Source organism: Stenotrophomonas sp. SMYL20, assembly GCF_036320045.1.
GTDB classification, from domain to species: domain Bacteria; phylum Pseudomonadota; class Gammaproteobacteria; order Xanthomonadales; family Xanthomonadaceae; genus Stenotrophomonas; species Stenotrophomonas maltophilia_A.
Genome location: NZ_JAWIRT010000029.1, coordinates 1 through 47,991, shown reverse-complemented (window position 1 = coordinate 47,991; position 47,991 = coordinate 1). Strand labels below are relative to the sequence as shown.

At 66.5% G+C, this 47,991-nt stretch carries 43 protein-coding genes and 1 pseudogene; 26 read left to right on the top strand and 18 right to left on the bottom strand.

Going from position 1 to position 47,991, the window contains the following annotated elements:
- Positions 1 to 42 precede the first annotated feature (42 nt).
- From V3B48_RS18560 to V3B48_RS18530, 7 genes are all read left to right on the top strand, one after another.
- On the top strand, positions 43 to 528 hold the full coding sequence (locus V3B48_RS18560; protein WP_005411329.1) for an Mpo1-like protein: 486 nt from the start codon (positions 43 to 45) through the stop codon (positions 526 to 528).
- Positions 529 to 860: 332 nt separating this feature from the next.
- The gene (locus V3B48_RS18555; protein WP_329894204.1) at positions 861 to 3,692 is read left to right on the top strand and encodes a monovalent cation/H+ antiporter subunit A; all 2,832 of its coding nucleotides are present in this window, start codon (positions 861 to 863) and stop codon (positions 3,690 to 3,692) included.
- Positions 3,692 to 4,084 (top strand): Na+/H+ antiporter subunit C, encoded by a 393-nt coding sequence (locus V3B48_RS18550; protein ID WP_032127156.1) that lies wholly within the window; start codon positions 3,692 to 3,694, stop codon positions 4,082 to 4,084. The genes V3B48_RS18555 and V3B48_RS18550 overlap by 1 nt, the downstream gene beginning before the upstream one ends.
- The gene (locus V3B48_RS18545; RefSeq protein WP_329894203.1) at positions 4,081 to 5,616 is read left to right on the top strand and encodes a monovalent cation/H+ antiporter subunit D; all 1,536 of its coding nucleotides are present in this window, start codon (positions 4,081 to 4,083) and stop codon (positions 5,614 to 5,616) included. Before V3B48_RS18550 ends, V3B48_RS18545 begins: the two co-directional genes overlap by 4 nt.
- A complete protein-coding gene (locus tag V3B48_RS18540) occupies positions 5,613 to 6,119 on the top strand; it encodes a Na+/H+ antiporter subunit E (RefSeq protein WP_164138189.1) in 507 nt (168 codons plus the stop codon). Before V3B48_RS18545 ends, V3B48_RS18540 begins: the two co-directional genes overlap by 4 nt.
- Positions 6,116 to 6,400: a K+/H+ antiporter subunit F gene (locus V3B48_RS18535; protein ID WP_005411334.1), complete on the top strand. Its 285-nt coding sequence runs from the start codon at positions 6,116 to 6,118 to the stop codon at positions 6,398 to 6,400. The genes V3B48_RS18540 and V3B48_RS18535 overlap by 4 nt, the downstream gene beginning before the upstream one ends.
- Positions 6,397 to 6,786: a Na+/H+ antiporter subunit G gene (locus V3B48_RS18530; protein ID WP_049401677.1), complete on the top strand. Its 390-nt coding sequence runs from the start codon at positions 6,397 to 6,399 to the stop codon at positions 6,784 to 6,786. The genes V3B48_RS18535 and V3B48_RS18530 overlap by 4 nt, the downstream gene beginning before the upstream one ends.
- Positions 6,787 to 7,402: 616 nt before the next feature.
- On the opposite strand, the gene V3B48_RS18525 is transcribed toward V3B48_RS18530, so the two are convergent.
- Together V3B48_RS18525 and V3B48_RS18520 are read right to left on the bottom strand one after the other, a co-directional pair.
- Entirely contained in the window at positions 7,403 to 8,368 is a 966-nt protein-coding gene (locus V3B48_RS18525; RefSeq protein WP_329894202.1) for a sodium:calcium antiporter, read from the bottom strand.
- A gap of 73 nt (positions 8,369 to 8,441) precedes the next feature.
- A complete protein-coding gene (locus V3B48_RS18520; protein ID WP_049401679.1) occupies positions 8,442 to 9,095 on the bottom strand; it encodes a hypothetical protein in 654 nt (217 codons plus the stop codon).
- A gap of 125 nt (positions 9,096 to 9,220) precedes the next feature.
- On the opposite strand from V3B48_RS18520, the gene V3B48_RS18515 reads away from it, so the two are divergent.
- A complete protein-coding gene (locus V3B48_RS18515; RefSeq protein ID WP_049422941.1) occupies positions 9,221 to 9,754 on the top strand; it encodes a hypothetical protein in 534 nt (177 codons plus the stop codon).
- A gap of 81 nt (positions 9,755 to 9,835) precedes the next feature.
- Here V3B48_RS18515 and hmgA read toward each other — a convergent pair whose 3' ends face one another.
- Positions 9,836 to 11,143: a homogentisate 1,2-dioxygenase gene (gene hmgA, locus V3B48_RS18510; RefSeq protein WP_329894201.1), complete on the bottom strand. Its 1,308-nt coding sequence runs from the start codon at positions 11,141 to 11,143 to the stop codon at positions 9,836 to 9,838.
- Positions 11,144 to 11,246: 103 nt separating this feature from the next.
- Positions 11,247 to 12,359, bottom strand: a complete 1,113-nt coding sequence (gene hppD / locus V3B48_RS18505; RefSeq protein WP_182266825.1) for a 4-hydroxyphenylpyruvate dioxygenase — start codon at positions 12,357 to 12,359, stop codon at positions 11,247 to 11,249.
- A 129-nt stretch (positions 12,360 to 12,488) separates the two neighbouring features.
- On the opposite strand from hppD, the gene V3B48_RS18500 reads away from it, so the two are divergent.
- Both V3B48_RS18500 and V3B48_RS18495 read left to right on the top strand, forming a co-directional pair.
- Positions 12,489 to 12,983, top strand: a complete 495-nt coding sequence (locus V3B48_RS18500) for a MarR family winged helix-turn-helix transcriptional regulator (protein ID WP_043034279.1) — start codon at positions 12,489 to 12,491, stop codon at positions 12,981 to 12,983.
- Between the two features lie 381 nt (positions 12,984 to 13,364).
- Positions 13,365 to 14,420, top strand: coding sequence for a PDDEXK nuclease domain-containing protein (locus V3B48_RS18495; protein WP_329894200.1), 1,056 nt, complete (start codon positions 13,365 to 13,367; stop codon positions 14,418 to 14,420).
- Between the two features lie 32 nt (positions 14,421 to 14,452).
- Here the strand turns inward: V3B48_RS18495 and V3B48_RS18490 are convergent, their stop codons facing one another.
- The 4 genes from V3B48_RS18490 to V3B48_RS18475 form a co-directional block, all read right to left on the bottom strand.
- Complete coding sequence (locus tag V3B48_RS18490; RefSeq protein ID WP_329894199.1) at positions 14,453 to 15,592, bottom strand: hypothetical protein; 1,140 nt, start codon at positions 15,590 to 15,592, stop codon at positions 14,453 to 14,455.
- Positions 15,593 to 15,758: 166 nt separating this feature from the next.
- Positions 15,759 to 16,364, bottom strand: coding sequence for a thioredoxin family protein (locus V3B48_RS18485; RefSeq protein ID WP_329894198.1), 606 nt, complete (start codon positions 16,362 to 16,364; stop codon positions 15,759 to 15,761).
- 19 nt (positions 16,365 to 16,383) lie between these two features.
- A complete protein-coding gene (locus tag V3B48_RS18480; protein WP_329894197.1) occupies positions 16,384 to 17,883 on the bottom strand; it encodes an oligopeptide:H+ symporter in 1,500 nt (499 codons plus the stop codon).
- A gap of 181 nt (positions 17,884 to 18,064) precedes the next feature.
- Positions 18,065 to 18,940, bottom strand: coding sequence for a tryptophan 2,3-dioxygenase family protein (locus tag V3B48_RS18475; protein WP_121504224.1), 876 nt, complete (start codon positions 18,938 to 18,940; stop codon positions 18,065 to 18,067).
- 335 nt (positions 18,941 to 19,275) lie between these two features.
- On the opposite strand from V3B48_RS18475, the gene pdhA reads away from it, so the two are divergent.
- The 5 genes from pdhA (at position 19,276) to V3B48_RS18450 (ending at position 24,377) form a co-directional block, all read left to right on the top strand.
- Positions 19,276 to 20,358 (top strand): pyruvate dehydrogenase (acetyl-transferring) E1 component subunit alpha, encoded by a 1,083-nt coding sequence (gene pdhA / locus V3B48_RS18470; protein WP_329894196.1) that lies wholly within the window; start codon positions 19,276 to 19,278, stop codon positions 20,356 to 20,358.
- Positions 20,351 to 21,418, top strand: a complete 1,068-nt coding sequence (locus V3B48_RS18465; protein ID WP_019338598.1) for an alpha-ketoacid dehydrogenase subunit beta — start codon at positions 20,351 to 20,353, stop codon at positions 21,416 to 21,418. The genes pdhA and V3B48_RS18465 overlap by 8 nt, the downstream gene beginning before the upstream one ends.
- 1 nt (position 21,419) lies before the next feature.
- Positions 21,420 to 21,773, top strand: coding sequence for an SH3 domain-containing protein (locus tag V3B48_RS18460; protein WP_005411349.1), 354 nt, complete (start codon positions 21,420 to 21,422; stop codon positions 21,771 to 21,773).
- Positions 21,770 to 23,158, top strand: coding sequence for a dihydrolipoamide acetyltransferase family protein (locus V3B48_RS18455; RefSeq protein ID WP_329894195.1), 1,389 nt, complete (start codon positions 21,770 to 21,772; stop codon positions 23,156 to 23,158). The genes V3B48_RS18460 and V3B48_RS18455 overlap by 4 nt, the downstream gene beginning before the upstream one ends.
- Before the next feature lie 235 nt (positions 23,159 to 23,393).
- Positions 23,394 to 24,377, top strand: coding sequence for a hypothetical protein (locus V3B48_RS18450; protein ID WP_285301779.1), 984 nt, complete (start codon positions 23,394 to 23,396; stop codon positions 24,375 to 24,377).
- A 36-nt stretch (positions 24,378 to 24,413) separates the two neighbouring features.
- Here the strand turns inward: V3B48_RS18450 and V3B48_RS18445 are convergent, their stop codons facing one another.
- From V3B48_RS18445 to V3B48_RS18435, 3 genes are all read right to left on the bottom strand, one after another.
- On the bottom strand, positions 24,414 to 24,800 hold the full coding sequence (locus V3B48_RS18445) for a VOC family protein (protein ID WP_285301780.1): 387 nt from the start codon (positions 24,798 to 24,800) through the stop codon (positions 24,414 to 24,416).
- Between the two features lie 283 nt (positions 24,801 to 25,083).
- Positions 25,084 to 25,791, bottom strand: coding sequence for a YafY family protein (locus tag V3B48_RS18440; RefSeq protein ID WP_329894194.1), 708 nt, complete (start codon positions 25,789 to 25,791; stop codon positions 25,084 to 25,086).
- Positions 25,791 to 26,426: an NAD-dependent dehydratase gene (locus V3B48_RS18435; RefSeq protein ID WP_121504487.1), complete on the bottom strand. Its 636-nt coding sequence runs from the start codon at positions 26,424 to 26,426 to the stop codon at positions 25,791 to 25,793. Before V3B48_RS18435 ends, V3B48_RS18440 begins: the two co-directional genes overlap by 1 nt.
- A 105-nt stretch (positions 26,427 to 26,531) precedes the next feature.
- Between V3B48_RS18435 and V3B48_RS18430 the strand changes: the two genes are divergently transcribed.
- A complete protein-coding gene (locus V3B48_RS18430) occupies positions 26,532 to 28,070 on the top strand; it encodes a GGDEF domain-containing protein (protein WP_014648695.1) in 1,539 nt (512 codons plus the stop codon).
- 189 nt (positions 28,071 to 28,259) lie between these two features.
- On the opposite strand, the gene V3B48_RS18425 is transcribed toward V3B48_RS18430, so the two are convergent.
- Positions 28,260 to 29,186: a DUF808 domain-containing protein gene (locus V3B48_RS18425; protein ID WP_253146074.1), complete on the bottom strand. Its 927-nt coding sequence runs from the start codon at positions 29,184 to 29,186 to the stop codon at positions 28,260 to 28,262.
- A 199-nt stretch (positions 29,187 to 29,385) separates the two neighbouring features.
- Between V3B48_RS18425 and V3B48_RS18420 the strand changes: the two are divergent.
- Positions 29,386 to 31,041, top strand: a pseudogene (locus V3B48_RS18420) (AarF/UbiB family protein); the annotation flags it as partial.
- 244 nt (positions 31,042 to 31,285) lie between these two features.
- Positions 31,286 to 33,391 carry a phosphoglycerol transferase I gene (locus tag V3B48_RS18415; RefSeq protein WP_285301783.1) on the top strand — a complete coding sequence of 702 codons (2,106 nt, stop codon included), beginning with the start codon at positions 31,286 to 31,288 and terminating at the stop codon, positions 33,389 to 33,391.
- A gap of 519 nt (positions 33,392 to 33,910) precedes the next feature.
- Here the strand turns inward: V3B48_RS18415 and V3B48_RS18410 are convergent.
- Entirely contained in the window at positions 33,911 to 36,280 is a 2,370-nt protein-coding gene (locus V3B48_RS18410) for a DUF3772 domain-containing protein (RefSeq protein WP_329894193.1), read from the bottom strand.
- Between the two features lie 147 nt (positions 36,281 to 36,427).
- The gene (locus V3B48_RS18405; protein WP_006399378.1) at positions 36,428 to 36,676 is read right to left on the bottom strand and encodes a hypothetical protein; all 249 of its coding nucleotides are present in this window, start codon (positions 36,674 to 36,676) and stop codon (positions 36,428 to 36,430) included.
- A 182-nt stretch (positions 36,677 to 36,858) separates the two neighbouring features.
- On the opposite strand from V3B48_RS18405, the gene V3B48_RS18400 reads away from it, so the two are divergent.
- The 3 genes from V3B48_RS18400 (at position 36,859) to V3B48_RS18390 (ending at position 39,184) form a co-directional block, all read left to right on the top strand.
- Positions 36,859 to 37,353: a lipocalin family protein gene (locus V3B48_RS18400; RefSeq protein ID WP_012512342.1), complete on the top strand. Its 495-nt coding sequence runs from the start codon at positions 36,859 to 36,861 to the stop codon at positions 37,351 to 37,353.
- A 13-nt stretch (positions 37,354 to 37,366) separates the two neighbouring features.
- Complete coding sequence (locus V3B48_RS18395; RefSeq protein WP_329894192.1) at positions 37,367 to 38,575, top strand: FAD-dependent oxidoreductase; 1,209 nt, start codon at positions 37,367 to 37,369, stop codon at positions 38,573 to 38,575.
- Between the two features lie 126 nt (positions 38,576 to 38,701).
- A complete protein-coding gene (locus tag V3B48_RS18390; protein ID WP_049400799.1) occupies positions 38,702 to 39,184 on the top strand; it encodes a hypothetical protein in 483 nt (160 codons plus the stop codon).
- A 128-nt stretch (positions 39,185 to 39,312) separates the two neighbouring features.
- On the opposite strand, the gene V3B48_RS18385 is transcribed toward V3B48_RS18390, so the two are convergent.
- Complete coding sequence (locus V3B48_RS18385; RefSeq protein WP_329894191.1) at positions 39,313 to 39,747, bottom strand: PepSY domain-containing protein; 435 nt, start codon at positions 39,745 to 39,747, stop codon at positions 39,313 to 39,315.
- Between the two features lie 151 nt (positions 39,748 to 39,898).
- Between V3B48_RS18385 and V3B48_RS18380 the strand changes: the two genes are divergently transcribed.
- The 3 genes from V3B48_RS18380 to V3B48_RS18370 are packed head-to-tail and all read left to right on the top strand — an operon-like array spanning position 39,899 to position 42,164.
- The gene (locus V3B48_RS18380) at positions 39,899 to 40,189 is read left to right on the top strand and encodes a PepSY domain-containing protein (protein WP_182266838.1); all 291 of its coding nucleotides are present in this window, start codon (positions 39,899 to 39,901) and stop codon (positions 40,187 to 40,189) included.
- Complete coding sequence (locus V3B48_RS18375) at positions 40,189 to 40,848, top strand: response regulator transcription factor (RefSeq protein ID WP_164080972.1); 660 nt, start codon at positions 40,189 to 40,191, stop codon at positions 40,846 to 40,848. Before V3B48_RS18380 ends, V3B48_RS18375 begins: the two co-directional genes overlap by 1 nt.
- Complete coding sequence (locus tag V3B48_RS18370) at positions 40,845 to 42,164, top strand: HAMP domain-containing sensor histidine kinase (RefSeq protein WP_329894190.1); 1,320 nt, start codon at positions 40,845 to 40,847, stop codon at positions 42,162 to 42,164. Before V3B48_RS18375 ends, V3B48_RS18370 begins: the two co-directional genes overlap by 4 nt.
- Positions 42,165 to 42,376: 212 nt before the next feature.
- On the opposite strand, the gene V3B48_RS18365 is transcribed toward V3B48_RS18370, so the two are convergent.
- Together V3B48_RS18365 and speA are read right to left on the bottom strand one after the other, a co-directional pair.
- A complete protein-coding gene (locus V3B48_RS18365) occupies positions 42,377 to 42,697 on the bottom strand; it encodes a DUF6122 family protein (RefSeq protein WP_005411369.1) in 321 nt (106 codons plus the stop codon).
- A 43-nt stretch (positions 42,698 to 42,740) separates the two neighbouring features.
- Positions 42,741 to 44,630 carry an arginine decarboxylase gene (gene speA / locus V3B48_RS18360; protein WP_012512349.1) on the bottom strand — a complete coding sequence of 630 codons (1,890 nt, stop codon included), beginning with the start codon at positions 44,628 to 44,630 and terminating at the stop codon, positions 42,741 to 42,743.
- 190 nt (positions 44,631 to 44,820) lie between these two features.
- On the opposite strand from speA, the gene speE reads away from it, so the two are divergent.
- Entirely contained in the window at positions 44,821 to 45,672 is an 852-nt protein-coding gene (gene speE, locus V3B48_RS18355; RefSeq protein WP_032127130.1) for a polyamine aminopropyltransferase, read from the top strand.
- Positions 45,673 to 45,785: 113 nt separating this feature from the next.
- Here speE and V3B48_RS18350 read toward each other — a convergent pair whose 3' ends face one another.
- Positions 45,786 to 46,691, bottom strand: a complete 906-nt coding sequence (locus V3B48_RS18350) for an aspartyl/asparaginyl beta-hydroxylase domain-containing protein (RefSeq protein ID WP_024957655.1) — start codon at positions 46,689 to 46,691, stop codon at positions 45,786 to 45,788.
- Positions 46,692 to 47,127: 436 nt separating this feature from the next.
- Here V3B48_RS18350 and V3B48_RS18345 point away from each other — a divergent pair, with 436 nt between their 5' ends.
- Positions 47,128 to 47,787 (top strand): RIO1 family regulatory kinase/ATPase, encoded by a 660-nt coding sequence (locus tag V3B48_RS18345; RefSeq protein WP_032127129.1) that lies wholly within the window; start codon positions 47,128 to 47,130, stop codon positions 47,785 to 47,787.
- Positions 47,788 to 47,991 lie beyond the last annotated feature (204 nt).

The following is a 47,991-nucleotide window of genomic DNA, read 5'->3' as shown; positions in this document are numbered from 1 at the left end:
CCCCCCCCCCCCCACTACCGTTGTCCGAGGAAGCAACGCAGCATGCAGACATCCACCGAGCTTGCGCGGCCGATCGACCGCTATTTCGCCAGCTACTCCGACGACCACCGCAATGTCATCAACCAGCGCATCCACGTGGTGGCGGTGCCGGCAATCCTGTGGTCGGTGGTGGCCCTGCTGTGGTGCCTGCCGCCGCTGATCACCTGGTTCCAGTACGGCATCTGGTCGGCGTTCGCGATGTTCAGCGCCTGGTGCTTCTACAACAAGCTGTCGCGCCCGCTGGGCATCGGCATGCTCATCCAGTTCTTCGTGTTCGGCTGCCTGTGCAGGCTGCTGGAGGCCGAGATCGGCCTGCATAACCTGTTCTGGCTGGCGGTGGGTGTATTCGTTGTGGCCTGGATCGCCCAGTTCATCGGTCACAAGTTCGAGGGCCGCAAGCCCAGCTTCCTGACCGACCTGACCTACCTGCTGATCGGCCCGGCCTGGGTGATGGCCAAGTTCTACCGCAAGCTCGACTGGCGCTACTGACCTGCCCGTGGCCGACGCTGCCCCTCGTTTCCTGAACGGGCAGATTCCGTCACCCGCACTCCACGACGGCCCTGCCAGCCTGCACCGGTGATCCGTTCCCCATCGCCCGCCCGTCGACGGCAGCCCCTGTGCGACAGGGCCTGCGGTCTCCCTGCGTCGGCGTAGGGTGTCCCCGAGGGCAACCGGGGAGGGACCGCAGCAACGTGATGCTGCGCTGCAGAAAAAATGAATCAGCGGACGTTACATGCAATTGATCGCTGTTCGATGGGTTTCGGCGACATTTCGCAGCCTGTTATCCTCCCTGACCTGCTCGTGAATCATGGATTCCCTGCATGCTCCCCAGCCTGCCCCTGCTGCTGGCCCTGCCGTTCCTGATGGCAGCGGCTGTTGCGGCCTTCCCCCGTAGTTCGCGCTCGACTGCTGCCTGGCTGGCGGCGCTGGCGCCGTTGGGCGGGCTGGCCATCCTCGGCTGGCTGACCCCGTCGGTGCTCGACGGCCAGGTGGTGCGGACGATGGTCCCTTGGCTGCCGCAGATCGGCCTGGACTTCACCCTGCGCCTGGACGGGCTGGCCTGGATGTTCGCCGGGCTGGTGCTCGGCATCGGCGCGCTGGTGGTGCTGTATGCGCGCTACTACCTGAGCCAGCAGGACAACGCCCACCGCTTCTACTGCTACCTGCTGCTGTTCATGGGCGCCATGCTGGGCATGGTGCTGTCGGGCAACCTGCTGTTGCTGATGATCTTCTGGGAAATGACCAGCATCAGCTCGTTCCTGCTGATCGGCTTCTGGTCGCACCGCCAGGATGCCCGCGAGGGCGCGCGCATGGCGCTGGTGATCACCGGTGGCGGTGGCCTGGCCCTGCTCGGTGGCGTGCTGCTGATCGGCCGCATCGTCGGCAGCTTCGACCTGGACGTGGTGCTGGCCGCCGGCGAGCAGATCCGCGCCAGCGCGCTGTACCCCTACGCCCTGTTCCTGGTGCTGGCCGGCATCTTCACCAAGAGCGCGCAGTTCCCGTTCCACTTCTGGCTGCCGCACGCGATGGCGGCGCCCACGCCGGTCTCGGCCTACCTGCACTCGGCCACCATGGTGAAGGCCGGTGTGTTCCTGCTGGCGCGGCTGCACCCGGCACTGGCCGGCAGCGACCTGTTCTTCTACACGGTCAGCGGCATCGGCGCGCTGACCCTGCTGATCGGTGCCTGGAATGCGATCTTCCAGCACGACCTGAAAGGCCTGCTGGCGTACTCGACCATTTCCCACCTGGGCCTGATCACCCTGCTGTTCGGCCTGTCCACGCCGATGGCGGTGGTGGCCGGCGTGTTCCACATCCTCAACCACGCCACCTTCAAGGCCTCGCTGTTCATGGCCGCCGGCATCATCGACCACGAAACCGGCACCCGTGACATGCGCAAGCTGGGTGGCCTGCGCAAACTGATGCCATTCACCAGCGCGCTGGCGATCATCGCCTCGCTGGCGATGGCCGGCATCCCGTTGCTCAACGGTTTCCTGTCCAAGGAAATGCTGTTCGCCGAAGCGCTGACCGCCGGTGGCGGCCCGGGCGCGATGCGCACGGCCGTATCGATCGCGGCGCTGCTGGCCGGTGTGTTCGGCGTGGCCTACAGCCTGCGCTTCGTGCACGACACCTTCTTCGGCCCCGGCCCGCACGACCTCGACCGCGTGCCGCATGAGCCGCCGCGCTGGATGAAGGTGCCGGTGGAACTGCTGGTGGTGATCTGCGTGGCGGTGGGCATCGCCCCGGCACTGACCGTGGCGCCAGTGCTGCATGCCGCTGCGGCCTCGATCCTCGGCAACGCCATGCCCGAGTACAGCCTGGCCGTATGGCACGGCTTCAACCTGCCGCTGGCGATGAGCGCGATCGGCGTGGTCGGTGGCGTGGCGCTGTACTTTGGCCTGCGCAAGCTGATCAACCTGCACGGGGTGGAAACCCGCACCACCGGCCGCAACGTGTTCCATGCGCAGCTGGATGCCCTTTCCGCGCTGGCCATGCGCCTGACCAACGGCATCGCCAATGGCAGCCTGCAGCGCATGCTGCTGGGCCTGGTGCTGGTGGCGATCGCGGTCGCCGCCGCGCCGTTCGTGGCCAACCCGGCCTCGCCGAACTGGACCGCGCCGCAGCCGATCCCGCTGCTGGGCTGGGTGCTGTGGCTGGTGATGATGGCCTGCGCCGTTGCCACCCTCCGTGTCTACAAGCAGCGCCTGCTGGCGGTGCTGCTGGTCGGCGGCGTCGGCCTGATGGTGGCGCTGACCTTCGTGTTCCTGTCCGCACCGGACCTGGCGCTGACCCAGCTGCTGGTGGAGATGGTGACCCTGGTGCTGATGCTGCTGGGCATGAACTACCTGCCCGCGCAGTCCGGGCCGGAGCGGCCGCGCTGGCGCAAGCGCCGCGATGCGGTGATCGCGATCATCGCCGGCGCCGGCCTGGGTGCGCTGGCCTATTCGGCGATGACGCTGCCGCCGAACACCATGGCCGGCGAGCTGCTCGCCCGTGCCCTGCCCGAGGCCTACGGCCAGAATGTGGTCAACGTGATCCTGGTCGACTTCCGCGGCTTCGATACCTTCGGCGAGATCACCGTGTTCGGCATCGCCGCACTGGTGGTGCATGCGCTGCTGCGTCGCACGCGGATGGCGCCGGAGCAGATCATGCCCGGCCCGCCGATCAAGCTGCCGGTGCCGGCCGACCTGGCGCAGATCATGTTCCCGCTGACGCTTACCGTATCGATCTTCCTGTTCCTGCGCGGCCACAACGCGCCGGGCGGTGGCTTCATCGCCGGCCTGGTGCTGGCGGTGCCGCTGCTGATCCAGTACGTGATCCAGGGCACCGCGTCGGTGGAGTCGCGCTTCGGCTTCGACTACATCCGCTGCATCGGCATGGGCCTGTTGATCGCCCTGCTCAGCGGCAGCGCGTCGATGCTGTTCGGCGTGCCGTTCCTGACCAGCGGCCACCTCGACCTGCACCTGCCGCTGATCGGCGACGTGCCGCTGGCGAGTGCGATCGGCTTCGACATCGGCGTCTATCTGGTGGTGTTCGGTGGCGCCATGCTGATGCTGTCGATGATGGGCACGATCAAGCCGTCGCGTACCCGCACTGCCCGCAAGGGTGAGATCGACCTGCAACGCCGTTCGGCACGCACCGGGGAGATGCACTGATGGAACTGGCCCTGGCTACCGCGATCGGCGTACTGACCGCCATCGGCATCTACCTGCTGCTGCGTGCGCGCAGCTTCGATGTGATCCTCGGCATGACCTTCCTGTCCTACGCCACCAACCTGCTGATCTTCGCCGGTGGCCGCGTGGTGCTGGGCAAGGCACCGGTGCTGCAGGAAGGCGTGGACAGTCACCTGGGCAACTACACCGATCCGCTGCCACAGGCGCTGGTGCTGACCGCGATCGTGATCGCCTTCGCGATGACCGCGGTCAGCATCGTGCTGGCCATGCGCAGCCGCAGCGACAACCACAGCGATCATGTGGACGCCCACGAGCCGGATGACGACCTGCAGGATGAGCGCATGCTGCCGCGCCAGGGCGAGGACCGCGCATGAACCACCTGGTGATCCTGCCCATCCTGATTCCGCTGCTGGGTGCTGCACTGTCGCTGTTCGTCGAACACCGCCGCTATGGCCCCAAGGTGCAGCGCGCGGTGGCCTGGACTGCGCTGTCGGCGCTGGCGCTGGCGGTGGGCCTGCTGTTTGCCACCACCGCCACTGGTGAGATCAACGTCTACCTGCTCGGCGACTGGCCGTCGCGCCTGGGCATCGCGCTGGTGGCCGACCGGCTGTCGGCGTGGATGCTGCTGACCACCCTGCTGCTGGCCATTCCCTGCTTGCTGCATGCCTGCTCGGGCTGGGACCGCCGCGCGCCGCACTTCCATGCACTGTTCCAGTTCCAGCTGGTCGGCCTGAATGGCGCATTCCTGACCGGCGACATCTTCAACCTGTTCGTGTTCTTCGAGGTGATGCTGATCGCCTCCTACGGCCTGCTGCTCAGCGGTGGCCGTGGCCTGCGCATGCGCATCGGCCTGCACTACGTGGTGTTCAACGTCACCGCCTCGACCCTGTTCCTGATCGCGCTGGGCCTGCTGTACGCCTCGCTGGGTTCATTGAACATGGCCGAACTGTCGCAGCGCATCGCCGAGGTGCCACCGGCGCAACTGACGCTGGTAAAGGCCACGATGGGCCTGTTGCTGCTGGTGTTCTGCGCCAAGGCCGCCTTGATGCCACTGTACCTGTGGCTGCCGGAAGCCTATTCGCGCGCGCCGGCGGCGGTGGCGGCGCTGTTCGCGATCATGACCAAGGTCGGCCTGTACTCGGTGCTGCGCATCCAGATGCTGTGGTTCGGCGATGACGCGGGCGCGATGGCCGGCTATGGCCGCGACTGGCTGCTGTGGGCGGGCGTGGCAACGCTGGTGCTGGGTGGCCTCGGTGCGCTGGCCGCGACGCGCCTGCGCGTGCTGATCTCGTATCTGGTGATCGTCTCGGCAGCCACGCTGTTCATCGCCTTCTCGGTAGGCACGCCGCAGGTGCTGTCCGCCGGCCTGTACTACCTGCCACACAGCAGCTTCGTCGCCGCCGCACTGTTCCTGATTGCCGACCTGATCCGCCGCCGCCGCGGTGGCGCCAGCGACCGCAAGGAAGTGGTCGCGCCGATGCCGGGCAAGGAAACGCCGGCGGTGCTGTTCCTGATCGGCGCGGTATCGGTGGCCGGCCTGCCGCCGCTCTCCGGCTTCCTGGCCAAGGCCGCCCTGCTGGCCGGCATGCCGGCGCAGTACACCGGCCCGGTCTGGACCGCGGTGCTGGTCAGCAGCCTGCTGGTGATCATGGGCCTGACCCGCGGCGGCATCCGCCTGTTCTGGCGCGTGCCGCCAGTCGACCCCGATGCACCGAAGCCGCGCAAGGCACGCCTGCGCCGGGTCGAGCTGTACGCCGCCTGCATCCTGCTGGCCTATGGCATCGGCATGACCCTGGCTGCCGCCCCGTTGATGCGCTACACCGACGCCACCGCTGCACAGCTGCTGCACCCCAGCGAGTACGTGCAGCAGCTGCGCGCGACCACGCCGGAGATCCGCCAGCCATGACCGCCCAGCGCTCCCTGTTCCGCCGCATCATTCCCTCACCGATGCTCAGCATCATGGTGGTGGCGTTCTGGCTGCTGATGTCCGACAGCTTCACCCTCGGCCAGATCGTGCTGGGCCTGCTGCTGGGCGTGGTGGTGCCGCTGTTCGCCGCGCGCCTGGACCGCGAATTCGCCCGCATCGGCACGCTGCGGCCGCTGCCCAAGCTGTTGTGCGTCACCCTGTGGGACATCCTGATGTCCAACATCCGCGTCGCCATCCAGGTGCTGGGCCCGGAAAAGAACATCCACCCGGGTTTCATCTGGCTGCCGCTGGACATTGCCAACATCCATGGCATCGCCGCGCTGACCAGCATGATCACGCTGACCCCGGGCACGGTCTCGGCTGCGCTCAGTGACGACCGCAAGTACCTGCTGGTGCACGTGCTGCACCTGGAGGATCCGCAGGACCTGATCGATACGATCAAGCGCCGTTACGAGGCGCCGTTGATGGAGATCTTCCCATGACCGGTTTTGAAGTCATCCAGACCACGCTGGTGGTGTGCATGCACGTGGTCGGCCTGGCCATGCTGCTGGCCACCTGGCGCCTGCTGCGCGGGCCGACCGTGCCCGACCGCATCCTCGCGCTGGACACCCTGTCGGTGACCGCGATCGCCGAGTTGATGCTGTTCGGCATGTACCTCAATTCGCCGATCTACTTCGAGGCCGCGCTGATCATCGCCATGCTCGGCTTCGGCAGCACCGTGGTGCTGAGCAAGTTCGTGCTGCGCCGGGACATCGTCGAATGATCACCGCGATCCAGATCGGCCTGTCGATCCTGCTGCTGTTCGGCTGCTTCTTCATCCTGGTCGGCGCACTGGGCCTGGTGAAGCTGTCCACCTTCTTCAAGCGCCTGCACGCACCAACCAAGGCCAGCACGCTGGGCGTGGGCTGCGTGCTGGTGTGTTCGGTCTGCTACCACATCTTCCTGGGCCAGGACCCGCAGCCGCGCGAGCTGCTGATCACCGTGTTCCTGTTCATCACCGCACCGATCAGCGCGCACATGATGGCCAAGGCCGCGCTGTCGCTGCTGATGGAAACCCGCCCCAGCCTGCCGGGCAACGAACCGGCCGCCGAAGAGCAGCTGCCGCCGCCGGAACCGGTGCGGGAAGAAGAGACCACGCAGAACCGGTGAATCCGGTAGCGACCGACCTTGGTCGGCGCTTTGTTTCCCTGAGTGCCAACCAAGGTTGGCAGCTACCGCATCATCGGTGGGTGGACCGGTGGGTGCCGACCGTTGGTCAGCACGGAGCCAACCGCATCCACGCATGGCGTGGATCTACCGACCGCAATGCCCGGTGGCGGCCGACCTTGGTCGGCGCTTTGTTTCCCTGAGTGCCAACCAAGGTTGGCAGCTACCGGGTGATCGGTGGGTTGACCGGTGGGTGCCGACCGTTGGTCGGCACGGAGCCAACCGCATCCACGCGTGGCGTGGATCTACCGACCACAATGCCGGGTAGAGGCCGACCTTGGTCGGCGCTTTGCTCCCCGAGTGCCAACCAAGGTTGGCAGCTACCCCATCATCGGCGAGGTGACCGGTAGGTGCCGACCTTGGTCGGCACGGAACCAACCGCATCCACGCATGGCGTGGATCTACCGACTGCAATGCCCGGTAGCGGCCGACCTTGGTCGGCGCTTTGTTTCCCTGAGTGCCAACCGAGGTTGGCAGCTACCGCATCATCGGTGGGTGGACCGGTGGGTGCCGACCGTGGGTCGGCACGGAGCCAACCGCATCCACGCGTGGCGTGGATTTACAACGCCGGGGCACCCACCAGCAGCAGCTCCAGCACGAACCAGCCCGCGAACGCGACCAGCAGGATCGCGCCTTCGCCGCGGCTGATCTTCAGGTCGCCGCGCAGCATGGGGTACAGCACCAGTGCGAAGGCCAGCAGCGCCGGCAGTTCCAGGCGCACGAACGAGGCCGGCAGGGCCAGCGGCTGCAGTACGGCCATCGCACCAATCACCAGCAACAGGTTGACCACGCTGGAACCCAGCACGTGGCCCAGCACCATGTCGCCATGACCACGGCGTGCGGCAGCAATCGCGGTTGCCACCTCCGGCAGCGCGGTACCGATCGCGACCGGCAGCAGACCGACCAGCAGCGGCGTCCAACCCAGTGCAGTACCGAAGTCCGCTGCGGCCCCCACCACCAGGCGTGCGCCCCAGTACAGGGCCAGCGCGGCGATCAGCACCCGCAGTACATTCAACGGCAGGCTGGTGCGGCTGAGTGCGGACTCGGCGATGGCTGCCTGCACCTCCGCACTCTCGCTGCGACCACGGCGCAGCAGCAGCACCTGCACCACGATGAAGCCGGCCAGCAGCACGCCGCCCTCCCAGCGTGCCAGGCCACCATCAAGACCGAACAGGATCAGCAGCACGCCTGCCGCCAGCAGTGACCACCACAGCACCGTCTGCAGGCGCGCGCGCAGCAGCAGTGGCGCAGCCATGGCCGCCACGGCCAGGGTCAGGCCCAGGTTGACGATGCTGCTGCCCACCGCGTTGCCCAGCGCCAGCTCCGGCTGACCGACCGCCAGCGCGCGCGCGTTGACCGCCAGTTCCGGCAGCGAAGTGGTCACGCCGAGCAGCAACAGGCCAGCCGTGAACGGACTGGCCCCGAAGCGTTGCGCCAGGCCGGACACGGCCTTGACGATGGAGTCCCCGCCCAGCGCCAGCAGCAGCAGGCCGAGCAGGAACCAGGAAATGGCAATGGCGATCATCGAGCACTCCCCCAGCGGTCGTGGCGCGATTCTACGCTGGCCCCGCGCGCATGGCTGGGCCGTAGATCAAGGATCAGCCACAGCCTTCCACATAATCGACCTGCGGGGTCTGCCCGACCCGCCACGCGCCGACCCGACCGTCCGCACCGAGCGCGAAGTCGATCACCGCCCCACCCTCCTGCGCCGGACGCACGCGCAGGTGCTGGGCCTTCTCGTCGTACTTGTCGGGGCCGACGTCACCGCGCTCGGGATACAGCACCTGCAACTCGCCCAGGGTCATGCCGACCTTGCCGCCGCCCGGTGCGATGATGGCGGCGCTGCGCACGTCGTAGCGCACCAGCTTGCGGCCTTCGATCATCAGGCGCGGGTCTTCGGCATTCTGCGGTCGCAGGAAATAGCAGCCATCGTTGCTGTCGTCGACCGGCAGCGGTTTGCCACTGGCATCGGTGCCCAGCCCCTGCAACGGCGCGCCGAAGCCACTGCGGACCTCAGCGATGCCGGCGCCCAGCTTCGCGCCGGCGAAGCCCTCCAGGTGCGCGGGACTGTCCTCGCGGCGGTCATTGGCTGGACGGGCTGCCAGATCAGGATCCGTCGACTGCGCGGGCCCGGTAGCCGAGGCGGTTTCGGCCGGGGTATCGCTGCCGCTGCCGGCCGCCCCCTGTTTGTCCTGGCCGCCGCAGGCGGTGAGCGAAAGGAGCAACAGACCAGCAAGCGGAAGGTGCTTCATCGGTGCGGTTCCCTGGCACGAAGGTGGCTGCACGCTAGCCCATCCTGTGTGCAGGCGCTGCATTGTCATCGCGGTTTCATCGCCTTCGTTCAGGCTCGGCGAGCACCGATCTGGCCGTCCCTTCCATGCAACCGCGCAAGACCGATCTCGCCCGAACCGCGCTGCAGGCCCACCGCGCGCCGCTGGACATGCGCCAGCGACGGCTGCTGATCCTGTGCGACGGCCAGCGCACCATTGCCGACCTGACCGGCCTGCTCGGCCAGGACGCACCTGCGATGGTCATCCAGCTTGTGCAGGCGGGGTACCTGAGCACTGGCGTCCCAGCACCGTCGCCCGCAACCGCGGTAGCGCCGGTGCCCACACCGCCGGCAGCCGCACCTGCAGCACTTGCTGCACCCGCGGTCGAACGCCGCCGCTCGCTGGTGGCCGCGCGCATCTATGTGCTGGGCATCCTGGAGATGCAGCGCCACCCGCAGGCGGCTGCACTGTTCCGCGACCTGCAGCAGGCGCGTGCGGAAGACGAGGTGCTGCAGCGGCTGCAGTCGGCGATGCAGATGCTGCCCGGGCTGACCTCGGACGGCTATTGCCAGCGCGTACGCCAGCGCCTGCTGGAAGCGCTGCCGCTGGAGCATTGCGACGCGTTCGCGGAGGTGGCGTAAGCGCAGGTTCCGGCGGAGAACATCCACGCATGGCGTGGATGCGATCAGGATCCGTGCCGACCAAGGTCGGCACCCACCAAGCTAGCGGGACGACCGGAAGTTGTTGCGCAGGCCGTTCCAGCACTGCTGGTAATCGCCCTGGCGATGGCCGGCGGCCAGCGCCTGTGCGGTCGGGCGGATCACTGCGCGGGTCTCGAACATGAAAGCCATCGTGTCCTTGATCACATCGGCCTTGGACAGGTCCGCATTGGAGGCCTTGTCGAAGGTCGGCGCGTCCGGGCCGTGGCCGCTCATGCAGTTGTGCAGCGATGCGCCACCCGGCAGGAAGCCTTCGGCCTTGGCATCGTAGGCGCCATGCACCAGGCCCATGAACTCGCTGGCGATGTTGCGATGGAACCACGGCGGACGGAACGTGTTCTGCGCCACCAGCCAGCGTGGCGGGAAGATCGCGAAGTCCATGTTGCTGGTGCCGGGCGTGTCGCTGGGCGAATGCAGCACCAGGAAGATCGACGGATCCGGGTGGTCGTAGCTGATCGAACCGATGGTGTTGAAGCGGCGCAGGTCGTAGCGGTACGGCGCGTAATTGCCATGCCAGGCCACCACGTCCAGCGGCGAATGGTCGATCGGCGCACGCCACAGGCGGCCCTCGAACTTGGCGATCAGTTCGAAATCACCATCGACATCCTCGAACGCCGCGTGCGGGGTTTCGAAGTCGCGCGGGTTGGCCAGGCCGTTGGACCCGATCGGACCGAGGTCCGGCAGTTTCAGCAGCGCGCCGTAGTTCTCGCAGATGTAGCCACGGCTCGGGCCATCGGGCAGTTCGACGCGGAAGCGCACGCCACGCGGAATCACCGCGATCTGCTGCGGCTCGATCTCGATCACGCCCAGCTCGGTCAGCAGGCGCAGCGCGCCCAGCTGCGGCACGATCAGCAGTTCACCATCGGCATCGTAGAAGTAGCGGCCGACCATGTCGCGGTTGGCGGCATAGAGGTGGATGCCCACGCCGGCATGCGCGTCGGGCGAGCCGTTGCCACCCATCGTGTACAGGCCTTCGACAAAGTCGGTCGGCAATTCCGGCAGCGGCAGCGGGCTCCAGCGCAGCTGGTTCGGCGAGGCCGGCTGTGCGCCGAAATCACACTGCAACCGCGACTGCGCGAACGGGGTGAACTCGCCATGGGTCACCGCCGGGCGGATCCGGTACAGCCAGCTGCGGCGGTTGCTGCCGCGCGGCGCGGTGAAGGCGGTGCCGGTCAGCTGTTCGGCGTACAGGCCGTGGGCCACCTTCTGTGGCGAGTTCTGCCCGACCGGCAGCGCGCCGGCGACGGCCTCGGTGGCGAATTCGTTGCCGAAGCCGGACTGGTAGCCGCGGGCGGTGATGGCGGTGGACATGGGGGCTCCTGGGTACGGCGAGACCGGAACGGAAAGCAGCCGAGCATGGCTCGGCTCTACAGATGAGCAGGCGCCGGGCATGACCCGGCGCTACCGTTGAACGTTACAGCACGCCGCGGCGGATCTGGTCGCGCTCGATGCTTTCGAACAGCGCGGTGAAGTTGCCTTCGCCGAAGCCTTCGTTGCCCTTGCGCTGGATGATCTCGAAGAAGATCGGGCCGATGCAGTTCTGGGTGAAGATCTGCAGCAGCTTGCGCTGGTGGGTTTCCGGATCGGCATCGATCAGGATCTTGTTCTTGGCCAGGCGCGCCACGTCTTCACCGTGGTTCGGCACGCGCTGGTCGATCACGTCGAAGTAGGTCTCCGGCGTGTCGAGGAAGTCCACGCCCTGCGCGCGCATCGCTTCGACGGTCTCGTAGATGTTCTCGGTGAAGCAGGCGATGTGCTGGATGCCCTCGCCCTTGTACGCGTCCAGGTACTCGTTGATCTGGCTCTTCGGGTCGGACGATTCATTCAGCGGAATGCGCACGATGCCGTCCGGCGCGGTCATCGCCTTGGACACCAGGCCGGTCTTCAGGCCCTTGATGTCGAAGTAGCGGATCTCGCGGAAGTTGAACAGGCGTTCGTAGTAGTCCGACCACTGCTGCATGTTGCCGAAGTACAGGTTGTGGGTCAGGTGGTCGATGAAGGTCAGGCCGAAGCCCACCGGGTGCAGGTCGGCACCGGCGATCGGCTCGTAGTCGCCGTCGAAGATGCTGCCAGCGCTGCCGTAGCGGTCGACCAGGTACAGCATGCAGTCGCCGATGCCCTTGATGACCGGCGCGTTGACCGCCTTGCTGTCCGGCTTGAAGGCGATGGCTTCGGCGCCGTTGCCCAGCGCGGTCTGGTAGACCTCCTGGCCAGGCTTCTTGAAGCGGATGGCGAAGCCGCAGGCGCACGGGCCGTGCTTTTCGGCGAAGTCCGAGGCGAACGAATCGGGGTCTTCGTTGACCAGGAAGTTGACGTCGCCCTGGCGATAGACGGTAATCGGACGCTGCTTGTGCTTGAGCACCGCGCTGAAGCCCATCTTCCGGAAGTACTCGTGCAGCTCCTGGCCACGGCCGGCCGGGGCGGCGAATTCGACGAACTCGAAGCCGTCGATGCCCATCGGGTTCTCGAAGGTGGTGACCTGCATGCCGGGGTTGGGGTGCGAGGCGGTCGGGACTGCGGTATTCATGGCGTGGCTCCGAATCGGTACCGCATCGGTACAAACCAGGTGCGGGCAGGTAGGGACCCGGCGAGAATGCAGGGTCTGGACCTACCCCTTATAGTTACACTTGAAACCACCAGCAAGGTGCACCGCAACATGAGCCCCGCCGATCCCGTTTCGACCCGCCTGCGTTCCTCGCACGTCCTGCTCGACCTGGAACAGTTCCTGCCGTACCGGCTGAGCGTGCTGTCCAACCGGGTCAGCGGCAACATCGCCAAGCTATACGGCGATCGTTACGGTCTGGCGATTCCCGAGTGGCGGGTGATAACCATCCTGGCGCTGTACCCGGGCTCCTCGGCCAGCGAGGTCTCCGACCGCACGGCAATGGACAAGGTGGCGGTCAGCCGCGCCGTGGCCCGCCTGCTGGAGCGTGGCTTCATCAAGCGCGAGACCCACGGCGACGACCGCCGCCGCTCGGTGCTGGCGCTGTCGGCAGCCGGCTTCGAGGTCTACGAGACCATCGCGCCAATGGTGATCGAGATCACCCGCAAACTGATGTCGGTGCTGAGCGAAGAGGAAGAGCAGGTGCTGGAAAAACTGATCCTCCGCCTGGCCGGCGAAGGCCTGGAGCGGATGGGCGAAGGGGTCTGAAAGAAAAAAGGGGACGGAGGGGATTAAGTCGTTTTGGCCCCCCAGATCGCGGGTTCCGACCCCGACCGGCAGCGGAACAGTGGCTGGGCGATTGTCGTCCGCCCCCTTTGATCTGACGGGACCCGCTCTTTGGCGGACTGCGGACCGACCGCAGACGATGCCATCGGACGCATTACCCCCCCGCAGGTCCCGTCCTGAAGTGTCGCCCTCGCCCGGCGACATTTCCGCATTGGCCCGATACGGCCCGTTTCCGCCAGGCTGGTGTATCGAAACGGGCTGATCCAGTGAATTCTCCTATTGGACTGCTCACGTGTGCGGCCTAACGGTAAACGTTCAACGGGTATCAGCCCGGCCATGGATCCACATCGGACGGGCCCCCTCATGGATGACTCGCATTCAACGCTGCCGCATGGCCAGGAATTGCTGGCCGATCTCAGAGAGCTGATCTGCGCGGCGCGCAACAGGATGCACAGAACCATCAACAGCGAGCTCACGCTGTTGTACTGGCGGATCGGGCGGCGCATCCACGCTGATCAGTTGAGGGGCCGACGGGCCCGCTACGGAGAGCTTGTCTTCACCCGGATAGCCAAGGCGCTGACGACCGAATTCGGTACCTCCTTCGGTGAAAAGAGCCTGCGCCGGATGGTGCAGTTCTCCACCGCATTTGCGGACGAGCAGATTGTCGTATCGCTGATACGACAATTGAGCTGGACCCACTTCATCGCACTGATCCCCCTGGCGGATCCGCTCAAGCGTGACTTCTATGCGCAGATGGCCGCCACCGAGGGCTGGAGTGTGCGCATGCTGCGCCAGCGCATCGATTCGATGTTGTACGAGCGCACGGCGCTTTCCAGTCAACCCGAGCAGACCATCGCCGATGAGTTGGCGGCACTGCGTGGCAACCAGCAGCTGTCTCCAGGGCTGGTACTGCGTGATCCCTACGTCCTGGATTTTCTTGGCCTGAAGGACAGCTGGGACGAGCAGGACCTTGAAAGCGCGATCCTTCGCGAGATGCAGGGCTTCCTGCTCGAACTTGGCACGGGCTTCAGTTTCGTCGCCCGCCAGAAGCGCATCCAGATCGACGGCGATGACTTCCACCTGGACCTGCTGTTCTACAACCGGCGTCTGCGCAGGCTGATCGCCATCGAGCTGAAGATCGGCGAGTTCAAGCCCGCCTATAAAGGGCAGATGGAACTCTACCTGCGCTGGCTGGACCGCTACGAACGTGAGGACGGCGAGCAGGCGCCGTTGGGCATCATCCTCTGCACGGGGAAGAAGGCGGGTCAGATCGAATTGCTGGAGCTGGATCGCTCAGGCATCCACGTCGCGGAGTACCTGACCAGCCTGCCCTCTCGTGAGGTCCTCAAGCAGAGATTGCAGACCGCCATGGAGCGGGCCCGGCAACAGCAGCAGACCGCGGCACCCAGCCCCCTGTAGATCCACGCCGTGCATGGATGGCACCCCACGCCTCAGCTCAGATGCTTGCGCCGTGCATGGATCCACGGCACTGCCAGCGCCGCGATGGCGCCACCGGCAAAGCCCAGCGAAGCCGCAACCGTGGCCGCTTCAACCGCGCCCGGCAGCGCCAGCGCGGCAGCCACCAGCAGCAGCGACGGCAGGCCGACGAAGGTGCCCAGGAAGAAGTGCCAACGCGGTGACCAGGTGTTGAGCTGCAGCAGGCTGACCGGCTGCCAGGCGTCAGACGCGGTGTCTTCGGCGATTTTCGCCACGACCTTGCCCAGGTTCACTTCCGGCAGCGCGCGCCCATGCCGTGCGGTCGCCAGCAGTTCGGCCACCGCCTCCACCGGCGGGAAACTGGACGGCCACGCGACCGGTGCCGGCACGCCGTAGGCGGTCAGCAGCGGCACGCTCAGCCACGGCGCCACCAGCGGGCGCATGCGGCGGCGGCCATGCACGCACCAGATCTGCGGCTGGCCGTGCGCGGTGACGCTGTACAGCGCCAGTTCGTTGGCCGGCGGGTAGCCGAGCATGGTCACCCGCGCGGCCAGGCTCTCCTGGCCCATCGCGCGCAGGAAGCCGGGGCGGCTGCGCCCTTCCTGCATCCACGCCAGCCCCAATGCACCCACCAGATAGGCCTCCGCCACGTCCTTGCTGCCGGCGGTGGCGCGCTCGTCGCTGGCCAGGTACCAGGCTAGCGACTTTGGTTCAGAGACGTCCTCCAAGCCCCAGCGGCTGTCGTCACCCAGCACGTGGCGCACCGGCAGGCGCGCCGACGCGGTTTCGCCGCGTTCGCCCGGCTGCAGGAACGGCAGCACGCCCTGGATGAACGTGGACAGTTCGATCGCACGCACGCCATGGCCCTGCCATTCCGGCGGCAGCAGCCCGGCCAGCTGGCCGTCGGCGGCCAATGCATCGAGCCGTGATTTCTGCTCGACCAGTTTCTGCACCGCCCCCTTCAGCACCACGTTGTCGGGCAGCGCGATCTGCGGCAGGCGGTGACGCGGCGGTGCCAGTTCAACGGTGTCCTCGCCGGTACCGGCGTCATCCAGCAACGCCTCCTGCGGCGGTAGGGTCACGCCCTCGCCTGCCCCAGCCTCGGCCAGGTCGCTGGCAGGTTCGGGCAGTCGTTCGGCGTGGTCGCTGTGCATGGGCGTTCCGGAAGGTTGCATCGACGGGATGTCGACTGAGGTCCTTGCCGGTAACGGCGTACGTGCGGTGAAGTTGAGACGCCGTTTCAGAGAGTGTGACCGCACCCACAGTAGAGCCGCGCCAGGCGTGGATGCACCTCTGTGCCGGCCAGCGGCCGGCACTACCCTATTCCGGTTTGTCAGGTGCCCACTGCTTGAGGAACGCGGTCACGCGCGCGGGCTGGAAGGCTTCGCCCTTGCGCAGCTCGCCGGTCGCCTGCGACACCAGCAGTCCGCCATCGGCATCGAGTACCAGCAGGTACGGGTAGTCGCGTTCCATCATCGGGAACTGGGCGAAGAAAGCGGTATTGGGTTGTTCGTCGCTGGCGTTGACCTTTACCCACACGTAGTGGGCATCGCGGAAGCGGCGCAGATCACCGTTACCTTCCACCAGCTCGTCCAGCGCCCGGCAGCGATCGCAGGCAGCATTGCCGACCTCGAGCAGGATGCGCTTCTTGCCGCGCTGGGCTTCCACCTTGGCGGTGGCCAGATCGTCGGCGGGGTTGCGGGCCGGGTCGAACTGCGCGCCGAGCCCGGCGATGGCGGCAATATCCGCCGCCACCGGGGTGTTGCCCGAGGCCACCGGTTCGCTGGGGTCAGCGACCGGTGGCTCGGTGGGTCGGGTATCCAGCGGCTGCGTAGGCTCGGCGGCGGCAGGCGGTTGCGGTTGGGAACAGGCGCCAATCAGCGCCACACAGACCACCACCACTGCACCACCGAGCTTGCTGCGCATGCCTACTACCCTCTCATCATCATTTGACGCCGTGCATCAGCTTGTTGATCAGCGGGGCGACCAGGAACAGCACCACGCCGGAGCCGATCAGGGCCCAGAACCCGAAGGTATACCCCTTCAGGGCCGACTCGACCGTCATGCCGCCTTCACCACTGACCACGCCAGCGAAGATGCCCGACAGGTTGTTGCCGATGCCGGTGGACAGGAACCAGCCACCCATGCCGAAGCCGACCAGGCGCACCGGGGCCAGCTTGGTCACCATCGACAGGCCGATCGGCGACAGGCACAGCTCACCCACCGACTGGATGACGTAGACCATGAACAGGGTCCAGAACGGGATCTTGCCGTCCACGACCATCTGCGACAGCGCGTACATCAGCAGGGCGAAGGCGGCGCCGTTGAACAGCAGGCCCAGGCCGAACTTGCGCGGAATGGACGGGTTGGCGCGGCCCATGGCCACCCAGATCCAGGCGATGATCGGCGCCAGGGTGATGATGGCCACCGAGTTGACCGACTGGAACCACGCGGTCGGGAACGTCCAGTCACCGAACTGGCGGTTGACGATGTTCTCGGCCAGGAAGGTGAACGAGCTGCCGGCCTGTTCGAAGAACATCCAGAACATCACATTGAAGGCGAAGATGATCAGCATCGCGATCACGCGGTCGCGCTGCACCTTGCCTTCGCGGATGCCCTCGACCAGCAGCAGGATGGCCAGCGCGGTGAACATCGCGCCCAGGATCCAGGCCAGTGCGGTGGCGCCGGTGGCCAGCAGGAAGTAGGCGACCGGGATGGCGACCACGGCACCGGCCAGCACCATGATGATGCGGCCGAAGCCTTCAGCGCCGGCCGGCGGTGCACCGATGCCCTTCAGGCCGGCGCGACCGATGTAGAACCACACCAGCGAGATCAGCATGCCCACGCCCGAGGCGATGAACACGACCTTGTAGGACGGCATCGCGTCGGTACCGAAGACCTTGCGGGCCAGGTACTCGGTCAGCACCGGAGCGATCATCGCGCCGATGTTGATGCCCATGTAGAAGATGGTGAAGCCCGAATCGCGGCGCTCGTCCTTCAGGCCGTACAGCTTGCCGACCATGGTCGAGATGTTGGGCTTGAACAGGCCGTTGCCGACGATGATCGTGGCCAGGCCGAGCTTGAAGATGTGCTCCTGCGGCAGCGAGATCATGAACAGGCCGGCGGCCATGATGATCGCGCCGGTCAGGATCGATCGCTGGTAACCCAGTACCCGGTCGGCCACGTAGCCACCGAAGATCGCTGCGGCATACACCAGGGCCAGGTAGGCGCCGTAGATGCGGCTGGCGTCGCCTTCACCAGCAGCGCTGCCGTTGTAGAACTGGGCGACGATGTACAGCACCAAGGCCCAGCGGATGCCGTAGAACGCAAAGCGCTCCCAGAACTCGGTCATGAACAGCATCCACAACGGGCGCGGGTGGCCCAGCGTGGTCTTGAAGTCCGGCAGCGCCGGCTCTGGGGTGTTCGCAGTGGCGTTTACGCTCATGCGGATTTCCTGGTTCGGTGGATGACGAGCACGTCCGATGTGCAGTTGGAGCAACGCGCGAGGATCACCGACTTCTGGCGTTCACGTCAAATACACGCCGTTTGAGGCAGGTGCCAGCCTGCTCCCTGAACTTGCATCTGAAACGATCCAGCCGCCGGCCGGGATCCAAGCTGAATACGGATCAGCCCTGTTCTGCCGGGGGCCCGGCCTGCAGGCTGGTCCGCACCTGGAACAGTTCGGGGAAGAAGGTCAGTTCCAGCGCCTTGGCCAGGAAGCCCACGCCGGACGAGCCGCCCGTGCCGCGCTTGAAGCCGATCACCCGCATCACGGTGCGCATGTGTCGGAATCGCCACAGCTGGAACGCGGTCTCCAGGTCCACCAGGTCCTCGCACAGCGAATACTCGCGCCAGTAGCGATCGGTGTCCTGGTAGATGCGTTCGAAGACCGGCTGCAGTGCGTCATCGGCCACATGCGGCTGGGTCCAGTCGTGGGCCTCGTACACCGCCGGGACGGCGTGGCCGAAGCGGGCCAGGTATTTCAGGAATTCCTCGTACAGGCTGGGCGCCTCCAGCACGGTGCGCAGCTGCGCCTGCCCGGCCGCATCGTGCTCGAACACCTGCAGCATCTGTGCGTTCTTGTTGCCCAGCAGGAACTCGATGTAGCGGTACTGCAGCGACTGGAAGCCCGACGACGGGCCCAGCACGTCGCGGAAGCCCATGTACTCGGACGGGGTCAGCGTTTCCAGCACCGACCACTGCTCGGTCAGCTGGCGCAGCACCTGCTTGCTGCGCGCCAGCACCTTGCGGCACTGCCAGACTTCATCACGCTGCAGGAAGCCGATTGCGGCACGCAGTTCGTGGCCAAGCAGCTTCAGCCACAGCTCCGAGGTCTGGTGCTGGATGATGAAGAGCATCTCGTCATGGTGCGGCGGGTTGGACAACGGCTGCTGCGCGCTGAGCAGCTGGTCCAGCCGCAGGTAGCCGCCATAGGTCAGCCGCCCCTGCAGGTCGGTGTGGATGCCGGCTTCGAGATCGCGTTGGTTGTTGTCGACGGACATGGGCGGGACCAGATCGGGGGCGGCAAGGGTAGCGCGTTGCCGCCGCGCTGGCAGCCGCCGGGTCCATACCCGGGCGTGCGGTTGGCCGTGGAGCATCGGCCGATACCAGGCCTGCGCGTGGAACCGCCCAGGCCGTTGTACTGGCGGTCAGCCAGAGGCGTATTCTGATGCTTTGCAGCAACGACTGAATACGTTGTTGTTATTGGCCCCCCACCCGCCGGCAGGGGTAAAACGGGGAATCGCCGTGTTGCGGCGCAGGAAGGCTATTCCGTACGCGTTCCTTAACATGGCGATTCATATCATTTGTAACTTCTCTGTCGAAGGTGCAGTACGCAATGACGGTTGCCGCTGAATTCAAGATCGAATACCTGCAGTACCTGGATACGGACGGCACGCTCGTCCGCGATGACCTGCCCGCGTCGCTGCGCGACCCCAAGGTCCTGGTGCCGCTGTTCAAGCAGATGCTGTTCGTACGTACGTTCGACAGCAAATCCATCGCGCTGCAGCGCACCGGCAAGCTCGGCACCTATGCTGCCTGCCTGGGCCATGAAGCCGCGCACGTGGGTATCGGCGCTGCGATGCAGAAGGACGACGTGTTCGCACCGTCCTACCGCGAGTATGGCGCGATGTTCATGCGCGGCGTGCGCCCGCACGACGTGCTGATGTACTGGGGCGGCGACGAGCGCGGCAACGACTACGGCGGCAACGCGGCCAAGGACTTCCCGTTCTGCGTGCCGATTTCCACCCAGTGCCTGCATGCCGCAGGCGCGGCGCTGAAGTTCAAGCTCAAAAAGGAACCGCAGATCGCGGTGGCCGTATGTGGCGACGGCGGCAGCTCCAAGACCGACTTCTACGCGGCCCTGAATTCGGCCGGCGCCTACAAGCTGCCGCTGATCCTGTGCATCGTCAACAACGGCTGGGCCATCTCGGTTCCGCGTTCGGCCCAGACCGGTGCCGAAACGCTGGCGCAGAAGGGCCTGGCCGGCGGCCTGCACTGCCTGCAGGTGGACGGCAACGACCTGATCGCAGTGCTGGCGGCAATGGAGCAGGCACGCGAACGTGCGCTGGCCGGCAACGGTGGCACCGTGCTGGAACTGATGACCTACCGCCTGTCCGACCACACCACCGCCGATGACGCGCGCCGCTACCGCGACGACGCCGAAGTGAAGGATGCCTGGCAGCGCGAGCCGATGCTGCGCCTGCGCAAGTACCTGATCAACGCCGGTGTGTGGAGCGAAGAAGAGGAAACTGCTTGGGTCGCCGAATGCGGCACGCGCGTGGACGAGGAAGTGAACCTGTACCTCAACACGCCGGTGCAGCCGGTCGAGGCGATGTTCGATTTCCTCTACGCCGATCCGCCGCAGGACCTGCTGGCCCAGCGTGCCCAGGCGATCGCCTTGGAGCAGCGCCATGGATGAGATCAAGAACGGCGCGCCCGGCGCGCACACCAACGCCGCCGACAGCGCCGCCGTCGCGCGCGGAGAAGAGAGCATGACCACCACCCCCATCACCCTGATCGAAGCCATCACCCAGGCACTGGCCTGGGAGCTGGAGCACGACCCGTCGGTGCTGGTGCTGGGCGAGGACGTGGGCGTCAACGGCGGTGTGTTCCGCGCCACCGCCGGCCTGCAGCAGCGCTTCGGCTCCGAACGCATCCTCGACACCCCGCTGGATGAAACCACCATCGCCGGCCTGACCATCGGCTTGGCCGCGCAGGGCATGAAGCCGGTGGCCGAGGCCCAGTTCGACGGCTTCATGTACCCGATGGTCGACCATATCGTCTGCCACGCCGCACGCCTGCGTTACCGCACGCGTGGCCGCCTGCACTGCCCGATGGTGCTGCGCGTGCCGTGGGGCGGTGGCATCCGCGCGCCGGAACATCACAGCGAAGCCAACGAGGCGATCTTCACCAACGTGCCGGGCCTGCGCGTGGTGCTGCCGTCGTCGCCGCAGCGTGCCTATGGCCTGCTGCTGGCCGCGATCCGCGAACCGGATCCGGTGATCTACATGGAGCCCAAGCGCATCTACCGCCAGTACAAGGAAGTGGTCGTCAACGACGGCGAAGCCTTGCCGCTGGACGTCTGCTTCGTGCTGCGCGACGGCACCGACGTGACCCTGGTGACCTGGGGCGCGCAGGTGAAGGAAGCGCTGGAAGCGGCCGACAAGCTGGCCGGTGAAGGCATCAGTGCCGAAGTCATCGACGTGGCCACGCTGCGTCCGCTGGACTTCGCCACCATCGCCGAATCGGTGGCCAAGACCGGCCGCTGCGTGATCGTGCAGGAGGCCCCGAAGACCGCGGGCTTCGGCGCCGAGATCGCTGCGCGCCTGGCCGAGGAATCGATCTACGACCTGCTGGCCCCGGTCGAGCGCGTTACTGGCTACGACACCCACATTCCGCTGTTCCGCCTGGAAATGAAGTACCTGCCGAGCGTTGAGCGGATCGTGGCTGCGGCCAAGCGCGCGGTGGCGGCCGGCTGACATGCGGGCCCGCCTTCTGGGGGCTTACCGCAGCCAGTATCCCAACCCGCTCCGGTTCCACACCGGCCAGATCGTCGAAGTAGGTGTCCGTGACGAGGAATGGCCGGCGTTTGCCTGGGTACGCACCAACGATGGGCGCGCTGGATGGGCGCCCATCGCCTGGTTGCAGCTGCTGGACGAGGGTCGCGCCGAAGCGCTGTGCGACTACGACGCCCGCGAGCTGGATGTGGAAAGCGGCGAGATGGTGAAGCTTCATCACGAACACGGCGGGTGGTGGTGGTCCGAGCGCGCCAATGGCGCGACGGGTTGGCTGCCGGCCCGCGAACTGGAACTGCTGGAAGAGAACTGCAAATGAGCCAGACCAAGAACTTCAACCTGCCCGACCTGGGCGAAGGCCTGCCGGACGCGACCATCGTCGAGTGGTTCGTCAAGGAAGGCGATGTGATCAAGCTGGACGAGCCGCTGGTCTCGATGGAGACCGCCAAGGCCGTCGTCGAGGTGCCGTCGCCGTTCTCCGGCAAGGTGCTGAAGCTGTCCGGCGCCGCCGGCGATATCATCCCGACCGGTTCGGTGCTGGCCAGCTTCGAGCTGGACCCGAACCTGCCGCAGCGCGCCGATGGCCAGGACACCGGCCACAGCCACGGCCATGCCGCACCTGCCGCAGCACCGACCCCGCCGCCGCTGCCGGCCGCTGCCGCACCGGTGGCCGCCGAAGCCGCCAAGCCCGCCGCCGCCGAACGTGATGACGCCGGTACCGTGGTCGGCGCGATGCAGAGCTCCAATGCCGTGCACGCCGAGCAGGCGCTCGCCGTCGGTGGCGTCAAGGCCGTGCCGGCCGTGCGTGCCACCGCGCGCAAGCTGGGCGTGGACCTGTCCCGCGTACGCGCCACCGGCGCCGATGGCGCGGTGACCATGGCCGACGTCAAGCAGGCCGCCGCCAACGGCACCGCCAAGATCGGCGCCGCTCCGGCCCCGGCCGCTGCCGCCGCCTATGCCGCGCCGGCCCCGGCGCAGGTGTCTGCCCCGGTGCAGAGCGAAGCCCGCACCCCGCTGTCCGCCGCCGGCAAGCCGATGCGCACCCAGCCGCCGGGCGTGGTCGCCAAGGGCCAGCCGGAACCGCTGAAGGGCGTTCGCCGCAACATGGCGCGCGTGATGGCCGATGCGCACAGCAAGGTCGTGCCGACCACGCTGAACGACGATGCCGACATCCACGCCTGGCTGCCGGGCAACGACGTCACCGCGCGCCTGGTGCGTTCGATCGTGGTCGCCGCGCAGAAGGTGCCGGCGATGAACGCCTGGTTCGACGGTGAAGCGCTGACCCGCACCCTGCACGCGCAGGTGGACATCGGCATCGCCGTGGACACCGACGACGGCCTGTTCGTGCCAGCACTGCGCAACGCCGACATGCTCGACGCACGCGGCATCCGTGAAGGCGTCAACCGCCTGCGCGAGCAGGTCGAATCGCGTTCGATCGCCGCCTCGGAACTGAGCGGCTACACCATCTCGTTGTCCAATTTCGGCATGTTCGCCGGCCGCTACGCGACCCCGGTCGTGGTGCCGCCGTGCGTGGCCATCGTCGGTGCCGGCCGTGCCCGCCACCAGATGACCCCGGTGATGGGCGGCGTGGAAGCGCACAAGGTGATCCCGCTGTCGGTCACCTTCGACCACCGCGCGGCTACCGGTGGTGAAGCGGCCCGCTTCCTGCGCGCGATGATGGACGACCTGGCCCTGGCCAGCTGATCGGCCACCTTATCGGTGGGTGCCAACCTTGGTTGGCACATGAATTGGAGAAACGCCGGGCAATGCCCGGCGTTTTTTTGTGCCTGCTCCGTCGCACCCCATCTACGCATGGACGTGGATCTACTGGGCTCTCCGACGGTCGGGCGAGAGCGCAAGGGGGCATTTTGAGAATAGTTGCATGGATTCCCAAGAGTAGCTCGATAGCATTGAGCCTCTCTGCAGACGTCGAATTTCCATGTTCGAGACACCACCCACACTCGAAGAAATCCGGAACAAGGTTGATGATTTTTTCCGCGCCTCCCCGTTCAGCACACTGCTGCCGAGAGATGAGGATCCATCGAGCACGAGTTGGGTTCTGGACATCATCTTCCTGCGTTGGCTCTCCCGAAATAGCGCGTTCCTTGACGCATCTGTCGGATCTGCGGTGGCGGCCGCTCTTTCGCCGGAAGATGCCTTGGCATGCATCGAAGCTGCTTTTCAGGACGAAATCCCCGGCGCGGCGTTCGACCCGGAACTGCTGGAGTTTACCGTTCGCTACTTCTGCAAACGCGCACCCTATTCCTCGGATTTCTTCTCCCTTTTTCTGCAAAGCGAAATGCCTTCACCGGACGCCATGTGGGACAAGCAGGAGCAGGTTTACGCGATTATCGATTCTCGTCTGCAGTCATGGCGCAATGGCGAGCCCATCGTCCGGGCACTCATCGCCAAAACCGATCAACAAGGAGACGCCGAACCGGCTACGCCGCTGGACGCTGACGTCTGGATCTCAACGCTGGCAACGCTATCGGATGCTGCAGTCACCCACGAAGGCTGCTGTGCATACGCCGACCACTTCTACAGGCCACTGACGAAACCACCGTCAGTAGAAGTCGTCCTGGCAGTCATGAGGGAATTTCTTCGCGACCCACCACATGATGCGTCGATCATGACTGCAACGGACAACTTCCTTTCGGATATTCCGTTCTCCCGCTACATCAAAGCCTATTCCATCCTCGCACCTGAACTGCTGGGCCGTTCTTCAGATGCCGCGCTCAATCTGTTTGATTATCCAGGTTGTGAACTGACGCCCCGTCAGATACGGCAGTTCATCAAGGAACTCAGGCGGTGCAATCCCGGCCGCGATGTGGTCGGAGAGCTGGCCCAGCTGGCCATTGAGCGGGATTCGGAAGACGACGAGACATTCTCAATCGTCATCGAAGCAGCGCAGAAGCAAGGGTAGGTCCAGGAGCCAGCAAGTGCCGGCCCCCTCCCTTGATCAGTTCCGCGCGACCATGCCCTCGGCGCGGCTATAGACACGCAGGCGATGGCCATCCGGATCGGCACCGACGAAGGTGTGGCCGAATTCCAGGGTCACCGGTGCCTGCAGAATCCACACGCCGAGCCCGCGCCACGCATCGTGCATCTGCTGCACGGCCTCCGGGTTGGCGACCACCATCGCCAGTTCGGCGGCACCGGCCTGCGCAGACACAGGTGGCTGCACGTCGTCGCGTTGCCACAGGCCCAGTGCGGCGCCATCGCCGAGCAGGAACAGGGCGAAACCGGGCGACTGCTCGACCGGTGGCTTGCCGAGAATCCCACTGTAGAAGGTGGCGCTGGTGGCGACGTCGCGCACGTACTGCAGCAGGGTGCTGGGCGTGAACATGGGGAAGCTCCGTTGTTGGGAGCAATCATGGTGGTACGGCCCTGCTGACAGATTCTGTCAGTAGCGTCGAGCGTGATCGACTGCTGTTGCCCCGGCCCTGATAGATGTCGAGCTTGCTCGACTGCTGTTGCCGTTGCTCTGGTAGATGTCGAGCTTGCTCGACTGCTGTTCGCGAAGATCAAAGGCGGTCGAGCAAGCTCGACCTCTACCAGGAGCGAAGAGCGAAGGCCGCCGTCCCCAGGAGCCGGAAGCGATGCACGGAAGCAGTCGAGCACGCTCGACCCTACGAACGGTCCAGCCAGTCCGGTGCGATGCCCTGTGCCTTCTGCCAGCGCCGCAGCAGGGTGGCGCGCGGCACGAGGTAGCGATCCTCCAGCACGCGCACCTGGCGGATGCGGTCCAGCCGGAAATGGCGGAAGTCCTCGCGGCCTTCGCACCACGCCGCCAGCATCGGCACTTCATCGAAGTAGCCCAGTGCGAACGGCCAGACAATGCGCTCGCTGCGCTGGCCCTGTGCATCCTGGTAGCCGAACTTCAGGCGCTGCTGCGACCCCACAGCCTCACGCACGGCCTGCAGGCGTGCCGCCGGCACCTTGGCTGCCGCACGCGAGGGACCCACGCGCAGGCCGCTGTCACGCAGCGCTTCGCGCCGTGCTGCAGGCAATACATGCGCAATGCGGGCCAAGGCATCGCGTGCGGCCTCGGCCAACGCGGGTTCGGTGCGGGCCGCAACCCAGCGCAGGCCCAGCACCAGTGCATCGATCTCTGCGGGTGGCAGGGTCATCGGCGGCAGGGTATCGCTAGGTGCCAGCTGGTAGCCGACGCCAGCCTCACCACGCAGGTCGGCGCCTTGCTCGCGCAGGGTCTCGATATCGCGGTACAGCCTTCGCAAGCTGATGCCCAGCGCTTCGGCCAGCACCTGCCCGGCCACCGGCCGTCGATGGCGGCGCAGCAGCTGTTGAAGCTGGGTCAGGCGCAGCGCACGCGACATCAGCCGACCAGCGCGCTCGATGCCACCACATGCTCACCCGGTTGCGGGGCCAGCGCGGCCTCGACCAGTGCCTTCGCGATTTCGCTGGCCGGGTTGATCCGCCACGCCCGTGGCAGCAGCGGCCCCAATGCCCCCAACACCGTCAGCGCCAGGCGCTCGCCACGTCGCACCTCGGTGCGCTCGCCGCCGATCAGCCCGGGGCGGACCAGGGTCAACGAGTTGAAGCCCAGCGCGCGCAGGTCATGCTCCAGCTCGCCCTTCACCCGGCTGTAGAAGATCGACGACTGCGGGTTGGCGCCGGCTGCGGAATTCAGCACATAGGTCTGCGCATCCTGCGCCTGCGCCAGGCGGGCGAACGCCAGCGGGTAGTCATGGTCGATACGGTGGAAGGCCTCGCGGCTGCCGGCTTGGGCAATGGTGCTGCCGAGCGCGCAGATGACCGCGTCCACGCGCGTCCACTCGGGCGAGGCAGGCAGCGCATCGAAGGCCAGCACCGGGTTCTCCTGCTTGGCGTGGGCCACAGCCAACGGGCGGCGGGTCGGCGCGATCACGGCGCTGCAGCGCGGGTCGTCCAGCAGCCTGGACAGGGTCAGCCCACCGACCAGCCCGGTCGCCCCCAGCAACATCACGCGCATCACCACCTCCACTGCGGCATCCTGTCGCCCATCCTAGCCGTTCAAGCCGTCGGCGGCCGCGCCGATATGCTGGAACCAGTCCCTGCCAGCCCCAGGATTTGCTCCATGACGGACCAGCCCGACCACCGCCCTGCCCCCGGTACCGCCCTTGGGCCGCCGGCACGCGTGCGCGCGGTGGTGGACGATGGGCTGGGCGACCGCGTGGTGCTGCAGGGTGGCGGTGGCGTGGCCCTGCAGCAGCTGTTCGCCGGGGCCGACGCACCGGAGCCGCTGCTGGCCGCATTCGCCAATGGCATGGCCACCCTGCCCGGCGAACTGGGCGACATGGGCGACCGCCTGCAGTCGGCGCAGGCCAGCGCCGATTGGCCGCGCTATGGGCGCGCGATGCGGCAGCTGATCGACAAGTACATCCGCACCATCGAACAGCATTCGCCGGATGGGCAGCCGGAAAGCCTGCGCTTGTCCGAGCAGCTGCGGCTGCTGCTGGGCGGCGCGGTGGTGGCCCTGCTGCAACACGACCCCGATCTGCGCGAACAGGCACAGGCATTGGCCATGCACCTGCGCCAGTGGCAACCGGGTACGGCGCTGGAACCGATCGAACAGGGCGTGCGCGAGCTCGGCCACCAGGTCGGCGTGCGTGCCGAGAGCTGGCAGGAGCAGCAGGCGTTGCTGCTGGAACTGTTTGCGTTGCTGCTGGAGAACGTGAGCGAGCTGCTGGATGACCGCAGCTGGCTGCAGGGCCAGATCGCCGCGGTACGCCAGCTGCTGGACGGGCCGTTGGAAGCTGAGGCGGTCGAGCGCACCCGCGCCGAGCTGCGCGAAGTGATCTACAAGCAGGGGCTGCTGCGCCAGGGCATCGACGATTCGAAGGCTGCGATGCGCGGGCTGATGGGCGAGTTCATCGAGCGCATGGACGGCATGGCCACCAGCACCGGCGAATACCACGACCGCATCGGCAGCTACGCGCTGCAGCTGCGCGAGGCACGCAGCATCGCCGACCTCAACCAACTGCTGCAGGACGTGATGCGCGACACCGGCAAGGTGCAGCAGCAGGCCGCGCAGGCGCGCGATCACCTGGCCAACGCGCGCCAGGAAGTGGAACGTGCAGAGCAACGCATTGCCGAGCTGGAGCAGGAACTGCGGGCCGCTGGTGACCTGGCGCGCATCGATCCACTGACTCAGGCGCTGAACCGACGCGGCCTGGACGAACTGCTGCAACGCGAGCTGGCCCGCGCCGCACGCAACAACTCGCCGCTGGGCGTGGCGGTGATCGATCTGGATGATTTCCACCAGACCAACGATGCACATGGCCATGCCGGTGGCGATGCACTGCTGCAGCACCTGGTGGCCGTCTGCAAGCTGCTGCTGCGCGCCACCGATGGCATCGCGCGACTGGGTGGCGACGAGTTCGTGCTGGTGCTGCCGGAGACCCAGGGTGCCGACAGCATGGCCACCGTGCAACGCCTGCAGCGTTCACTGGCGCACCGCGTGTTGACCGTGCAGGACCGGCGCGTGCCGGTGCATTTCAGTGCCGGGCTGGCGCAATGGCAGCCCGGCGACGATACCGAGACCCTGCTGCGGCGCGCCGATGACGCGCTGTATGCGGCCAAGCGGCAGGGCAAGAACCGGGTGCAGGCGGGTTGATCGTCCGGCCCACCGCAAACCGCTTCGGTAGGTGGCAACCTTGGTTGGCACACGCCGGAACAAAGCGCCGACCAAGGTCGGCCTCTACCAACGCAAGGGACAGCGCTTTGGTAGGTGCCAACCTTGGTTGGCACACGCGGAAACAAAGCGCCGACCAAGGTCGGCCTCTACCGGGCAATGGGCCGCCGCTTACTTACCGCGCAGCTTCTGGAACCCGGTCACCGCCGCCAGCACGATGGCGCCGGCGATGATGCCCACCACCATGTTGGCCGCAGCGCTGATCAGCCAGCCCCACTGCCCTTCGCCACCCAGTGCCTGCACCGCGTGGTGCAGTGCCGGCACGTTGTGCACCAGGATGCCGCCGCCGACCAGGAACATGGCGATGGTGCCGGCCACCGACAGGAACTTCATCAGCCACGGCGCCGAGGCCACCAGGCCGCGACCGAAGGCGGCCACAGCCCCACCCTTGCGCGACAGGTACAGGCCGACGTCATCAAGCTTCACGATGCCCGCGACCAGCCCATAGACGAAGACCGTCATCGCCAGTGCAACCACGGCCAGGGTGACCACCTGGTTGGTGAACGGTGCGGTGGCGACCACGCCCAGGGTCAACACGATGATCTCGGCCGAGAGGATGAAGTCGGTGCGGATCGCGCCTTTTACCTTGTCCTTCTCCCACGCAACCATGTCCACCTGGGTATCGGCCAGCGCCTTGCGCCGCTCGGCCTGATGCTCGGCATCGTCGTCAGCCGAATGCAGGAAGCGATGCGCCAGCTTCTCCACGCCCTCGAAGCAGAGGAAGGCACCGCCGATCATCATCAATGGCACGATCAGCGGCACGTTCCAGCCACGGCTGTGCAGCCACGCCTCCAGTGCACTGATCGCCAGCGCCGCCGGTACCAGGATCACCTTGTTGACCAGCGAGCCCTTGGCCACCGCCCACACCACCGGCAGTTCACGGTTGGCGTTGACCCCGGTCACCTGCTGCGCGTTCAGCGCCAGGTCGTCGCCCAGCACGCCGGCGGTCTTCTTTGCCGCGACCTTGGTCAGGACCGAGACGTCGTCCAGCAGGGTGGCGATATCGTCGAGCAGGGCGAACAGGCTGGCACCGGCCATGGGGCGTCCAAGTGAGGGAATGAGCGGATTCTGACCGATACCGGGGCAGCTGCGGAAGCGGTCGGATTCACCGCGTGCCTACCGCCCCCCGGCGACACTGCGTAATCCGGACATTGCCGGCCAGCGGCCGGCACTACCTGTATCCGTCGCATGGGAGTGTCGCTTGAGCAATCCGCCCACCGCCAATGGCAATCCCCCGCTGGTCAAAGGCATGAACCGGCGCAGCCAGATCCTGCGCCTGCTGATGCGCTACCGCCATTCGGGCGTGTTCTCGGGCATGAACCTGGACGCCGCCAGCAACCAGGCCGACGTGCCCGCCGATGGCAACCCGGAACAGTTCGTCAGCGACCTGGAAGCGCTGGGACCGACCTTCGTCAAACTAGGCCAGATGCTGTCCACCCGCCCGGACATGGTGCCGGTGGAGTTCGCCACGGCGCTGGAGCGCATGCAGGAAAAGGTGGCCGAGATTCCGGTCGAGCGCATCCATGCCATCGTCGAACAGGAGCTGGGCGCGCCGGTGAACAAGCTGTTCGCCGCGTTCGATCCCGAGCCATTGGGCTGTGCCTCGATCGCGCAGGTGCATCGCGCGGTGCTGCACGATGGCCGCCAGGTGGCGGTGAAGGTGCAGAAACCCGAGGTCGCCGCGCAGCTGCGCTCGGACCTGGAGGCACTGCGCAGCTTCGCGCTGGCCGCCGACCACCTGACCCAGGTGGGCCGTCGGGTGCGCCTGCGCGACTGGCTCAACGAGTTCGCCAAGACCCTGATGCAGGAGCTGGACTACCACGCCGAGGCCGAGAACCTGGCCCGTTTCGGCCGGCACCTGAAGCCGTTCCGCCGCCTGTGGATTCCGCAGCCGCTGTGGGACTACAGCAGCCAGCGCGTGCTGACCATGGAACTGGCCACCGGCGTGCGCGTGGATGCGATTCCCGATGTGCGCCGCACCGAGCAATCGATGGATCCTCTGGCGGCGGCGCTGATCCGCGGCTACCTGGACCAGATCTTCGTGCATGGCGAGATCCATGCCGACCCGCACCCCGGCAACCTGCGGGTGATGCCCGATGGACGGCTGGCGATCTTCGACCTGGGCATGGTCGCGCACATGCCACCGCGCCTGCGCGAGCGCCTGCTGAAGATCCTGTTCGCCGCGGTCGATGGCCGTGGCGAAGAAGTAGCCGACGACCTGATCAGCATCAGCACGCGGCTGGAGGCGTTCGACGAGGAGCGCTACCTGCGCGAGACCGGCCAGCTGATCGCGCGCTACGCCGCCAGTGGCAGCTTCTCGGAAGGCCGCGTGGTGCTGGACCTGGTGCGCATCGCCACCGCCTGCGGCCTGCGCACGCCGCCGGAACTGAGCCTGCTGGGCAAGGCCCTGCTCAATCTGGAAACCGTGTGCCGGCTGCTGGCACCCGAGCTGGAAACCCGCCGCATCGTTGAGCGCCAGCTGCAGCACGTGATGCGTGCGCGCCTGAAGAAATCGCTGTCTGCCGCCAACCTCGCCAGCGAGGCGATGGAACTGCAGCAGCTGCTGCGCGATGGGCCGCGCAAGCTGTCGGACATCATGGCGCTGCTGGCCGAGAACCGCCTGCAGATGAAGGTGACCGGCCTGGAAGAATCGCGGTTGATGGAGAACCTGCAGAAGATCGCCAACCGCGTGGCTGCCGGCATCATCAGTGCCGCATTGATCATGGCTGCGGCGATGATGATGAAGATCGACACCGGCTGGCACCTGTTCGGCTACCCGCTCATTGCGCTGATTCTGCTGTTCATCGGCGTGGTTCTCGGCCTTGGCATCGTGACCAGTGCATTGCTGTTCGACCGTCGTGCGCGGGCACGCGAAGAACGCGGGCATCGCTAGCGCATCAGCGAAAACCGCCGTATTCATGCGGTTTTTAATGCAATCCAACGAAGCCCTTCACGCTCGTTTTACCTTCTGAGCGCGATTGCGCGCGTGTTATTTCAACAAACATTTCAGTCAGGTTCGTGCATGCACTATCGGGTCATCGGCCTGTCATGTGCATGTGCTTGTGGCAGCGTCGGTCGGATGGACACGCGTCGGTACGACGTCCATCACCACCACCCCGTCACTGCCGAAGCTGCCTATGCTCTGGATACTGCTGCTGTCGTTGTTGCTGCTGTGCTGGTTGTTCCTCGCGTCCGACAAGTGGGTGTGGTGGAAGGCTGGTGCGTTCTCGCTGCTGCTGCTCATGCTCAGCGCGTGGTGGCTGATCGACAAGCTGTCCGGTGATGGGCTCAATGCCGCCACCCTGTACCACCTGGGCGCCGACATGGAAGGCGCCGGTGTCTCCGACTTCAAGGGCTATATCGCCGGCTTCATCGTGCTGGCGCTGGTCTCGCTGCTGCCGCTGTTCGCCACGCGGGTGAAGCGCTGGCGCCGGCCCGGCCATGGTGGCGCATTGTTCGCCGGTTTCGCGGCCGTATGGGTGGCCACGATCATGATCAGCCCGCTGGCCCGCGACGGCCAGCGCCTGTACCAGCAGCTGCGCCCGGTCGACTTCGCCCGCATCGCCCCCGAGTACCAGGTGCCGACGCAGCCGCTGCAGCGCCCGCGCAACATCGTCTGGATCTACGGCGAGAGCCTGGAACGTACCTACCTGGACGAGGCCGTGTTTCCCGGCCTGATGCCCAACCTCAACCGCCTGGCGTCCGAGTCACTGGACGTGCGCAACCTGGCCTCGGCCGAGGGCAGCGGCTGGACCATCGCCGGCCTGGTCTCGTCGATGTGCGGCGTGCCGCTGACCACTTCGCAGGGCGATGAGAACAGCATGGACCGCATGGGCAGCTTCCTGCCCAAGGCCGTGTGCCTGGGCGATTACCTGAAGCAGCAGGGCTATACCAACCACTATCTGGGCGGTGCCAACGGCCAGTTCGCCGGCAAGGGCCAGTTCCTGGCCAGCCACGGTTTCGATGAAGTGCATGACCTGGCGTGGTTCAAGCAGCAGAAGAAGATCGGCCGCATCCACTACTCGGCCTGGGGCGTGCACGATGACGTGCTGCTGGATACCGCCTACCAGCGCTTCGAGCAGCTCTCGCGCGCCGGTTCGCCGTTCATGCTGACCACGCTGACCATGGACACCCACCACCCGGCGGGTCACCTGCCGGTGTCGTGCAAGGGCGAGCGCTACCAGAGCCAGTACGGCAACATCAACATGCTCAACGCGCTCAAGTGCAGCGACCGGCTGATCTCGCAGCTGGTGCAGCGCATCCAGGCCAGCCCGTACGGCAAGGACACGCTGATCGTGATCGCCTCCGACCACCTGGCGATGCCCAACGATCTGACCCACATCCTGACCCGGCAGAAGCGCGAGAACCTGCTGCTGTTCCTGGGGGATGGCATTGCCCCGCAGCAGCTCAGCGCCGACGCCGGCACCACCCTGGATTCGGGTGCGACCCTGCTCAGCCTGCTGGACCCGAACCTGAAGACGATGGGCTTCGGCCGTTCGCTGATCGACGGCCAGCGCGCGCCCAGCGCCAGCGTGGCCACCCAGCGCGATGGTGGCCGTGACTATCCACAGTATCTGGCCTTCGCGCGTTCACTGTGGCTGGGCGAACCAACCCGCGAGCTGAAGATCGATGGCGATGACCAGGTGGTGGTCGGCCTGCAGCACGTGCAGCCACCGGTGTTGCTGGAGTACGACAAGGACTGGAGTCTGAAGTCCGTGTACCTGGAAAACACCTCACGCCAGTTCGACGATGCCAACCCGGACAACACCCTGGCCTACGTCGACCGCTGCACCGCGTTCGAGGACGGCTCGGCCGACGGTGACTGGTGCGCCCTGCTGGTCAACCGCGACAACGGCATCAAGCTGTACCGCGACAACGACCTGCGTGGCGGCATCGCGGTGGATGCACCGCTGGACGCGTTCCAAGGCCCGCGCCCGAGCGTGCGCCAGGCGCACATGATCACCCAGAAGGGTCGTCGTACCCGTGCCGGCCAGTACATGCTGCAGCTGGTGGCGAGCACGCGCCCGGATCGCGGCTTCTGGATCGAGGCGGTGTCCTCGCAGCGCAAGGTGGTACTGGCGCAGCAGTGGGTGCAGCCCGATGCCAACGGCAAGATCAACGTGTCGTTCGGGCTGGACCACGAAGTGGATGATCTGGAGATCCGCGCGTGGTTGAACCACGCCGAGAAGCTGGCGGTGGATACGTTCGCACTGGTGCCCTCGCGCAGCCGACCACGGGGGTAAGGGGTTTCTTTGCAGGGCTGCGCCCTGCACCTGCCGAAGCAACAGCAACAGCAACGGCAACAGCGTGCATTCCGTGGTTTGGCGGGGTGGGTCCGGTTGCGGGGGACGCTGCAAGTACATCCATGTAAGCTCGGTCGCCGCATCCATGCGGCTCACGCCCCCGCAACCGGACCCACCCCGCCTTCGACAGTTTGCTGCGGTCTGTTGGACATGCCGATGGGGTCAGATCCGTTTTCCGGAGGAAAACGGATCTGACCCCAGATTGATTTCGATATCTGACAGAAGTGTCGACCAAGGTCGACACCCACTGACAGCCGCAGGAATCTGTCAGAGGTGGGGCGGTGTCGGAGTGCGGGGTGTCAGCCGCATGGATGCGGCTGCCAAGCCTCCATGGACGGATTTACGGCGTCCCCGCACTCCGACACCGCCCCGCCAAACCACGGAATGCATGCTGTTGCTGTTGCTCTTGCGGTTGACGTTGATTCAGCGGGTGCAGGGCGCAGCCCTGCAGAACACCCCCTACTCCTGCGGATCGCGGGTGATGTGGATGTCGGTCGGGGTCGACAGCGGAATGTTCCGCTCCGCCAGGATCTGCAGCAGGCTGAAGTACAGATCGCTGCGGGTCGCATACACCTGCCGCGGGCTGGCCACGTACGCGAAGCTGTTGATGGTGATCTGACCACCGGCAATGCTGTCGATGTAGACCGTCGGGGCCGGCTGCTTCAGCACGTTGGTGTGCGCGGTGTACGCATCCAGCAGCGCCTGACGCAGGCTGCCGACATCGGTACTTGGCGGCACCGCGAACTGGATCTGGATGCGGCCCTGGTTGTTGCCCATCGTCATGTTGCGCACGGTCTTGGTGACCAGCTCGGAGTTGGGCACGATCAGGGTGGACTTGTCGCCCACCTGGATCTCGGTCGAGCGCAGGCTGATGCGGCGGATGTCGCCCTCTTGGTCGCCCAGCTTCACCCAGTCGCCGATCTTCACCGGACGCTCGGCCAGCAGGATCAGGCCGGAGACGAAGTTCTGTGTGATCACCTGCAGGCCGAAACCAATACCCACTGACAACGCACTGACGAGCAGCGCCAGCTTGGTCAGCTCCAGCCCCATCGCCGTCAACGCCCAGATCACGGCGAGGATGATGCCGACGTAGCGGGCGACGGTACTGACCGAGTTGCGCGCCCCCAGGTCCAGTTCGGTCTTGGGCAGGTAGGTATCGGTCAGCCAGCGCTGCACCAGCTGGGTGATCGCCAGGCCGGCCAGGAGCACCACAACCGCCAGCACGATCTGCATCGGCTTCAGGGTGGTTCCGCCCAACGGAATGCCCGTGGTGAGCAGCGAAGTGAATCGCTCCACCACCGCACCGATGTTGCCGAACGGCGCCACCAGGGCAAGCAGCGTGAGCAGCACGACCACGGTACGCAGCGCCGCCGACAGCAGCACGCCGGCCTGCTCCAGCCGCGACACGCTCAGGCCGGTACTGAGCAGGATGGTCTGACCCACCTTGCTGTCGGCGTTGAGCATCCACGTGCTCAGGTCATCGACGAATTTGAACAGCAGGGTCGCCGCCAGCACCACGATGCTGCCGCCGATCAGCTGCTGGTTCACAAACTTGGCGAAGTTCAGATACCCCAGCAGGGTGGCGATGATGGCCGCTACTACCGCGACGTTGCCCGCCACGCGTGCCAATACCAGCCAGCTGCTGCGGCGCACCGGTGTGGCCGCGCCCACGCCATCGGCCTGCGCCTCCAGCTTGGCTTCGGCCTCGGCGGTCTGCCGCCGATGCAGGCGCGCCAGGGTCACCAGCATGGCCATGATCAGGCCCAGGTAAGTCAGCGCAATCAGGCCATCCAGCGCCACCGTGGTGACGTCGCTGGTACGCGTGGCCTGATCGAGGGCCACCAGCACCGTGCTCAGCCAGGCCAGCGCCGCCGCGCCCCACGCGTACTTGCGCAGCTTGAGCGCGGCGGTGTCATCCAGATTCAGCAACCGCCACGACGGCCGCTTGGGAACCAGCATGCAGGCGCTGAGTGCAGCGATGAAGGCGGCGCGGAAGGTCGCGGTTTCCAACCCATCGGCCACCACCTGCAGGCGCGGCGCGATGGCATCGATCGCATCAAGCGCTGCCATCAGTACAACCACGGCATAGCCGGGCAGCAGTGTCCCCACCAGCAGCAGCCACATGGCCAGGCCGGAACGGCGCAGGCGACCGTCCGGCGCGCGCTCGGACTCCGCAAAGCGCCGCCCCAGCCTGCGCAGCCACAGCCGCAGCGGGAACATCATCACCAGCGCGGCCACCAGGCCCAGCAACGGCGTGCCCCAGCCATTGGCCCGGACGCCAGCGACAAACGTATCGCGCCCCTGCTCGGCCAACGGCGCGACGCGTGCGATATCGATCGGCAGGCGTTCGGCCACCTTGCTCCACAGTGCTGGAGACAACGGCGAGGCGACCTTCTTCCCCATGTCTTCGGCGCGTTGCGCAGTGCGCTGCTGGTCGATGTCGGCTGCCAGCTGCTGGGCACGCACGGCACTGGTCTTGGCCTGCGCTAAGGACGCGGCCAGGCCGTCGCGCTGCTTGTTGATGGTGCGCCGTTGTGCCGCCAGTTCAGGCGGCTCGGTGGTGCCTTCGGCAGGTGTGCCCAGCTGCGCCAGTTGTTCGTCGAGGCGAACCAGCTGTGGCTGCAGCTCCTTTTCCAGTGCCTCAGCATCCCGCCGCGCCTGCGAGGCATTCTCGGACAGCATCGCCAGCGTCTCGATGGCGGCCGCATCACCACGCTTGCGGTCGACTTCCTTCAGCTTCGCATCGATATCTGCCAGCTGCTGCTTCGGCGTGGGCTCATCATCCTGTGCCAGCACCGGCGCGGACAGCAGGAGGGCAGTGCACAGCATCAGGACCCACCAGGGCCCCCGTGCACGGATCGATCGCAGGAAAGAAGACAAGCCAGCCACACCGGTTCGCGCGGACCACCGCGCCTGCGCGCGACTATACGGCAGAGCCGGTCAAGGGCGGATGGACGGCCCTGGCAGCGTCGAGCATCAGTACTTCAGGCGCAGCTCTTCCACCGTCGGCTGCTGCAGCGCGTACCAGTCCTGGAACTCTTCCTCGGTAATCTCATCGGGCGCATACACCGCCACCGGGTGCCAGTCGTGGTCGGTCGGCAGCGGCTGGCGCGGGCCGGCACGCAGGCTGTAGGCCACGCCTTCGTAGTCGACCAGGTCATCGACCTGCGGCCACTGTTCGCGTGCGAACGCGGATTCACTCTTCAACAGGATCACCTGGTACATCGGCACCTCCACCTCGGTTGGATCAGGAAAACACGGCGCTGGCAGCAGGATACCGCCACGCCGGTGACAACGGGCGCTCCGCCGGGGCGACGGAACGTTCTGGACACGGCCATCGCCCCGGCTTCACCCGCCCATGGCAAGGCCATCGGCATCGTGGAGGCCCACCCCTGCCACGACTGCTGATGACCGAGCACCCGCCGCTGAAAACCGTCGCCGACCTCAAGCTGCCCCGCTACCTGGGCACCTGGTACGAGATCGCACGCCTGCCGATGCGCCATGAACCGGAAGGCTGCACCGACGTGTCGGCGCACTACACCCTGCTCGACAACGGCAACGTCGGCGTCACCAACCGCTGCCGTATGGACGGCGAGGTCGAGGAAGCCACCGGCGAGGCCTGCGCCGTCGACAACGACAGCGCGCGCCTGGAGGTGAGCTTCCTGCCCAAGGGCCTGCGCTGGCTGCCGTTCGCCAAGGGCGACTACTGGGTGATCCAGGTCGCGCCGGACTACAGCGTGGCACTGGTCGGCAGCCCCGATCGCAAGTACCTGTGGCTGCTGGCCCGCGAGCCGCGCCTGGACGCGACCGTGCAGGACCATTATCTGGCGGCCGCCCGCCTGCAGGGCTTCGATCTGTCCGAACTGATCCAGACCCCGCATACCGGCCGTCCCACCGCCTGAGCAGCACACGGCCATGGACCTGAAGAGCGGTTACCCCTGGTGGGCGGTACGCAATGGATTGATCCAGGCGTTTCCGCCATTGGAAAAGGATCTGCGCTGCGACGTGCTGGTGGTCGGCGGCGGCATCACCGGTGCGCTGATTGCCGACGAACTGTCCCGTCATGGCCACGACGTGGCGGTGATCGAGCAGCGCGACATCGGCTGGGGCAGCACCGCCGCCAGCACCGCGCTGCTGCAGTACGAGATCGATACCCACCTGCTGGAGCTGACCGAGCGCTACGGGCAGGACGCCGCCGCGCTTGCCTATCGGGCGTGTGCCGAGGCGATTCCGGCCCTGGGCGACGTGGCTCGCGGCCTGAAAGACGTTGATTTCCAGCGCATGGACAGCCTGTACCTGGCCAGCCGCCATCGCGACGTGCCGCGCCTGATGGCCGAAGGTGAGGCGCGGCGCGGCATCGGTCTGGATGCCCGCTGGCTCGGCCCGGAGGCACTGCAGGAACGCTTCGGCGTGGACGCCGGCGGTGCCCTGCTCACGCGCCAGGCGGCGCGGGTCGATCCCTATCGCCTGACCTATGCGCTGCTGCAACGCGTGCGCCGGCGCGGCGGCAATGTGCATGACCGTACGGTACTGCACACGCTCACGCCCAGCGCGCGCGGGGTAACCGCCCTCACCGAGGACGGCGCCACGATCCACGCCCGCCACGTGGTGCTGGCAATAGGCTATGCCAACCAACGCTGGCTGCATCAGCGCGTCGCACGCAACCGCAGCAGCTATGCCTTCATCACCGACCCGATCGATGCGGACGTGCTGGGCCGGCTGCGCAACACGATGGTGTGGGAGAGCGCACGCCCGTACCTCTACCTGCGCGCCACCGGCGACCGCCGCCTGCTGGTGGGCGGGCTGGACGACGCCATCGACATCCCCGCCCGCCGCGATCGGCGCGTAGAGCGCAAGGCCGACAAGCTGATGAAACAGCTCCAGCACTGGTTCCCGCGGCTGGATCCGGTGCCCGCCTTCTCCTGGGCCGGCACCTTCGCCGAAACCGCCGACGGCCTGCCTTTCTTCGGCCCGCACGATCAGTGGGGGCCACGGGTGCATTTCGCCATGGCCTACGGCGGCAACGGCATCACTTATTCGATGATCGGCGCCCAGCTGCTGCGGGCCCGGATCGAGCGGCGCAGGCATGCGCTGGAAGGGCTGTTCGGGTTCGGGCGGCTGTGACCTGCAGCCAGGCATGGCCTGGCTCTACCCCAATCCGGCGCCGACAGGCATCATTCAAGCAACCCCTGCTAGCGTCGGCCTGTACCGCCGCGTGTTGCGCGGCCACCTGTCCGCTGGAGCGCCGTCATGATCCGCCCCCTGACCCTGCTGCTGTGCCTGGCCCTGCCGGGAACCGTGCTGGCCCAGTCCGCCGCTGGCGCCACCGCGCCGCAGGCCGCCGGCCTGGACCTGACGCTGCCGCAGGCGCCGATGCGCTACCTCAACGACCCGGCCCTGCAGCAGGACCCGCCGGGCACGTACTACGGTGACAAGAGCGGCCCGCGCGTGCACGACGACGCGAAGATCGCCGACGTCACCGACGACAAGGTCAAAGTGTCCGGCAGCTTCACCACCGGCATCGGCTATTCCAAGAACGGTGGCAACAGCCACTACAACGCCGCCACACTGAACCTGAGCAAGAACTACACCACCGATGAAGGCAAGACCCACGGGGTCAACGTCAACATCCACGTGAGCGAAGGCAAGGGCCCGGGCTTCTACGGCCCGTACGGCGGCTACTACGGCCGCGGCCCGGGCTACTGGGATTACCCGCCGCCGTTTGGCTGGTAAGCGCCGCGTCGGGCCTGGGCCGACCAAGGTCGGCCGCTAACGCTGCACGTGTCCGGTAGGTGTCGACCTTGGTCGACACGCTTTCTCCCGGTGTGCCGGCCAGCGGCCGGCACCTACCGGCACGCGAATCAATCCAGCCAGCCATCGCGCTCGCTGTGCAGGATGCGGCCGTCATAGCCGCTCAGGCGCACGTCCACCTTCTGGTTGCGGGCATTGCGGGCTTCCAGCGACCAGGTCGCACCATCGCGTTCCAGCGAATGGATCTCGCGCAGGCCATGCGCCTGTGCCCGTGCCAGCACCTGCTCGGTGGTCAACAGCGCGCGGCCGCTGTGCTCGTCGAAGATCTCGCCGGTCTTGGGGTCAACGTAGACCTCGCTGAAGCGGCCATCGGCGCGGCTCACGTCAGCCTCCCACAGGCCATCATCGCGTTCGATCTCGTGGATCTGGGTGTAGCCGGCCTTGCGCAGGGTCTGTTCGACCTGGGCCATGCCCAGCGGTGCAGCCTGTGCGGCCGGTGCGATGGCCAGCAGAGCAACAGTGGCGACGGTGAGCGACTTCAACATGGGGGTTCTCCTGTTCGTGTTCGTGGCCGGACCATCCCGGCAACGCCACAATGCACCCCGTGGTTAACAGCTCCTTAGCCGGCACTGTTAGCCAGCTGTTAGTCAGCCCCGGCACACTCACGCCTGTTCCTACAGCCCGCCCTGCGCCCCGATGCTCTCCACCCTGCCCCTGCTGCTGGCCCTGGCCAGCGCCCCCACCGCCGCCGCACCGGCACAGGACCCGGCGCAGCAGGTCGCGCGCCGCGCCGTGCAGCAGGGCCGCTACGTGCCATTGGAAAGCGTGGTGCGCGATGCGCTCAAGCGCTTTCCGGGCCAGCTGCTGGAAGTGGAGCTGGACGACGGCGTCTACGAAGTGGAGATCCTGCGCGCAGATGGCGTGGTGGTGGAGCTGGACTATGATGCGCGCAGCGGAAAGCTGCTGAAGACGGAACTGGACGACTGATGCGCATCCTGTTGGCCGAAGACGATGCTGCGCTGGCACAGCGCCTGCTGCCCCTGCTGGAACAGGCCGGCTACGTGGTGCACGCGGTTACCGACGGTCGCGAGGCCGAGGAAATCGGTCAGATCGAGGATCTGCAGGCCGCCATCGTCGACCTGGGCCTGCCCGGGCTGGACGGACTGAGCGTGATCGAGCGCTGGCGCGGCAACGGCCGGAGTTTTCCGGTGCTGGTGCTGACCGCGCGCGGGCGCTGGCACGACAAGCTGGCCGGCTTCGACGCCGGCGCCGACGATTACCTCACCAAACCCTTCCAGGCCGACGAACTGGTGCTGCGCCTGCGCGCCCTGATCCGCCGTAGCCACGGCCACGCCAGCCCGCGCCTGCACTGCGGCCCGCTGCAACTGGACGTCAATGCAGGCCGCTTCGAGCTGGATGGGCAGGCGCTGGCGCTGAGCCCGCAGGAGTTCCGCCTGCTCAGCTACTTCATCCACCACAGCGGCCAGGTGATCGGCCGCGACCGGCTGGGTGAACAGGTGTTCGACTGCGGCCATGACCCGGACTCCAACGCACTGGACGTGCTGCTCGGGCGGGTGCGCCGCAAGCTCGGCATCGACCTGATCCAGACCGTGCGCGGCCAGGGCTGGCGGCTGGCCGCGCCATGAACCGGCAACCCTCGCTGCGACGGCGCCTGCTGCTGGCTGGCGGTGTCGGCCTGCTGCTGGTCTCGCTGCTGGCCAGTGCACTGCTGGGCGAGCTGTTCAAGCGCAGCGCGCGCGATCGCTTCGACCATGAACTGCAGCAGGACATGCTGACCCTGCTGGCGCAGGCCGAAGTGGATGCGGACGGACAGCTGCGCCTGCGCCAGGAACCCAATGACGCGCGCTTCCAGCGTGTGTTCTCCGGTGCCTATTGGCAGATCGCCGGCGCCGATGGCCGCGTACTGCTGCAGTCGCGCTCGCTGTGGGATGAAACCCTGCCCGTCACAGCCAGCGGGCCGGCCACGCGCAATCTGAGTGGGCCGCTGCAGCAATCCCTGCGCGCACGCGTGCAGCAGGTGCGCCTGCCACGCGCCAACGAACCGTTCGTGGCCGTGGTCGCCACCGATCGCAGCGCGCTGGATGCAGACGTTGCCGCGTTCCGCCAGCGTACTGCCATCGCGCTGGGTGTGTTGGTCGCGGCGTGGCTGGCGGTGCTGGCCAGCCAGGTGCACTTCGGATTGCGTCCATTGCATCGCCTCGGTGCACAGCTGGAACGGGTGCGGCGCGGCGACGCGCAGCGCATCGATACACAGGGGCTGGGTGCGGAGGTCGCACCGCTGGGCGAGGAGCTCAACGCGCTGCTGGAGCATCAGCAACGCATGGTCGCGCGCGCGCGCACCAGTGCACAGGATCTGGCGCATGCGCTGAAAACCCCGCTGAGCGTGCTGGCCACTGAGGCCGACGGCGACGGCGCGGACTGGCGCGCCACCGTACGCGAGCAGAGTGCGCGTATGCAGGCCAGCGTCGACCGTTACCTGGCCGCAGGGTTGGCCGCCGACCATCGCCAGCGCACCGACGTGGCGGCAGTCGCACAGGCGATGTGCCGGCTGATGGCACGCGTGCATGGCGAACGTGGCATCACGTTCACGGCGGCTGGTATCGATCCGGCGCTGCAGTTCGCCGGTGCCAGTGCGGACCTGGAGGAGATGCTGGGCAATCTGCTGGACAACGCCGGCAAGTGGGCGAAGCAGCGGGTGGACGTCACTGCAGACACCAGCGAAGGGCAGTTGCGCATTGAGGTACGCGACGACGGCCCCGGGCTGGCTGCAGACGCGCTGGAACAGGTCACCCAGCGTGGCGTGCGCCTGGATGAGCGCGAGGGCAGCAGTGGGCTGGGGTTGGCGATTGTGGGTGATATCGCTGCCAGTTATGGCGGACGCGTTGCGCTGGAAAATGCGCAGCCGGGCCTGCGTGCGACGTTGTGGTTGCCGGTGGCGTGAAGCGGCCAACCTGACGGTGGGTAGTGCCGGCCGCTGGCCGGCAACCACGTGGTCACCGGGAACGCCGGTCGCCGTGCACCCGGTAGGTGTCGACCTTGGTCGACACGCATCAAAAGCGCCGACCAAGGTCGGCATCTACCAAAGCAGTACATCAGTTCCGTCGGCCATCGCCCCCCCGGTAGGTGTCGACCTTGGTCGACACGCACCCAGCATCAACGGTGATGCATCCACCAGCAATCAATCGCGTCCAGCACGATGTGGATGATCAAACCGATGCCGAACAACCGCGTTTTCTTCGGCACGCACAGCCCGGCATAGACCGCAATCGCCGGTGCGGTGTGCAGCGGGTGGAACCCGATGCTGCAGCGGTTCGGTGCATAGATCGGATCGGCCAGCAGGTGGTCCAGATCGATGATCCAGCCCAGCAGCATCAGCAGCCACGCCGAGGCGAAGCGCTTGCGCCAGAACAGCCATGCCAGCAGGGCTGGCACGGCGGCATGCAGGAACAGGTGGAAGATCGCGCGCGCGCTCATCGGGGCCGGTAGCGCCGGGCCAGGCCCGGCGTTCCCGTTGACCTCAGACCAGCGGTTCGTCGGACAGGTAGGTATAACCGGTCAGGCCCGCTTCCAGCGCCTCCGACAGCTCCTGCGCACGTTCCGGCGACAGCTGCGCCTCGGCCACGCGCTGCGCGTAGGTCGCGCGCAGTTCGTCCAGGCGGTAACCCACGTAATCCAGCATCACGTCGGTGGTGTCGCCGCGACGCTGCTGGGTGATGGCATAGCCATCGGCATCGGCCAGCACTTCCACCGCGTCGGTATCGCCGAACAGGTTGTGGATGTCGCCCAGGATTTCCTGGTAGGCGCCGACCATGAAGAAGCCGATGCGGTAGCTCTCGCCCGGCTTCATCTTGTGCAGCGGCAGCGAGCTGTCCAGGCTCTCGTTCTCGACATAGGTTTCCACCATGCCGTCCGAGTCGCAGGTCATGTCGGCGATGATGCCGCGACGGTCCGGGGTTTCGTCCAGGCGCTCGATCGGCACGATCGGGAACACCTGGTCGATCGCCCACACGTCCGGGATCGATTCGAACACGCTGAAGTTGACGAAGTACTTGTCGACCAGGCGCTCGTTCAGTTCGTCCAGCACCGGGCGATGGCTCTTCTCGTCGTAGCTCAGGCGCGCACGCACGCCATGGGCGATGGCGTAGAACAGATCGTCGATGCGCGCACGCTGCGGCAGATCGATCTGGCCCAGCGCGTAGCTGGCCAGGCCTTCGGCGTGGAAGTGCTGTGCTTCCTGGAACAGCTCCACCGCCGGGCGCACGTCCAGCTCGTCGTGGATCTCGCGCAGGTGGCGGATCGCCGCCGGCTCGTCGTCGTGCTGGTCCGGCACGCGGCCTTCCTGCGCTTCTTCCACTTCCGACACATTGGCGATCAGCACCGCGTGGTGCGCGGTCATCGCGCGGCCGCACTCGGTAACGATGCGCGGCGGGGTCAGGCCGAACTCTTCGCAGGCATTGGCCAGCGGCTGCACGATGTTGCTGGCGTATGAATGCAGGCCGTAGTTGATCGAGCAGAAGCTGCGCGAACGGGTGCCTTCATAGTCCACGCCCAAGCCACCGCCCACATCGACGTGAGTGATCTTCGCGCCCAGGCGCGACAGCTCCACGAAGTAGCGGGTGGCTTCGCGCATGCCGTTGGCGATGTCGCGCACGTTGGAGATCTGCGAACCCATGTGGAAGTGCAGCAGGTTCAGGCAGTCGGCGTACTCGGTGTCACGCAGCGACTTCCACAGGTCCAGCAACTGGCGCGGCGACAGGCCGAACTTGGCCTTGTCGCCACCGCTGTTCTGCCACTTGCCGGCGCCCAGCGAGGCCAGGCGCATGCGCACGCCCAGGCCCGGCTTCACGTCCAGCGCCTTGGACTCTTCCAGCACCAGTTTCAGCTCGGACGGCTTCTCGATGACGATGAAGGTCTGCAGGCCCAGCTTGCGGCCGATCAGGGCCAGGCGGATGTACTCGCGGTCCTTGTAGCCGTTGCAGACGATCAGGCCACCCGGGCGCGACAGTGCCAGCACGGCCATCAGCTCGGGCTTGCTGCCCGCTTCCAGGCCGAAGCCCTCGCCGTGGTGGCTGGCCAGGGTGCCGGCCACGCCGCGGGTCTGGTTGACCTTGATCGGGTACACGGCGGTGTAGCCGCCGCTGTATTCCCAGTCCTGCTGGGCCTGGCCGAAGGCCGCCTGCAGCTTGCCCAGGCGCTGGCCGAGGATGTCCGGGAAGCGCACCAGCAACGGCAGCTTGGCGCCGGCCGCACGCGCCGCGTCGACCACCTTGGGCAGCGACACCACCGGGCCGTCCGCCCCGGTCGGTCTCACCACCATGTGCCCGGCCTGATCCACGTCGAAGTAACCGTCCGCCCAATGCGGGATCGAGTAGGTCTTGCGGGCTTGGTCGAGGGACCAATCGGTCATTTCAGTCGGCCTTGTTGGCAATAAAAGGGGGGGCATGATAACGCCTATATGCCCACAGGTTCGTTATCATGCGCGCCCGCGCCCGTGACAGGTTCCAACCTGAACGGGCCGATCCGTCCGGATGTGGCATCTGTGCCACGCGGCCCCGCCCGCCAGCCCGGCTTCACCCCTCCGAACAGGACTGTTTTCAATGACTGACAGCAACAACTGGTACATCGAACACTTCGAGCGCACCGGCTCGGCCATCGGCTACCGCATCACCGGCAAGCTGGACGAGGTGCAGTCGCCGTTCCAGAAGATCGAGATCTTCCAGACCACCGACTGGGGCAACCTGATGACCATCGACGGGGCCATCATGCTGACCAGCAAGGACAACTTCTTCTATCACGAGATGATCAGCCACCCGGTGCTGTTCACCCACGCCGCGCCCAAGCGCGTGGTGATCATCGGTGGCGGCGACTGCGGCACCCTGCGCGAAGTGCTCAAGCACACCGGCGTGGAGAGCGTGACCCAGTGCGATATCGACGAGCAGGTCACGGTGATGGCGCGCAAGCACTTCCCGGAACTGTGCGATTCCAACGACGACGCCCGCGCCGAGCTGCTGTTCGACGACGGCGTGGCCTACATGGCCAACTGCCCGGCCGGCAGCGTGGACGTGGTGATCGTCGATTCGACCGACCCGGTCGGCCCCGGCGAAGGCCTGTTCAACAAGGCCTTCTACGAGAGCTGCTTCAAGGCCCTGAAGGACGACGGCATCCTGGTGCAGCAGTCCGAGTCGCCGCTGATGCAGCTGGACCTGATCAACGAAATGCGCACCGAGATGGGCAAGGCCGGCTTCGGTTCGTTCAAGACCCTGCCGTTCCCGCAGCCGTGCTACCCCACCGGCTGGTGGAGCGTGACCATGGCGCGCAAGGGCGACAGCAGCTTCGACTTCCGCCAGGCCGACTCAGCCGCCAAGACCTTCAACACCCTGTACTACACCGCCGCGCTGCACACCGGCGTGCTGGTGACCCCGCCGTTCGTGCAGGCGGCGCTGAAGTAAGGCGTGCCGACCAACGGTCGGCACCCACCCAAAAGAAAACCCGCGCTGGCAACAGCGCGGGTTTTTTCATGGTCCGGTAGTGCCGGCCGCTGGCCGGCAACCGCATGTAACGATCAGAGCGCCCAGATACCGGCAATCACCGCCACCACCAGGCCCCACTTGATCAGCTGGTAGGCCACCACGCTGCGCTCGCGCAGTGCCTTGGCCTTCAACCGCACCTTGTAGACGCTGCCGAAGGCCTTGTTGACGCCACCGGTCGGGTCACCCGGCAGGTTCGGCGAGGCACCACCGGCCAGCAGCGTGGCCGCCACCGCGCGGTTGAACAGGCCCGGCAGGCCGAAGCGCAGCGGGCGGGCGATGTCGCAGAACAGGATCACGCGATCATCCGGCGTCTCGTTGTGCGCGTGGTGGATGTAGGTCTCGTCGAACATCATCCACTCGCCGTCGCGCCAGCTCTTCTTGATGCCGTCCACTTCGATGTAGCAGCCGTCGTTGTTGGGCGTGGCCAAGCCCAGGTGCAGGCGCAGCGAACCGGCGAACGGGTCGCGGTGCGGGCGCAGTTCGCTGCCCGACGGCAGCTGCGCGAACATCGCCGCGCGCACATCCGGCAGCGACTCCAGCAGCGCGGTGGTCTTGGGACACATCGCCTTCGCCGACGGGTGCGACGGGCCGTACCACTTCAGGTAGAAGCGCTTCCAGCCACGGCGGAAGAACGAGTTGAAGCCGGCATCGTTGAACGTGCTGGAGGCGGCGATCTTCTGTGCATCGCGCAGCGCCAGCGCCTCGTCGCGGATCATCTGCCAGTTCTGGCGCAGCGGCTCCAGCTGCGGGAATTCCTTGGCCGGGTCCAGGAACGGCGTGGTCGGCACCTTCGAGAACATGTACATGACCACGTTGATCGGGGCCATGAAACTGGAGTGGTCCAGCAGCTGGCGCGACCAGCGCGCGCGGACCTTGCCACGGAAGTGGATGTACAGCACGCAGGCGACGAACAGCGCTGCAATGACGATTTTGATGATCAAAACACTTTCCTCCAGCCGCAGCCGGAACGGGAATCAGGGCGATGCACGGCCTGGCGGCCAGCACCGGTGGGGACCGCGGCAGGGGACGGGGACGTGCCAGGAAGGGGCGGCCGCCGATGTCGCGAATTAACAGCTTATGGTCGGCAGGCCGTGCGTCGGGGTCAAGCTGGACGTGCGTGACGTTCAGCGGGCCGCGGATGAACGAGGCAGAGCGAAATGCAACCTATTGATTCTGAAAGAACCACCGGCCAAGTGAGACAGAATTGTCCGATTGGGCGCGACGAACTGTTCCAGCCACGACCCCGACATTTCTCCGACAAATCGTGGAATAGCGAACTGGCGAGTACTAAAATTAACGAAAACTTAGTAACTCCCTGTAACACCGGTTCGCTTGACGCTTTGCGCCACCCACCGGGTCGTCCGAGACCCCGACATGTATCTTCCTGCTCTCCCCCCCTCCTCCTGCGGCGATGACGCCGCCACCCCGCTGCTGCTCAAGCGCGGCGAACGCTTCCTGGCCCCCGACGTCTACCGTACCTGCCTGGACGGGCGCGAGGCGGTCATCAAGGACTATTCCCGCTACCGCGGCACTCCCGTTTCGCTGATCGCCCGGCTGATGGTGCGCCGTGAAGCCCGCATGCTGCAGCGCCTCGGCGGCTGGAAGCATGCCCCTGCACTGCTCGGCACCCTCGGTGGCCTGGCGCTGGGCATGGAGTTCATTCCCGGCCAGACCCTGAGCACCGCGCAGGCCGTGGGCAATGAAGTGTTCGAGCAGCTGCAGCACGCGCTCAGCCGCCTGCACGCCGCCGGCATCACCCACAACGACCTGCATGGCACCAACGTGGTGGTCAGCAGCGGCGTACCGGTGCTGCTGGACTTCACCTCGGCCTGGCGGGCCCCGCGTTGGCTCCGCCGCAACCCGCTGAGCCGCCAGATGCGCCGCAGCGACATGAAGAACCTGCTGAAGATCCGCCAGCGCGTGACCGGCCAGGCGCCGAGTGCCGCGCAGGCCGCGCTGGTGGCCGACCCGGGTTGGGTAGCGGCTGTGCGGCAGGGCTGGAAGCGGTTCTATAAGTGGGCGAAGCGCCGGTAGGGGTCGAGCTTGCTCGACCGCTTTACCGCTCCTTGTAGAGTCGAGCCATGCTTGTATGTTCCTCCCGGCTCCTACGCGGTATGTAGGAGCCAGGGTGGAGGGACCGTCAAGCATGCATCTGCGGATACTAGCCGACAGACGAGTCGAGCGATCCCCATCCCGCACACGAACGTCGATAAAGGATCGTACGGCCCCCAAAGGGGA

Excerpts from the sequence above, each read along its gene's own strand:
- V3B48_RS18485 (WP_329894198.1), bottom strand. The coding sequence starts at position 16,364 with ATGCGCAGCAAGCTCGGTGGTGCAGTGGTGGTGGTCTGTGTGGCGCTG.
- hppD (WP_182266825.1), bottom strand. The coding sequence starts at position 12,359 with ATGAATACCGCAGTCCCGACCGCCTCGCACCCCAACCCCGGCATGCAG.
- V3B48_RS18550 (WP_032127156.1), top strand. The coding sequence starts at position 3,692 with ATGGAACTGGCCCTGGCTACCGCGATCGGCGTACTGACCGCCATCGGC.
- V3B48_RS18530 (WP_049401677.1), top strand. The coding sequence starts at position 6,397 with ATGATCACCGCGATCCAGATCGGCCTGTCGATCCTGCTGCTGTTCGGC.
- V3B48_RS18345 (WP_032127129.1), top strand. The coding sequence starts at position 47,128 with ATGTATCTTCCTGCTCTCCCCCCCTCCTCCTGCGGCGATGACGCCGCC.
- V3B48_RS18375 (WP_164080972.1), top strand. The coding sequence starts at position 40,189 with ATGCGCATCCTGTTGGCCGAAGACGATGCTGCGCTGGCACAGCGCCTG.
- V3B48_RS18440 (WP_329894194.1), bottom strand. The coding sequence starts at position 25,791 with ATGTCGCGTGCGCTGCGCCTGACCCAGCTTCAACAGCTGCTGCGCCGC.
- V3B48_RS18465 (WP_019338598.1), top strand. The coding sequence starts at position 20,351 with ATGGATGAGATCAAGAACGGCGCGCCCGGCGCGCACACCAACGCCGCC.
- speE (WP_032127130.1), top strand. The coding sequence starts at position 44,821 with ATGACTGACAGCAACAACTGGTACATCGAACACTTCGAGCGCACCGGC.
- V3B48_RS18395 (WP_329894192.1), top strand. The coding sequence starts at position 37,367 with ATGGACCTGAAGAGCGGTTACCCCTGGTGGGCGGTACGCAATGGATTG.
- V3B48_RS18520 (WP_049401679.1), bottom strand. The coding sequence starts at position 9,095 with ATGAAGCACCTTCCGCTTGCTGGTCTGTTGCTCCTTTCGCTCACCGCC.
- V3B48_RS18555 (WP_329894204.1), top strand. The coding sequence starts at position 861 with ATGCTCCCCAGCCTGCCCCTGCTGCTGGCCCTGCCGTTCCTGATGGCA.
- V3B48_RS18385 (WP_329894191.1), bottom strand. The coding sequence starts at position 39,747 with ATGTTGAAGTCGCTCACCGTCGCCACTGTTGCTCTGCTGGCCATCGCA.
- V3B48_RS18415 (WP_285301783.1), top strand. The coding sequence starts at position 31,286 with ATGCTCTGGATACTGCTGCTGTCGTTGTTGCTGCTGTGCTGGTTGTTC.
- V3B48_RS18380 (WP_182266838.1), top strand. The coding sequence starts at position 39,899 with ATGCTCTCCACCCTGCCCCTGCTGCTGGCCCTGGCCAGCGCCCCCACC.
- V3B48_RS18445 (WP_285301780.1), bottom strand. The coding sequence starts at position 24,800 with ATGTTCACGCCCAGCACCCTGCTGCAGTACGTGCGCGACGTCGCCACC.
- speA (WP_012512349.1), bottom strand. The coding sequence starts at position 44,630 with ATGACCGATTGGTCCCTCGACCAAGCCCGCAAGACCTACTCGATCCCG.
- hmgA (WP_329894201.1), bottom strand. The coding sequence starts at position 11,143 with ATGTCCACCGCCATCACCGCCCGCGGCTACCAGTCCGGCTTCGGCAAC.
- V3B48_RS18390 (WP_049400799.1), top strand. The coding sequence starts at position 38,702 with ATGATCCGCCCCCTGACCCTGCTGCTGTGCCTGGCCCTGCCGGGAACC.
- V3B48_RS18515 (WP_049422941.1), top strand. The coding sequence starts at position 9,221 with ATGCAACCGCGCAAGACCGATCTCGCCCGAACCGCGCTGCAGGCCCAC.
- V3B48_RS18545 (WP_329894203.1), top strand. The coding sequence starts at position 4,081 with ATGAACCACCTGGTGATCCTGCCCATCCTGATTCCGCTGCTGGGTGCT.
- V3B48_RS18400 (WP_012512342.1), top strand. The coding sequence starts at position 36,859 with ATGACCGAGCACCCGCCGCTGAAAACCGTCGCCGACCTCAAGCTGCCC.
- V3B48_RS18500 (WP_043034279.1), top strand. The coding sequence starts at position 12,489 with ATGAGCCCCGCCGATCCCGTTTCGACCCGCCTGCGTTCCTCGCACGTC.
- V3B48_RS18475 (WP_121504224.1), bottom strand. The coding sequence starts at position 18,940 with ATGTCCGTCGACAACAACCAACGCGATCTCGAAGCCGGCATCCACACC.
- V3B48_RS18560 (WP_005411329.1), top strand. The coding sequence starts at position 43 with ATGCAGACATCCACCGAGCTTGCGCGGCCGATCGACCGCTATTTCGCC.
- V3B48_RS18450 (WP_285301779.1), top strand. The coding sequence starts at position 23,394 with ATGTTCGAGACACCACCCACACTCGAAGAAATCCGGAACAAGGTTGAT.
- V3B48_RS18455 (WP_329894195.1), top strand. The coding sequence starts at position 21,770 with ATGAGCCAGACCAAGAACTTCAACCTGCCCGACCTGGGCGAAGGCCTG.
- V3B48_RS18425 (WP_253146074.1), bottom strand. The coding sequence starts at position 29,186 with ATGGCCGGTGCCAGCCTGTTCGCCCTGCTCGACGATATCGCCACCCTG.
- V3B48_RS18495 (WP_329894200.1), top strand. The coding sequence starts at position 13,365 with ATGGATGACTCGCATTCAACGCTGCCGCATGGCCAGGAATTGCTGGCC.
- V3B48_RS18480 (WP_329894197.1), bottom strand. The coding sequence starts at position 17,883 with ATGAGCGTAAACGCCACTGCGAACACCCCAGAGCCGGCGCTGCCGGAC.
- V3B48_RS18435 (WP_121504487.1), bottom strand. The coding sequence starts at position 26,426 with ATGCGCGTGATGTTGCTGGGGGCGACCGGGCTGGTCGGTGGGCTGACC.
- V3B48_RS18535 (WP_005411334.1), top strand. The coding sequence starts at position 6,116 with ATGACCGGTTTTGAAGTCATCCAGACCACGCTGGTGGTGTGCATGCAC.
- V3B48_RS18490 (WP_329894199.1), bottom strand. The coding sequence starts at position 15,592 with ATGCACAGCGACCACGCCGAACGACTGCCCGAACCTGCCAGCGACCTG.
- V3B48_RS18540 (WP_164138189.1), top strand. The coding sequence starts at position 5,613 with ATGACCGCCCAGCGCTCCCTGTTCCGCCGCATCATTCCCTCACCGATG.
- V3B48_RS18460 (WP_005411349.1), top strand. The coding sequence starts at position 21,420 with ATGCGGGCCCGCCTTCTGGGGGCTTACCGCAGCCAGTATCCCAACCCG.
- V3B48_RS18525 (WP_329894202.1), bottom strand. The coding sequence starts at position 8,368 with ATGATCGCCATTGCCATTTCCTGGTTCCTGCTCGGCCTGCTGCTGCTG.
- pdhA (WP_329894196.1), top strand. The coding sequence starts at position 19,276 with ATGACGGTTGCCGCTGAATTCAAGATCGAATACCTGCAGTACCTGGAT.
- V3B48_RS18370 (WP_329894190.1), top strand. The coding sequence starts at position 40,845 with ATGAACCGGCAACCCTCGCTGCGACGGCGCCTGCTGCTGGCTGGCGGT.
- V3B48_RS18405 (WP_006399378.1), bottom strand. The coding sequence starts at position 36,676 with ATGTACCAGGTGATCCTGTTGAAGAGTGAATCCGCGTTCGCACGCGAA.
- V3B48_RS18365 (WP_005411369.1), bottom strand. The coding sequence starts at position 42,697 with ATGAGCGCGCGCGCGATCTTCCACCTGTTCCTGCATGCCGCCGTGCCA.
- V3B48_RS18430 (WP_014648695.1), top strand. The coding sequence starts at position 26,532 with ATGACGGACCAGCCCGACCACCGCCCTGCCCCCGGTACCGCCCTTGGG.
- V3B48_RS18410 (WP_329894193.1), bottom strand. The coding sequence starts at position 36,280 with ATGCTGTGCACTGCCCTCCTGCTGTCCGCGCCGGTGCTGGCACAGGAT.